The 57,671-nt window shown below is 57.5% G+C and carries 48 protein-coding genes and 1 tRNA gene (1 of these 49 running past the window's edge); 14 read left to right on the forward strand and 35 right to left on the reverse strand.

From position 1 onward, the window contains the following. Positions 1-104 precede the first annotated feature (104 nt). The 6 genes from ACN082_RS09005 to ACN082_RS09030 form a co-directional block, all read right to left on the reverse strand. Positions 105-464 (reverse strand): hypothetical protein, encoded by a 360-nt coding sequence (locus ACN082_RS09005; RefSeq protein WP_419100525.1) that lies wholly within the window; start codon positions 462-464, stop codon positions 105-107. 241 nt (positions 465-705) lie between these two features. Further along, the gene (locus tag ACN082_RS09010) at positions 706-2,256 is read right to left on the reverse strand and encodes a hypothetical protein (RefSeq protein WP_419100526.1); all 1,551 of its coding nucleotides are present in this window, start codon (positions 2,254-2,256) and stop codon (positions 706-708) included. Between the two features lie 129 nt (positions 2,257-2,385). Next, positions 2,386-2,586 carry a helix-turn-helix transcriptional regulator gene (locus ACN082_RS09015; protein ID WP_419100527.1) on the reverse strand — a complete coding sequence of 67 codons (201 nt, stop codon included), beginning with the start codon at positions 2,584-2,586 and terminating at the stop codon, positions 2,386-2,388. 3 nt (positions 2,587-2,589) lie between these two features. Further along, a complete protein-coding gene (locus tag ACN082_RS09020) occupies positions 2,590-3,051 on the reverse strand; it encodes a hypothetical protein (protein WP_419100528.1) in 462 nt (153 codons plus the stop codon). A 311-nt stretch (positions 3,052-3,362) separates the two neighbouring features. Next, entirely contained in the window at positions 3,363-3,788 is a 426-nt protein-coding gene (locus tag ACN082_RS09025; RefSeq protein ID WP_419100529.1) for an HIT family protein, read from the reverse strand. A gap of 10 nt (positions 3,789-3,798) precedes the next feature. After that, positions 3,799-4,458 (reverse strand): MBL fold metallo-hydrolase, encoded by a 660-nt coding sequence (locus tag ACN082_RS09030; RefSeq protein ID WP_419100530.1) that lies wholly within the window; start codon positions 4,456-4,458, stop codon positions 3,799-3,801. A 143-nt stretch (positions 4,459-4,601) separates the two neighbouring features. On the opposite strand from ACN082_RS09030, the gene ACN082_RS09035 reads away from it, so the two are divergent. Beyond that, entirely contained in the window at positions 4,602-5,033 is a 432-nt protein-coding gene (locus tag ACN082_RS09035; RefSeq protein WP_419100531.1) for a Fur family transcriptional regulator, read from the forward strand. A 234-nt stretch (positions 5,034-5,267) separates the two neighbouring features. Here ACN082_RS09035 and ACN082_RS09040 read toward each other — a convergent pair whose 3' ends face one another. The 5 genes from ACN082_RS09040 to ACN082_RS09060 all read right to left on the reverse strand — a co-directional run bounded on the left by ACN082_RS09040 (position 5,268) and on the right by ACN082_RS09060 (position 10,627). Then, positions 5,268-6,155, reverse strand: coding sequence for a metal ABC transporter permease (locus ACN082_RS09040; RefSeq protein ID WP_419100532.1), 888 nt, complete (start codon positions 6,153-6,155; stop codon positions 5,268-5,270). Then, positions 6,152-7,009 carry a metal ABC transporter ATP-binding protein gene (locus ACN082_RS09045; protein ID WP_419100533.1) on the reverse strand — a complete coding sequence of 286 codons (858 nt, stop codon included), beginning with the start codon at positions 7,007-7,009 and terminating at the stop codon, positions 6,152-6,154. Before ACN082_RS09045 ends, ACN082_RS09040 begins: the two co-directional genes overlap by 4 nt. Positions 7,010-7,014: 5 nt before the next feature. Further along, the gene (locus ACN082_RS09050; RefSeq protein WP_419100534.1) at positions 7,015-8,013 is read right to left on the reverse strand and encodes a metal ABC transporter solute-binding protein, Zn/Mn family; all 999 of its coding nucleotides are present in this window, start codon (positions 8,011-8,013) and stop codon (positions 7,015-7,017) included. Positions 8,014-8,192: 179 nt separating this feature from the next. Continuing rightward, a complete protein-coding gene (locus tag ACN082_RS09055; RefSeq protein WP_419100535.1) occupies positions 8,193-9,281 on the reverse strand; it encodes a hemolysin family protein in 1,089 nt (362 codons plus the stop codon). Further along, positions 9,278-10,627 carry a hemolysin family protein gene (locus tag ACN082_RS09060; protein WP_419100536.1) on the reverse strand — a complete coding sequence of 450 codons (1,350 nt, stop codon included), beginning with the start codon at positions 10,625-10,627 and terminating at the stop codon, positions 9,278-9,280. Before ACN082_RS09060 ends, ACN082_RS09055 begins: the two co-directional genes overlap by 4 nt. Before the next feature lie 561 nt (positions 10,628-11,188). Here ACN082_RS09060 and ACN082_RS09065 point away from each other — a divergent pair. The 3 genes from ACN082_RS09065 to ACN082_RS09075 all read left to right on the forward strand — a co-directional run bounded on the left by ACN082_RS09065 (position 11,189) and on the right by ACN082_RS09075 (position 15,930). Continuing rightward, complete coding sequence (locus tag ACN082_RS09065; protein ID WP_419100537.1) at positions 11,189-14,905, forward strand: multifunctional oxoglutarate decarboxylase/oxoglutarate dehydrogenase thiamine pyrophosphate-binding subunit/dihydrolipoyllysine-residue succinyltransferase subunit; 3,717 nt, start codon at positions 11,189-11,191, stop codon at positions 14,903-14,905. 200 nt (positions 14,906-15,105) lie between these two features. Next, positions 15,106-15,705 (forward strand): GDSL-type esterase/lipase family protein, encoded by a 600-nt coding sequence (locus ACN082_RS09070; protein ID WP_419100538.1) that lies wholly within the window; start codon positions 15,106-15,108, stop codon positions 15,703-15,705. 150 nt (positions 15,706-15,855) lie between these two features. Next, on the forward strand, positions 15,856-15,930 hold the full coding sequence (locus tag ACN082_RS09075; protein ID WP_377129465.1) for a 50S ribosomal protein bL37: 75 nt from the start codon (positions 15,856-15,858) through the stop codon (positions 15,928-15,930). A gap of 61 nt (positions 15,931-15,991) precedes the next feature. On the opposite strand, the gene rsrA is transcribed toward ACN082_RS09075, so the two are convergent. Together rsrA and ACN082_RS09085 are read right to left on the reverse strand one after the other, a co-directional pair. After that, positions 15,992-16,270, reverse strand: a complete 279-nt coding sequence (gene rsrA / locus ACN082_RS09080) for a mycothiol system anti-sigma-R factor (RefSeq protein WP_419100539.1) — start codon at positions 16,268-16,270, stop codon at positions 15,992-15,994. Between the two features lie 13 nt (positions 16,271-16,283). Continuing rightward, positions 16,284-16,898 (reverse strand): sigma-70 family RNA polymerase sigma factor, encoded by a 615-nt coding sequence (locus ACN082_RS09085; RefSeq protein ID WP_419100591.1) that lies wholly within the window; start codon positions 16,896-16,898, stop codon positions 16,284-16,286. Between the two features lie 253 nt (positions 16,899-17,151). On the opposite strand from ACN082_RS09085, the gene ACN082_RS09090 reads away from it, so the two are divergent. The 4 genes from ACN082_RS09090 to hisN all read left to right on the forward strand — a co-directional run bounded on the left by ACN082_RS09090 (position 17,152) and on the right by hisN (position 21,088). Further along, positions 17,152-17,685, forward strand: coding sequence for a DoxX family protein (locus ACN082_RS09090; RefSeq protein WP_419100540.1), 534 nt, complete (start codon positions 17,152-17,154; stop codon positions 17,683-17,685). A gap of 125 nt (positions 17,686-17,810) precedes the next feature. Beyond that, positions 17,811-19,178 carry a 3-phosphoshikimate 1-carboxyvinyltransferase gene (aroA, locus tag ACN082_RS09095; protein WP_419100541.1) on the forward strand — a complete coding sequence of 456 codons (1,368 nt, stop codon included), beginning with the start codon at positions 17,811-17,813 and terminating at the stop codon, positions 19,176-19,178. Continuing rightward, positions 19,178-20,266 (forward strand): ribosome small subunit-dependent GTPase A, encoded by a 1,089-nt coding sequence (gene rsgA / locus ACN082_RS09100; RefSeq protein ID WP_419100542.1) that lies wholly within the window; start codon positions 19,178-19,180, stop codon positions 20,264-20,266. Before aroA ends, rsgA begins: the two co-directional genes overlap by 1 nt. Before the next feature lie 27 nt (positions 20,267-20,293). Next, complete coding sequence (hisN, locus tag ACN082_RS09105; RefSeq protein ID WP_419100543.1) at positions 20,294-21,088, forward strand: histidinol-phosphatase; 795 nt, start codon at positions 20,294-20,296, stop codon at positions 21,086-21,088. Between the two features lie 153 nt (positions 21,089-21,241). Here hisN and secA read toward each other — a convergent pair whose 3' ends face one another. The 10 genes from secA to ACN082_RS09155 all read right to left on the reverse strand — a co-directional run bounded on the left by secA (position 21,242) and on the right by ACN082_RS09155 (position 34,032). Next, positions 21,242-23,890: a preprotein translocase subunit SecA gene (secA, locus tag ACN082_RS09110; RefSeq protein ID WP_419100544.1), complete on the reverse strand. Its 2,649-nt coding sequence runs from the start codon at positions 23,888-23,890 to the stop codon at positions 21,242-21,244. Between the two features lie 234 nt (positions 23,891-24,124). After that, positions 24,125-24,769 (reverse strand): ribosome hibernation-promoting factor, HPF/YfiA family, encoded by a 645-nt coding sequence (gene hpf / locus ACN082_RS09115; RefSeq protein WP_419100545.1) that lies wholly within the window; start codon positions 24,767-24,769, stop codon positions 24,125-24,127. A 176-nt stretch (positions 24,770-24,945) separates the two neighbouring features. Then, complete coding sequence (locus tag ACN082_RS09120) at positions 24,946-25,635, reverse strand: ComF family protein (protein ID WP_419100546.1); 690 nt, start codon at positions 25,633-25,635, stop codon at positions 24,946-24,948. Positions 25,636-25,821: 186 nt separating this feature from the next. Further along, complete coding sequence (locus ACN082_RS09125) at positions 25,822-27,513, reverse strand: LpqB family beta-propeller domain-containing protein (RefSeq protein WP_419100547.1); 1,692 nt, start codon at positions 27,511-27,513, stop codon at positions 25,822-25,824. Then, positions 27,506-29,197, reverse strand: a complete 1,692-nt coding sequence (mtrB, locus tag ACN082_RS09130; RefSeq protein WP_419100548.1) for an MtrAB system histidine kinase MtrB — start codon at positions 29,195-29,197, stop codon at positions 27,506-27,508. The genes ACN082_RS09125 and mtrB overlap by 8 nt, the downstream gene beginning before the upstream one ends. A 13-nt stretch (positions 29,198-29,210) precedes the next feature. Then, a complete protein-coding gene (gene mtrA / locus ACN082_RS09135) occupies positions 29,211-29,897 on the reverse strand; it encodes an MtrAB system response regulator MtrA (protein WP_419100549.1) in 687 nt (228 codons plus the stop codon). Between the two features lie 96 nt (positions 29,898-29,993). Further along, a complete protein-coding gene (locus ACN082_RS09140) occupies positions 29,994-31,091 on the reverse strand; it encodes a hypothetical protein (protein ID WP_419100550.1) in 1,098 nt (365 codons plus the stop codon). Positions 31,092-31,106: 15 nt separating this feature from the next. After that, positions 31,107-31,499: a chorismate mutase gene (locus ACN082_RS09145; protein WP_419100551.1), complete on the reverse strand. Its 393-nt coding sequence runs from the start codon at positions 31,497-31,499 to the stop codon at positions 31,107-31,109. A gap of 74 nt (positions 31,500-31,573) precedes the next feature. Further along, on the reverse strand, positions 31,574-32,767 hold the full coding sequence (gene mnmA, locus ACN082_RS09150) for a tRNA 2-thiouridine(34) synthase MnmA (protein WP_419100552.1): 1,194 nt from the start codon (positions 32,765-32,767) through the stop codon (positions 31,574-31,576). A 32-nt stretch (positions 32,768-32,799) separates the two neighbouring features. Beyond that, positions 32,800-34,032, reverse strand: a complete 1,233-nt coding sequence (locus ACN082_RS09155; protein ID WP_419100553.1) for a cysteine desulfurase family protein — start codon at positions 34,030-34,032, stop codon at positions 32,800-32,802. A gap of 119 nt (positions 34,033-34,151) precedes the next feature. On the opposite strand from ACN082_RS09155, the gene ACN082_RS09160 reads away from it, so the two are divergent. Further along, complete coding sequence (locus ACN082_RS09160; RefSeq protein ID WP_419100554.1) at positions 34,152-34,619, forward strand: tRNA (cytidine(34)-2'-O)-methyltransferase; 468 nt, start codon at positions 34,152-34,154, stop codon at positions 34,617-34,619. Here the strand turns inward: ACN082_RS09160 and ACN082_RS09165 are convergent. Continuing rightward, positions 34,616-36,139, reverse strand: a complete 1,524-nt coding sequence (locus tag ACN082_RS09165; protein WP_419100555.1) for a S1C family serine protease — start codon at positions 36,137-36,139, stop codon at positions 34,616-34,618. The genes ACN082_RS09160 and ACN082_RS09165 overlap by 4 nt on opposite strands. Positions 36,140-36,386: 247 nt before the next feature. On the opposite strand from ACN082_RS09165, the gene ACN082_RS09170 reads away from it, so the two are divergent. Next, positions 36,387-38,384 carry a TPM domain-containing protein gene (locus ACN082_RS09170; protein WP_419100556.1) on the forward strand — a complete coding sequence of 666 codons (1,998 nt, stop codon included), beginning with the start codon at positions 36,387-36,389 and terminating at the stop codon, positions 38,382-38,384. 155 nt (positions 38,385-38,539) lie between these two features. Beyond that, on the forward strand, positions 38,540-39,253 hold the full coding sequence (locus ACN082_RS09175; protein ID WP_419100557.1) for a PspA/IM30 family protein: 714 nt from the start codon (positions 38,540-38,542) through the stop codon (positions 39,251-39,253). Positions 39,254-39,369: 116 nt separating this feature from the next. Here the strand turns inward: ACN082_RS09175 and udk are convergent, their stop codons facing one another. Then, positions 39,370-39,987: a uridine kinase gene (udk, locus tag ACN082_RS09180; RefSeq protein ID WP_419100558.1), complete on the reverse strand. Its 618-nt coding sequence runs from the start codon at positions 39,985-39,987 to the stop codon at positions 39,370-39,372. Positions 39,988-40,368: 381 nt separating this feature from the next. Between udk and ACN082_RS09185 the strand changes: the two genes are divergently transcribed. After that, positions 40,369-40,791 carry a hypothetical protein gene (locus ACN082_RS09185; RefSeq protein ID WP_419100559.1) on the forward strand — a complete coding sequence of 141 codons (423 nt, stop codon included), beginning with the start codon at positions 40,369-40,371 and terminating at the stop codon, positions 40,789-40,791. Positions 40,792-40,866: 75 nt separating this feature from the next. Here the strand turns inward: ACN082_RS09185 and ACN082_RS09190 are convergent, their stop codons facing one another. The 6 genes from ACN082_RS09190 to ACN082_RS09215 form a co-directional block, all read right to left on the reverse strand. After that, positions 40,867-42,144, reverse strand: a complete 1,278-nt coding sequence (locus ACN082_RS09190; protein WP_419100560.1) for a Y-family DNA polymerase — start codon at positions 42,142-42,144, stop codon at positions 40,867-40,869. Continuing rightward, complete coding sequence (locus ACN082_RS09195; RefSeq protein ID WP_419100561.1) at positions 42,137-42,565, reverse strand: LexA family protein; 429 nt, start codon at positions 42,563-42,565, stop codon at positions 42,137-42,139. The genes ACN082_RS09190 and ACN082_RS09195 overlap by 8 nt, the downstream gene beginning before the upstream one ends. A 101-nt stretch (positions 42,566-42,666) precedes the next feature. Beyond that, a complete protein-coding gene (locus ACN082_RS09200; protein WP_419100562.1) occupies positions 42,667-43,269 on the reverse strand; it encodes a hypothetical protein in 603 nt (200 codons plus the stop codon). Between the two features lie 298 nt (positions 43,270-43,567). Further along, a tRNA-Met gene (locus ACN082_RS09205) sits at positions 43,568-43,644 on the reverse strand. 262 nt (positions 43,645-43,906) lie between these two features. Then, on the reverse strand, positions 43,907-46,948 hold the full coding sequence (locus tag ACN082_RS09210; RefSeq protein ID WP_419100563.1) for a UPF0182 family protein: 3,042 nt from the start codon (positions 46,946-46,948) through the stop codon (positions 43,907-43,909). A 138-nt stretch (positions 46,949-47,086) separates the two neighbouring features. Beyond that, complete coding sequence (locus ACN082_RS09215) at positions 47,087-48,172, reverse strand: PDZ domain-containing protein (RefSeq protein WP_419100564.1); 1,086 nt, start codon at positions 48,170-48,172, stop codon at positions 47,087-47,089. 191 nt (positions 48,173-48,363) lie between these two features. On the opposite strand from ACN082_RS09215, the gene ACN082_RS09220 reads away from it, so the two are divergent. Next, the gene (locus ACN082_RS09220) at positions 48,364-49,770 is read left to right on the forward strand and encodes a zinc-dependent metalloprotease (RefSeq protein WP_419100565.1); all 1,407 of its coding nucleotides are present in this window, start codon (positions 48,364-48,366) and stop codon (positions 49,768-49,770) included. Between the two features lie 101 nt (positions 49,771-49,871). Here the strand turns inward: ACN082_RS09220 and ACN082_RS09225 are convergent, their stop codons facing one another. The 3 genes from ACN082_RS09225 to nudC form a co-directional block, all read right to left on the reverse strand. After that, the gene (locus ACN082_RS09225; protein WP_419100566.1) at positions 49,872-50,453 is read right to left on the reverse strand and encodes a M48 family metallopeptidase; all 582 of its coding nucleotides are present in this window, start codon (positions 50,451-50,453) and stop codon (positions 49,872-49,874) included. Continuing rightward, the gene (locus tag ACN082_RS09230; RefSeq protein WP_419100567.1) at positions 50,454-52,280 is read right to left on the reverse strand and encodes an ATP-dependent helicase; all 1,827 of its coding nucleotides are present in this window, start codon (positions 52,278-52,280) and stop codon (positions 50,454-50,456) included. 62 nt (positions 52,281-52,342) lie between these two features. Then, positions 52,343-53,569 (reverse strand): NAD(+) diphosphatase, encoded by a 1,227-nt coding sequence (nudC, locus tag ACN082_RS09235; protein WP_419100568.1) that lies wholly within the window; start codon positions 53,567-53,569, stop codon positions 52,343-52,345. 38 nt (positions 53,570-53,607) lie between these two features. On the opposite strand from nudC, the gene ACN082_RS09240 reads away from it, so the two are divergent. After that, complete coding sequence (locus tag ACN082_RS09240; RefSeq protein WP_419100569.1) at positions 53,608-54,591, forward strand: phosphotransferase; 984 nt, start codon at positions 53,608-53,610, stop codon at positions 54,589-54,591. A gap of 2 nt (positions 54,592-54,593) precedes the next feature. Here the strand turns inward: ACN082_RS09240 and ACN082_RS09245 are convergent, their stop codons facing one another. After that, positions 54,594-57,671 carry the 3' portion of a UvrD-helicase domain-containing protein gene (locus ACN082_RS09245; RefSeq protein WP_419100570.1) on the reverse strand. It continues 588 nt past the right edge of the window, so 3,078 of the gene's 3,666 nt are visible here — the last part of the coding sequence; its start codon lies off the right edge, out of view — the gene reads right to left on this strand; it ends in the stop codon at positions 54,594-54,596.

A 57,671-nucleotide genomic window follows, 5' to 3' on the forward strand; every position in this document is an offset into this window, starting at 1 on the left:
GTATTTGGAATCTTCCACTTTTTCTTCTTTCGCGCTACATGCTGAAACTAAAAGACAGAGCGGCAGTAGGACTGCCAGTAGTTTTTTATAGAACACCGTTCCCCCTATTTACTGCGGTCCAGAATGAAGTCTTTGTGTGACGGATCATCCCTTAGGGTAGCACTACCCCGTTTGTAGACCCAATCAGGGTAATCAGCGTTAAAGGTAATCTCAGAAGAATTAATCATCCCAGCATTGTCGGTTGTAATGAGAATTCCGTTGGCATAGGAAGTCCTTCCGGGGGAGTTATAGCCCGTCCCATCAGCCGGATTCACCGGGTGCCCCTGCACAGCACCAAATTGACCGTCAGCAGAGGCCTCCGAAGATAGGGTAAAACTATTTTTAAAAGCGCGCGGGTCAAACCTACCGCTAGCGTATTCACCGGCGCGAGCAATGTTATCAGCATCAGCTAGTGTGCTATACATTTGTGGATGCCCCTGACCGTCCTTCCCCAGGTATTCAAAGGACATGGCATTCGGGTCACCAAAATAGAATTTGGGCCACCCAGCGGCTCCAATATTGTAATAAGCCTCAATGGGTGAATTTACATTTTGTAGCGTAAAACCAGCGGTTGTAGAGCCGTAGGAATGGTTCCACAAATAGATTTTACGGTTATCATCCCCGAACGAAAGATTATTGCCCAGCACGTTCAAGGCATCAACCGCGTTAGCATTGCGCTCGGAAGCAATCTCGGCATCGTGAGTTGAAAGTACATCCAGCCCTTGGGGGGGTTACATAGTTCAGGTTGATAACCACAGCGTGGGCAGTTTTGCTGTTGTTATCCCTGTAGATATTTTTTTGGTCGTTGTAGATTCTTTGGCCCATCCCCGCCAAATCTCCATCGTTCGGATCAAGACTGGTCTTGGGGTGGTTAAGCATCCCAGGATTAAAAATAGTCACGACATCAGCCCGATCCAAAACACCGTACGCAATTGTAGTGAGTACATCGTCTGTCTCGACTTTGTCCTTTCGATGTTCTCGACCGAACCCGTCGTAGCGCACCGTCGTACCCATATTGGACAAATCAAGATTAATGAGGCTTCGAGGAGCGCCATACTGCTGGTCGTTTATAGTTTTTTGAATGAGCAGCAAGGTATCCTTGGCGTAATCAGATAAGAGCTCTGGGTGCTCTAGTTTCAGGTTCAGTAAAGTCATATTTGCCTGGTGCCGGTCAGAGTACCGTACGCCCTCAAGATTTCCCACGAAACCAGGCATCTGTGCAATCAAAGCAGCACGCTGTTCCTCCGATAAGCCATAAACATGAGAGCCGTCAAGATTCCACCAGTCCCGTGATGCCTGCGCATTACCAACACCATCATTAGACACATGCACAGGCAGGCCCGCTAATTCAGGGTACCGCCGGGCAAAATCAGCAATCTCAGCCGGCGATAGCAAAGCAATACTAGATAGGTACTCCTGCAAAGCTTCAGGGCTTTCAGCAGTTTTCTCCGACAGGAGCTTCAAATCACGAGCAGAAACCGGCGGGTTACCCCGAATCACATCGGGCGAAAGCTCAAACAATGAGCCTCCCGATGCAGTTCCCAAAGCAAAATTAGGCACCCCATGATTGGTATGCGCCAGGGCGAACATATCCCCCACCGGAGTCAGCTTATACTCAGCACCTAAGCCTTCCCCAGCAGTCTGATATTCACGTGCAAGACCACGAACAATCTCACGTTGCGCCTCCAAAACCTGCTGCGCATCCGATAGTTCAGTGGCGAACCCTGCAATACTTTTTTGGGTATCTTCCCTCTCTGACTTATCGTCTATGTGATTCAGGCTTACAGTCAATGCCGCCAATTTTATGGAACATTCCCTAACGCTGTCTTGCGCCGCAGTCGCTAGACGATGCGCTTCCTGAGCACGCCCTTTAATATCAATCAGAGTTTGCTCCCAACGCTGAGCTAACTGCGCCATGCGATCAAATTCTTTGTGAACCTGCCAAATAAAGTATTCTCCAAGAGACAGGGACTCGTTGAGATAGCGAACTTTATAGCCTTGCCCGGCAAGCTCCCCAGTGGCCCTAAAAGAAGAAAGCGCAACATTAAGTGCCTCTGCTTTGTTATCCCACATCGAGCGAATCGCGACCCAGTCAAAAGGACTTCCTGGGGCAGGGTCCCCAGTGTCAAAAAGTGACCAGTCCTGAGGGTAGCTACCAATGGATAGAGCAGACGGAGCAGCTTGTGATTGAGCAAAACTACTGAGTGTTGATCCCATGCCTCTTTAAACTCTTTCTTGATAACTTGCTATCGCTGCCGCCGCTGCTCCACCGCAACTCATAATTTACCTTAGGTTAACAACGCGCAAGGTAACAACTATGACAACATTGGGTTCCGGCAAGGCTCATTACCCTGAATGATGTGGAGTAAAAATGTCCTCGATTCTACAGCTAAAGGCGGCGGCTAGCTGGAAGGCTAGGGGCAGGGAAGGGTCAAAACGGCCCTTTTCGATGCTGATAATGGTCTGCCGGGAAACTCCCAGCCGGTCCGCCAGCTCCTGCTGGGAGTAGCCGCGCTCTGCCCGCAGTTCTTTGAGACGATTCTGCACGGGCTAGACACCCCTGCGCCGGTAGAAGAGATAATAGAGGATGAAAATGATACAGGCAGACTCAGTAGCTACCGTCAATGCCAGGTCTCCTGGAACCTCCCAACCTAGAGTAGCCATTAGCCCACTGGATAGTCCCATTCCCGCAATCATTATATAAAAAGTATTTTCTGCTGCCTGGGCAAACCAGTGGTTTTCAACGCTATGTTCAGACTTAGGGTTCCCCCCTTTTAAGGTGGAACGGTCCACCAAAAGGGCCCAAATGATTGCCGCTACTACAGGCCATACAGGTAAGGAAACCACAGGAAGAGCCCAGCCCGGCAAGTCCTCCTGCCGGAAGCTCACAATGCCCCAGCCCACTAGCAAGGAAAGAGCCGCACCGCCAACAATACTGATGGTCAGCAGGGTTGCTTGCCCGCCACCATAGCGGGAGCTACCCCAGGTGCTTACTTTCTTTTTGGTTTCCATTTCAGACTCCTTATGTCAAAGGTGCTTTACATTTCTCTGTAAAACAGACTTTACACATCTCAGCATTTTTAAGTCAAGCACACTTTACACACAGGGAATAGAAAAGCCCCTCCCAGTACCCAGCTCTACAAGGCTAGGTATCGGGAGGGGCTTATCCACACGCTAGCTCACTAGCTCTACGGCTTTCGGGTCAACACCCTTAAACGCCAGCCCCGAGCCAGTTGACCCGAAAGTCGTAGAGCTAGAGCAATCTAGGTAGTACCTTGCTAAGGCCTTACTGCAACCCTCACAGCCACAATTACCTTGTACCCTTAGCTGGCGACAAACTCCCCGTAGCCCAGGTCGGTCAGGGCCGCGCGCAGTTTCTCAGCCGCCTCGTCCATAAGTGCGGGGTCAGGGTTACGGTTGGCCTGTTCAAAGGTAAACTCACTCTGATCAAGAGCTGGCCACACGTGCAGGTGGGTATGAGGTACGTCGAAACCGGCAATCATCATGCCGACCCTAGTCGGGTCAAAGGCCTTTACCAAGCCGCGAGAAACCTTGTGAGCCACAGCGAAGAGGTGGGCGCTCAGTTGCTCGGGTAAGTCAACCCAATGGTCAATCTCCAGGCGGGGAACCACCAGGGTATGCCCGTACTGGAAAGGCTCAATGGTAAAGAAAGCAAGGCAGTGCTCGTCCTCCCAGATGAGACGGCCGGGAATCTCGCGGTTAATAATCTTAGTAAAAATGGTGCTCATAGCCACTCCCCTAGTTGTTCTCTAGATCAACGGTGGTACCCGGTGCCAGGTACTCAAACTCTGTACCGTACTTCTTACCAAAGTTGGTTGCGTGCCCCACAATCATGTTCCTTCCCGTCTCTGCCAGCAGGGAGTCATGAATCTGATAAGCCTTCTGCGCCCGCACCGCAATAATAAAGTCGATGACTTCCTGGATTTTGTTCCAAGGGGCGTGAATGGGTACCAGCAGGGTTTTGACCTCGATACCGTGAGGGACCACAAAGGAATCGCCAGGGTGGAAGAGATTATCATCAATCAGGTAGCCCACGTTGTCGATAGTCGGCAGGAGCGGGTGAATAACCGCGTGATTACCGCCAAAGGTTTTGATGTTAAAACCGGAGAGGGTCAGCTGTCCATCTGCTTCTACGGCCAGAGCCTGAGCCTGGGGTAGCTCTTTGAGGACCGCCTGAACCACAGCGGCAGGGGCGTGCAGGGTAGTCTGCGGGTTCTCTTTTAAGAAAGCCAGTACCCTACCCTCATCGAAGTGGTCGGGGTGTATATGGGTGATCAGAACATGGTCAGCGCCATCTAGGGCCTGCTCAACTTCCGAGAAGTTGCCGGGATCCAGCACCAGCACGGCGCCGTCTTTTTCTAAACGAAGGCAGGAGTGGGTGTATTTAGTAAGTTTCATACCTCCAACCCTAGTATCTCGGTCTAGCCGATACCAGTACCAGGGAGCACACCGAGCAAGCGGCGACCTAAGCCCTGCCGGTTCGCTCTATCGTGTACAGTAAGGCAAAGAAAAACAGACCTGGACCCCACGAGGATGCTTTCATGGCGACCCAACCGGCATCGGCTACTACCAAACCTGTAGAAATTAGAAACACCAAACAGCGTCGCGCTGTAACCGCAACCCTTGAAACGCTTGAGGATTTCATCTCGGCGCAGGATCTGCACCAGCTCATGCTCTCACGCGGCGAGAAGGTTTCCCTGGCGACGATTTACCGTCTCTTGCAGTCCATGGTGAACGCCGGTGAGGTCGAAACCCTCAAAACCGAAGAGGGCGAAGCCATTTACCGCCAGTGCGGCCTTGAGCACCACCATCACCATATTCTCTGCCGGTCCTGCGGGGCGGCCCAGGAGTTTGAGATTCCTGAGCTTGAAGAGCTCGTTCACGCTATTGCCGGTCAGCACGGCTACACCCAGGTCAGCCACGTCATTGAGATTACGGGCCTCTGCGCTACCTGCGCAGCTGAGGGCCGGTAAGCGACCCAGCGGCCAGGCTACCAACTGGCTCGGGTCTGGCGTTCAGGGAGATTGGCAAGCGCATCCACAGCCCGGCTTAGCACCCGGTGTGCCAACTGGCTCGGGTCTGGCGTTCAGGGAGATTGGCAAGCGTATCCACAGCCCGGCTTAGCACCCGGTGTGCCAACTGGCTCGGGTCTGGCGTTCGGGGATGTTGGCACACCGGGTGCTAAGCGAACGTAATGGCTTATACAGCTATTTCTCCAGCCCAGGCTCACTGCGCTTGCGGCCCGATGCTGAGTAGCGCTGGCGTACTGCCCGAATACCGCGGCACATGACAAAGATAAGAAAAGACAGCGTGGTGACGTAGGGGCTGATAGGGAGTGAGCCGGCTAGTGCCAGCAGGATTCCGCCTACCATGGCGACCTCAGCAAAGAGTACCGATAGGATGAGCGCCCGCAGGGGTGAAGCTGTAACCTGAAGGGCTGAGGCAGCCGGGGTGATAAGCAGGGCTAGCACCAGGAGCGACCCCACCACTTGAACCGATAGCGCAGTGGCGATACCGAGCACCACCATAAAAGCGACAGAGAGCAAGCGTAGCGGCAGGCCTTTAGCCTGCGCAACCACCGGGTCCAATGAGGCAAACATCAGAGGCCGCCACATGAGCGCTAGAGCCGTAATGATAACTGCCCCACCAACTACCATAGAGGTAAGCTGGGCCGAATCAACCGCCACAATCTGACCGGTCAACAGAGAGAACTTGTTGGCCGAGCGTCCCGAGTAGAGGGATAAGAAGAGAATACCCAGACCCAGCCCAAAGGGCATGAGCGCCCCAATGATGGAGTCGTTCTCATGCACCTTGGCACCCATCAGGGCAATTATGAGGGCCGAGAAAATCGACCCTATCAGCGAGCCGGTGACCACGTTGTAGCCCAGGAGCAAAAAGAGCGCCGCACCAGCGAAAGACATCTCAGCAATAGCGTGAACGGCAAAGGCATGGCGGCGGAGCATGACGAAGAGTCCAACGAACCCACCAATAAGGCCCAAAACTGCACCGGCGATAATGGACTGGCTCAGGAGCTCTAGGAGCTCACCGTAGCGGTCAAAGACAAAAACTTTGCTCCAAAAGTCAGCTAGGCTCATCCTTGTTCTCCCCGGGTGGCAGGTAGGTGTAGAAGCGGATCATCTGTTTCTAGGGCGCAGTGGTCCTCGCGGTACTCCCCGCCCACCACCACATAGCGGCCCTTGGTGTGAATAACGGAGACGGGGGTTTGGTAGAGATCAGTGAGCACCTCTGAGCGCATGACCTGGGGTACTGTACCGACAGTAAAGCGTCCACCGGCTAGGTAGAGCACCCGATCCACATGATCGATGATGGGGTTGATTTCGTGGGTTACGAAGACCACGGTAGCCCCATTTTCACGGTTGTAACGGTGGATCAAATCCGAAACCGCATACTGGTAGTTAAGGTCAAGAGAGAGCAGGGCCTCATCTGCCAGGATAATAGCTGGGTCGTTGGCTAGGGCCTGGGCGATGCGTAGGCGCTGCTGTTCCCCGCCGGAGAGTAAACCCACCGGAACATTGGCGTAGTCTTGTGCGCCGACGGCTTCTAGCAGACTATCAACCTTGGCCCGGTAGTCCCGGTTTTTGAAGCGAAAGCCCCAGCGGTGTCCGTCCACCCCTAAACCTACAAAGTCCCGAGCGCGCAGAGGCAATTCGGTCCCCAAGGCTTTTTGTTGGGGGATGTAGCCTAGGGCCGGGTTCCCCAGACCCGCTGCAGCGCCCAAGACGGCAATCTTACCTTGGCTAAGCTGGGTCAGGCCCAGAATAACCTTGATAAAGGTTGATTTACCTGAGCCGTTGGGGCCGAGTACCGCAAAGTATTCGCCGCGTTCTACAGAGAGGCTAAGGTCCTTCCAGAGGGTGCGGTGCCCAAAGGACAGCCCACCCCCGGTGATCTCTATAGCGGGGGCGAGCTGGGGGGAAGAATCTGACATAGCTCCTATGCAACTGCCTTTTCGAGGTTGTCGATATTCTGGTTCATCCACTCAATGTAGCCGGTGTTTTCGGGAAGGGTCTCGGTGAACGAGACGCTGGGTACATCTTTGTTTTGGGCGTAACTAGAGATTTCAGCAGTTTGTGCGGTCTGGGTTTGTTCGTTGAAGGCCAGCAGGTCAATCTTCCCGGCGCCGAGAAGATCTTTGGCTTCCTGCAGGGTCAGCGGGGCGATGTCGCTTTCACTGTCTACCGCCGCTGTTAGGTCTGCCGGGGTGGCATCCGTGAAACCTGCGTCTTGGAGTAAGTAGCCGGAGACGGGCTCAGTGGCAAGATAGGTGCGTTTCTTGCTGTCTACGGCTTTGAGGCGGGTGATGAGCTCATCCAGGCGGGTCGAGAAGTCACGCGCGGCGCTGCGGTAGGTATCGGCCTGGTCGGGATCGAGTTCCGCCAGGTCAGCTGCCACCTGGTCGGCAACCTTTTTCATGGTGTCCAGGTCATACCAGACATGCTCGTTGTAGGCGTGGTGGTCGTGGCCCTCATGATCGTGCCCCTCATGATCGTGCCCCTCATGGTCATGATCCGTATCTGCCTCCCCGTGGTGCTCTTCTTGCATATGAGCCAGGTCATCTGCGCTAAAGAGCCCAGAAACTTCAACGGCATTGACGATCTTCTGGCCGGGGTTATCGTTTCCAGCCAGATCGGTTAGAAAGGCATCGTAGCCTCCCCCGTTAACAACTACTATATCCGCGTCCTTGACAGCCAGACGATCCTGGCTGGTTGCCTCGTAAGAGTGGGGATCTACAGCCGTTGAGGCGATCAGCGGGGTGGCTTCCACTCGTTCACCACCGATTTCTTTAACCAGGTCAGCATAAACATCGGTGGTAGCCACTACTTTGATTGCGCCTTGATCAGGTGCGGCACTGTTGGAGCTTTGCTGGCCGCAAGCCGAAAGGCCAAGCACCGAGAGCATCAACAGGGAGGTAGCGGGGAGGATTTTTTTCACGATATATCTTTCTAGCCAGGTTCAGGTTTTCGTTTTATTAGCCTACCCCCTTTTGCGAACCGTTCGCAAATAATATCAATGTGCTTCCTCCCACCGACCAAACAGAGAACCGCCGCCCCTCCCCTAGACGGGAGGGGCGGCGGTTGACTCAATAACCCTGTAGGATGTCGGGGCTTGCCTTAGGGCTCAGAGGTAAAGCGGGCTGCGGCCTCCTGGCGGCGTCGCACATGCTCCTGGGTGGTGTCCTTAATTTCACCCACCAGCTCCTCCAAAATATCTTCCAGGAAGAGCACGCCCACGCTCTGACCCTTACCATCGACCACGTGCGAAACGTGGGCGCGGTTGCGTTGCATGACTGCGAGCGCGTCATCAATCTCAGTTTCGGGTTTGACAACAGACATCTGGCGGAGCTTGCCCCAGGCAATGGGCTGATCCATTCGCTCAGCCTCGTAGACCAGAGCGTCTTTAATGTGCAGGTAGCCCATGTAGGTCCCGCCTTCACGGTCTTCCATGACGAAGCGGGAGTAGCCGGTATGGGCCACCGCCTTTTCTAATTCCGCCGGAGTGCAGGGAAAGACCATGGTGATGAGCTTGTCACCGGGCACCATAATGTCAGCTACCGTTTTTGTACTGAATTCCAGTGCCCCTGAGAGTACTCCTGAGCCGTCATCGACGGTGCCTTCAGCCGTGGACTGGGCCACGATGTTCTGTAGCTCATCCAGGGTAAAGGTGGAGGCGACTTCGGCTTTAGGCTCCACTTTCATCAGCCGCAGCGTGTGGTCGGCAATCCAGTTGAGCAGACTGACGATTGGTTTGAGCAGTCGGGAGATCGTAACCAGCGGCGGAGCGATCCACAGGGCTACGCCCCGAGCCGCCAGAGAGACTGCCATATTCTTGGGCACCATTTCACCTAGAATAACGTGTAGGTAGGTGACCAGGATCAGGGCGAAGGCAAAGCCCACGGCGCTGGCTACGGAGTAGGGAATGCCCCAGCTTTCCAGGGGTGCCGATACCAGGTGGTGCAGGGCAGGTTCCGATACGTTCAGAATCAGCAGAGAGCAGATAGTGATGCCCAGCTGGCAGGTAGCCAGCATGAGCGAAACGTTCTCCAGGGCGTACAAGACCGTGATAGCTCGCTTGTTACCGGTTTCGGCCAGAGGCTCCACCTGCGAACGGCGGGTAGACATAACCGCAAACTCACCGGCCACGAAGAAAGCATTACCGGCCAGCAAAACAAACAGAAGCGAGATAGCGACCCAGTCACTCATCGGCGGGCCTCCTTAGCGGTAGCGGGCTGAACCTCAGGGGTGGCGGGGGTATCGTGCACATAGCGGATTCGGTCCACGCGGCGCTGTTCCATCTTCTCCACCCGCAGGTATCCGCCCTCAAGGGGCACCACGTCCCCGGTCTCAGGAACCCTGCCCAGGCGGTCCATCATAAAGCCACCCATGGTTTCGTAGGCGGGGTCGTCCTCGATTTCAAGGACCTGGATGTAGTCGTTGACCTCATCGGGGCGCAGAAGGCCGGGGAAGATGTAATCGCCGTTGCCTACGCGCAGGGGGCGTTCGTCCGGGGAATGGACGTCATGCTCATCGGAGACTTCGCCCACAATTTCTTCGACCAGGTCTTCCAAGGTGGTGATACCGGCGGTTCCGCCGTATTCATCGAGCACCACGGCCAGTTGAAGAGCGCCTTCGCGAAGCTGAATCAGCAGGGAGTCGAGGTGGACGGTTTCGGGCACCTGAAGCACATCTTCCATGAGAATACCGGCCTCAAGGGTTTCTCGCTTATCTAGGGGTAGGCCGACGGCTTTCTTCACGTGGACAACACCCACGATGTTGTCCTGATCTTCACGGTAGAGGGGGAAACGGGAGTGCCCGGTGGTACGAGCTAGCTCGATAACGTCGCTGACCGGGGAGGTGTCTTCGAGCATGATGACCTTGCGGCGAGGGGTCATGACGTCGGCGGCGGTCAGCTCCGCAAAGGAAAGAGTGCGGTCAAGGAAGCGCGCGGTGTCTGAGTCCAGGGTACCCAGGTCAGCGGAGCGGCGGACCATAGAGGATAACTCCTCGGGCGAGCGCGCGGCAGACAGTTCTTCCTTGGCTTCCATGCCGAAGCGGTGCAGAATCCAGTTGGCGGATCCGTTGGCGGTTCGGACGATGGGGCCCATGACCTTGGTAAACAGCAGCTGGAGCGGTGCCAGGGAACGGGCGACCCGGTAGGGTTCAGCAATTGCCAGATTCTTAGGGACCAGCTCACCAATGATCATGGAGAGCAGGGTGGCTATACCCATAGAGAAAATGAGGGTCAGGGCTGAAGCGACGCCGGTGCTCAGCCCCCAGGAGGCAATGGTGTCACCAGCCAGAGCGTTAATACTGCTATCGAGTGTGTAGCCGGTAAGCAGGGTGGTGATAGTGATACCTAGCTGGCAGCTTGAGAGCTGGGTGGAGAGGGATTTGAGACAAGACATGACTTGCCTGCCCCGCTTGTCCCCTCGGTCAATCTCTTGCTGGACCTTGGACTGGTCGAGAGCTACCAGAGAGAACTCCACGGCCACGAAGAAGCCGGTCCCCAGAATAAGGAGGAAGCCAACTATGAGCAGGAGCCATTCCATTTAGCTATTCACCGCCCCGTTAGCAAAGGTTGGCACTAGGGCAAGAACGGGAGCGTCATGTCGATATGTTACGGGGCTCTTGCCCAGGTGTATGTTAGAAAGCTGCTGAGTGCAGCGACAACTAGAAGGGTCTTCCATAGTCGCCCATTCTAGCGAAAACTCAAGAGAGGCGCGCGGTTGCTTTCACCGGGTGCGAAATTGTAAGGGGCAGCTGTCTCATTCTTTAGAAAGAAGCATAGGGCACTGGCCCATCACATGAACCAGCATAGTCCCACACAAGACCATCTATTGACGCATGTTCCCCGTGGCTTAATGTCGCTTTATCAGCTAAGTACACAGCCCTAGCCAGTGGGGTATGAGCTTTACCCCCACCAGAGGTTGACCCTTTATTGGCTCTTTGCCCGGTGGGGCGTGTTGGACGTATGCCCTGAACACTCCTAAACTAGACAAAGATATGCAATACATCACGCGCCCAAGGGTGTGCGCGATGAATCATTCAGCCCGGCGCCCAAGAACCTTGCGGTGCCCAATGACCATACGAGATGGAAGAGGCGTTAGACAGTGCCAAACCAGCCAGAACATACTGTGCCTGAAGAATTTGCGGGCAACGAGTGGCTCGTTGAAGAACTCTTTGAGAAGTTTGAGGCAGACCGCAGTGCGGTCGATCAGAAGTGGTGGCCCCTCTTCGAACAGTGGGTAGGCAAAGGTGCCCCCACAGCTAATGCAACTCCCGCCAAGGCACCGGTCACCCAGCAGGCAACTTCGCCCCAGCGCTCTACTCAACAACCTGCAGCTCCCCAGCCCGCCGCGACTAGTCCTGCGCCCGCCCTTTCATCACCCCAGGTAACCACCCCAGCTCCTCAGAAAGAAGAACCTGTGAGCACTGCACCCGAAGAAGACCAGATTGTCACCCTCCGTGGCCCTGCCAAAGCAGTTGCCGCCAACATGGATCAGTCTCTGAGCGTTCCCACCGCCACCACCGTGCGCGCGGTACCCGCTAAGCTGCTTATCGATAACCGCACAGAGATTAACAGCTACCTGGCTCGCACTCGCGGCGGTAAGGTCTCCTTCACTCACATCATTGGCTACGCCATCATTCGCGCACTGGCAAACTTCCCCTCCATGAACGTGAGCTACGGTGAGGACGCCAAGGGTAAGCCCGCCGCTATTCAGCACGCCCACGTCAATTTTGGTCTGGCTATCGATCTACCTCGCCCTGACGGCTCCCGCAACCTGGTAGTGCCTAATATCAAGGGTGCAGAGTCGCTGTCGTTCTCCGAGTTCTGGCATGCCTACAACGACATCGTTCAGCGCGGCCGCGAAGGCAAGCTCGGTGTAGAGGATTTCCAGGGAACCACCGTCTCACTGACCAACCCCGGCGGCATCGGGACCGTTCACTCCGTGCCGCGCCTCTCCAAGGGGCAGGCTGCTATTATCGGTGCCGGTGCCCTTGACTACCCGGCCGAGTACCGTGGCACCTCCGATAAGGTCATCGCCCGCAACGGTGTCTCCAAGATCCTGACCCTGACCTCCACCTATGACCACCGCGTTATCCAGGGTGCCGGTTCTGGTGAGTTCCTCAAGCTGGTGGAGCACTACCTGTTAGGTGGCGACAACTTCTACGACCAGATTTTTGAGGACCTGCGCATCCCCTTTGAGCCCGTCCGCTGGGCCCGCGATAACCAGGTTAACCCCGAGGCTGAGGTCTCCAAGGTCGCGCGCATTCAGCAGCTCATTCACGCTTTCCGTGTACGCGGTCATCTGATTGCCCAGACCAACCCCATCGGCTACCAGATGCTCTCCCACCCGGACCTGCAGCTGGAAAACTACGGGCTAACCCTCTGGGATCTTGACCGCCACTGGCCCACCGGCGGGTTTGGCGATAAGGAATCCTTGCCCCTGCGCACCATTCTGGAACTCCTGCGCGAAGCCTACACCCGTACCCTGGGCGTGGAATACATGCACATTGAGAACCCCCAAGAGCGCCAGTGGTTCCAGGACCGCCTCGAGCACGGCTACACCAAGCCTTCCCGTGACGAACAGTTCCGCGTCCTGGGTACTCTAAACGCCGCTGAGGCTTTTGAAACCTTCTTGCAGACCAAGTACCTGGGCCAGAAGCGCTTCTCCCTAGAAGGCGGCGAGTCGCTGATTCCGCTCCTGGACTCGGTCATTTCCGAAGCTGCCGACGCCGGACTTTCGGGCGTTGGCATCGGCATGGCCCACCGTGGCCGCCTGAACGTACTGACCAACATTGCCGGCAAGTCCTACGCACAGATTTTCCGTGAATTTGAGGGCCAGCTTGACCCGCGCCTCACCGGCGGTTCTGGTGACGTCAAATACCACCTGGGTACCGAGGGTGTCTTCACTTCCCACAACGGCAACCAGACCCAGGTCTACCTGGCCGCTAACCCCTCTCACCTTGAAGCGGTCAACACCGTGCTTGAGGGAATCGTTCGCGCTAAGCAGGATACCCTCGCTGACCAGGGCATCATCAACTACCCGGTCCTGCCCATTCTGGTTCACGGCGATGCCGCCTTTGCTGGCCAGGGCATCGTTATGGAAACCCTGCAGATGTCCAAGCTGGAGGGTTACACCACCGGCGGTACCGTCCACATTGTGGTCAATAATCAGGTTGGCTTCACCACTACTCCGCGCGATGGTCGTACCGCTACCTACTCCACCGACGTTGCCCGCATGATTCAGGCACCTATCCTGCATGTCAACGCCGATGACCCCGAGGCCGTTGTACGCGCGGGCTCTATCGCTTTTGCCTACCGCCAGGCCTTTAACAAGGATGTCGTTATCGACCTGGTCTGCTACCGCCGCCGCGGCCACAACGAGGCCGATGATCCCTCAATGACTCAGCCCAAGATGTACCAGCAGATTGAGGAGCTCCCCTCAACCCGCAAGATTTACACCGAGGCGCTGGTAGGTCGTGGCGACATCACCCAGGATGAAGCCGAGCGCGCGCTCAAGGACTATCAGAGCCGCCTGGAGCAGATCTTCACCGAAACTCACGAGGCTCAGTCATCCTCTGCTCCCCTGGTCACTGCCGATGCAGCAGCAGTTTCGAACATTGAGCGCCCTGCCGCCCAGCAGAATGAGGACTCCGTTCGTGTTGCCGGTGAAACCGCTATCTCGCCCGAGACCCTGGCCCGTATTGGCCAGGCCTTTGCAGAGGTTCCCCAAGGCTTCACCGTTCACAAGAAGCTCAAGAAGCTCCTGGATCAGCGTGTGAAAATGTCCACCGAGGGCGAGATTAACTGGGGCTTTGGCGAACTTGCTGCCTTTGCCTCCCTGCTCCTTGAAGGCCGCAATGTCCGCCTCACCGGCCAGGATGTCCAGCGTGGCACCTTCGTCCAGCGTCACTCGGTTCTACACGACTCAAGGACCGACCAAGAGTGGAACCCGCTGGCCCACCTCTCCGAGACCCAGGGCAAGTACGCTATCTACAACTCCCTGCTCTCTGAGTACGGTGTCATGGGCTTTGAATACGGCTACTCCGTGGAAAGCCCCGATTCCCTGGTGCTCTGGGAGGCCCAGTTCGGTGACTTCGCCAACGGCGCCCAGACCATTGTGGACGAGTTCATCTCTTCCGCTGAGCAGAAGTGGGCTCAGCGTTCCTCGCTGGTTCTGCTCCTGCCCCACGGCTTTGAGGGCCAGGGCCCGGACCACTCATCAGCCCGTATGGAGCGCTACCTGCAGCTGTGCGCTGAGAACAATATGACTGTTGCGGTTCCCTCTACCCCGGCATCCTACTTCCACCTGCTACGCCGCCAGGCGCACTCACGCCCCCACAAGCCGATGATTGTGATTACTCCCAAGCAGCTCCTGCGTCTGAAGGCTGCAGCTTCGTCGGTAGAGGACTTCACCACCGGTAGCTTCAAGCCCGTGATTGAGGATCAGGCCAATCTGAGCCCGGCCGAGGTCACCCGCCTGGTCTTTGTCTCCGGCCGCCTCTACTACGACCTCGAGGCTGAGCGAGCTAAGCGCAATGACAGGACCACCGCGCTGGTGCGCGTAGAGCAGCTCTACCCGCTCCCTGCCCAGGAGATCAAGGAACAGATTGCGGCCTACCCCAATGCCGAGGTCATCTGGGCTCAGGACGAACCTGCCAACCAGGGCCAGTGGCCCTTCATGGCGGTCAACCTGCTCCCCCAGATTGGCTACAAGATGGCTCTGGTCTCCCGCCCAGCCGCTGCCTCGCCCGCTGCGGGTACCGGCAAGCGCCACCAGCGTGAGCTCGATAACCTCATTTCCGAGGTGTTTGACCGCTAACTCTCTTAGCCCCTGGCTCACCAAGCAGGTGCTCCACCGTTTTTGACAGTGGAGCACCTGTTTTTAGTCCCGGCTGACTGAAAAACAGGAGCTACCGGCCTTGCGAGCGTGCGTTGGCTGGCTCCCAGGGTTTAGACTAAGAAAGAATAAGACAACCGTTGCTGTGGGGCACTTCCCCCACGGCCTAGAGAAAGAAGCACGTGGATCAGCGAAAAATTCGGCTTGTAGCCGTTGGCGATGAACTGCTCGCAGGCGTTGGGGACCCCCGCACCCTGGGGTGGTTTGGTCGCGTTATGGCACGCACCCCCCAGAACTCAGCCTCCATCTCGGCCTATAACTTGGCCGCCCCCGGTGAAGGCAGTGAACAGCTCAACTCACGCTGGTTTGAAGAAGCCAGCCGCCGTTTTGCCCAGGGTCACGATAACCGCCTGGTGATCGCACCCTCCACTTTTGACATTGACCTGGGTATCACCAGCGCACGTTCACGCCTGAACCTAGCGAACATGGTTGATATGGCTTCTCAGAACAATGTCAAGGTTCTTGTAGTTGGCCCTCCCCCCACCCTGGACTCCGAGCGCAACCGCAAGATTGCTGACCTCTCCGCAGCTTACGCCGATGTGGTTACCCGCCGTAACCACGTCTACGTTGATACCTTCAACCCGCTCCTTCACCACGAGCAGTGGCGCAACGACCTTGCCGCTAACGACGGCCGCCCGGGCCAGTCCGGATACGGCTTGATTGCCTGGCTGGTTCTTCACCGCGGCTGGTACAACTGGCTCCAGATTTCTGAGCCGGTCTAAGCCAACAAACTGGCGTGATATTCAAAGCAGTATTGTGCAATCAGGGCTAAGGTATGCCAAAATGGTGAGAAGTGCCTGTTAACGGGTGCTATCGACCATTTTGTGCTCCGTTATCCTGGCGGGCACTCCACCTTGATCAAGGAGGCTCATATGAGCAAGCGCGGTCGCAAGCGTAAGGATCGCCGTAAGGGTGGCGCTAACCACGGTAAGCGCCCCAATTCATAAGGCAATCACCAAGGGCCCTCACTCTTCACAGAGTGAGGGCCCTTTCGTATGTCTGACGCACCTAGGCCTCGGTATGGGCCTGGCTGTGCAGGGTGTCGATGCAGTCCCGGATACGGCTCTTGAGATCCTGGGGCGCCCTTTCGGAGCAGGTTCTTCGCACCGCCTGCCGGATAATACATTCGAGGTCGTATTCCTGAGCACAATATTTGCACTCGGCCAGGTGGGCTTGGAGCTCTTCGAGATCCTGGCAGCTCAGTGGGTCATCCAGGTAGTCGTAAATTCTGGTGAGTCGTTCCTGGCAGGGGTTGGGGGCGCCGTCTGCGCCGTGTGCCGTGGGCATGATGGCTCCTTTCTTAAACCGAGGTCTTGATGCCGCGTTCAGCTGCATAGTCTGTAAGTTTGTCACGTAAAAGTTTGCGCCCACGGTGCAGGCGGGACATGACGGTGCCGATAGGGGTATCCATAATCTCGGAGATTTCTTTGTAGGAAAAACCCTCAACATCTGAGTAGTAGACCGCCATGCGGAAGTCCTCCGGGATTGCTTGGAGGGCTTCTTTGACGTCGCTGTCGGGAAGACGGGCCAGGGCCTCTGATTCGGCGGAGGGCAGGCCACGTGAGTCGTGGGCACCTGCCTGCGCCAGTTGCCAGTCCTCTACCGTATCGGTGTTGGCCTGGTAGGGTTCCCGCTGACGCTTGCGGTAGACATTGATGTAGGTGTTGGTCAGAATCCGGTAAAGCCAGGCTTTGAGGTTGGTGCCGGGCTTGTACTGGTGGAATGCAGCAAAAGCTTTCATGTAGGCTTCCTGCACCAGGTCCTCGGCGTCCTGAGGGTTGCGGGCCATGCGCAGAGCCGCCGCGTAGAGCTGGTCCACGTATTGGAGGGCTTCGCCTTCAAACCTGGCTTTTTGCTCAGCATTCAGCTCGGGGCCTTCCTTCTGGCTTTGCCCGGTGTCTCCTGCGGTTTCCATGGAGCCTGTGGTGGTCATGTCCCTCCCGTATCTGGGTTCTTATCGTCCTACTCTACCTGCCAGTAGCGGGTAACAGTACCCTGGGCGACACAGGGTATAACACTATCTCCTGCCGCTTTTATTCCTGTGAATTTTTTGATTCTTGTCGCCTGTCTCAGGGTGTACCGGCCCCCTGAACCTGTTCGGCTCTGTATGCTGGGAACTGAAAGAATCTATCGCGCTGCGGTGGGACCCCCCCTCAAAGGAGAAAATCATGTCTTTGGTTCGTAAAGTTGCTCGCCCCCTCTTGGCTTCTAGCTTTATTGTCTCGGGTATTGACCGCCTGCGTACCCCAGGTTCATCCAAGCACCTGACCAAGCTAGTCGATGTGGTAGCTAGCACCAGCCCCCAGCTCAAGGCCCTCAAGGGGCAGGAAGAACTGGTCGGTAAGGTTCTGGCGGGTTCTCAGGTTGCCGCTGGTACGCTTTTTGCTCTGGGAAAGTTCCCCCGTTTGGCCGCCACACAGCTTTTCATCACCGGGGCCATCAACTCCTACGTTGAGTACCGCGCCGCTGAGGCCAACACTAAGAACGAAAAAACAGCCCGCCGCAATGTTGCCCTTGCCAACGGCTCCTTGCTGGGTGCTATCGCAATTTCAGCGGTCGACACCAATGGCAACCCTTCACTGGTTTGGCGTGCATCTAAGCTCAGCGACAAGGTGGCCCACAAGTCTTCACGGCTTGCTTCTGAGGTGCAGGATGTAGCCCACGATGCCCAAAAGAAGGTCAGCGATTTGCTGTCTGCCTAAGACTTTAAGGGCGACCAAAAACTAGAAAACCCTGCACCAAACGGTGCGGGGTTTTCTTCTACCCCTTCTAGCAACCTAAAATAGGTAGCAGTATGCCCTTATAAGAAAAGGTAGGTAGGTTTTTCGTGGTTGATGTGCCCAGCACAGTGTCAGTAGCAGATGGTGACTGGCACGCCCCCACCGTATCGGTGCAACCAGGCGCTCGAGCCCGCCTTGAGATCCCGGGCTCCAAGTCGCTCACCAACCGCTACCTTGTGCTAGCGGCCCTTGCCGATAGCCCCTCGATTATCCATGCACCCCTGCATTCCCGCGATTCAGCTCTGATGATTGCCGCCCTCAGTGAGCTGGGTGCCCGGTTCCATGAGATTCCAACAGGCAGTCCCTTTGGGCCGGATCTGCGAGTTACTCCCCTGAATTTTTCTCACCCACAGCCTAAGAAAGTCTCCATCGATGTGGGCCTAGCGGGTACGGTCATGCGTTTTGTTCCCCCGGTGGCAGCTCTGCTCCCCGGTAGGTTTTCTTTTGACGGTGACCCCCACGCTCGAATTCGACCTATGGGCCCGGTCATCGATGCCCTGCGCAGTCTAGGTGCCACCCTTGAGGAGGGCGGAGATAGGGCTCTGCCTTTTACCCTGATTTCAGACGGCAGGCACCAGGTTGCTGAGCTTACCATTGACGCTTCTGAGTCTTCGCAGTTTGTTTCTGCCCTGCTTCTAGCCGCCTGTCGGCTCCCTCAGGGGCTGATTCTGCACCATGAGGGCGGGGCGCTGCCCTCCATGCCTCATATTGAGATGACTGTTGAGACTATGCGGGGGCTCGGTATCGCAGTCGAGTTCGATGGAGCCAACACCTGGACGGTAGCACCCGGCGGCTTCCCCGGTTTCGAAGTCACAGTAGAACCCGACCTCTCTAACGCTGGGCCCTTTTTGGCCGCAGCAGTGGTCACCGGCGCGCAGGTCACTATTGCAGGCTGGCCCGAACACACTACCCAGGGCGGTAATCACTGGCTCACTATTCTGCCCCAGCTCGGTGCTCAGGTTGAGCTACATGACGGGAACCTGACTGTCACCGGCCCAGCTGGCGGTGCCGTAGCGGGCCTACCCGGTCTTGACCTTGACCTGTCAGAAGCCGGCGAGCTGGCACCTACAGTTGCCGCGCTGATCGCGCTCTCACCGGCCACCAGCGTTCTCAGAGGTATTGCTCACCTGCGGGGGCACGAAACTGACCGGCTGGCGGCCCTTACCGCTGAAATCAACCGTTTGGGAGGCCAAGCGGAAGAAACAGAGGACGGCATCAAAGTTACAGCTCCGGTTCAGCACGGCGGGTTCTTCCTGACCTACGCCGACCACCGCATGGCAACAGCCGCCGCCATTATCGGCCTGCACCTTCCCCAGGTCATCGTGCAGGAGGTTGAAACCACTGCTAAAACCCTGCCCGGTTTCACCGGTCTGTGGATGAACATGCTGGATCAGTTCAAGGCTGGTGACCGCTAATGCGCCGCACCTGGGATGAAAGCGACGTGCGGGTTCGCCCCAATAAGAAGGGTTCCCGCCCACGCACCAAGGACCGCCCCTCCTATGCTGATGCTCACATCGGTCGTATCGTTACTGTTGACCGTGGCCGCTACACAGCGGTACTCGATGAGGGTCTCTCAACAGAGCGCCGGGTAACAGCCGTCCGTGCCCGGGAACTGCGCCGCTGCCCCATTGTGGTGGGCGATCGGGTTGCGCTGGTGGGTGACACCAGCGGTAAGCCTGATACGCTAGCCCGCCTGGTCCGTATTGAAGAGCGCACGAACCTGTTGCGCCGTAGCGCCGATGACACCGACCCCATCGAGCGGGCCGTTGTTGCCAACGCCGACAAGCTGGTTATTGTGGTGGCCGCAGAAAACCCCGAGCCCCGCACCGGCTTCATTGACCGTTCCTTGGCCGCTGCCTTTGATGCCGGCCTTGACCCGGTTCTCTGTATTACCAAGACCGACCTGAAATACCCCCAACGTCTGCTGGACTACTATAAAGACGTTGAGCTCACCCTTGTGCTTTCTAAGGCCCGGGACGGTCGAGCTCCCAGCGAAGAGGGCTCCGAGGGCCTTGATCTGTCCCTGATCGACCAGCTCAGTGACCTTCTCACCGGGTCAGTCTCGGTCCTCCTTGGCCATTCCGGTGTCGGCAAGTCCACTTTGGTCAATGCGCTCACCGGCGCCGAGAGAGCCACCGGCCACGTCAACTCTGTCACCGGGCGTGGCAGGCACACCTCATCGTCCGCCCTGGCACTGCAACCCAAAGACAAGCAGGCCGGAACCTGGATTATTGACACCCCCGGCATCCGTTCCTTTGGCCTAGCCCATGTTGAGCCAGAAACCCTGGTTGCTTCTTTTAGCGACCTAGCCCCCGGCTCAGCCAACTGCCCCAAAGGGTGCACCCACGCTTCTGCAAGCCCCAACTGTGGAATCCAGGCCTACGTTGAAGCAGGCCTAGCAGGTGCCGCAGGTGCAGAGCGTTTAGAATCCCTCCGCAAACTTCTTCGCGTCGATGAAGAAACCGGTGACTCCGAAAAAGAACTTGGCGTCGTAGCCTCCTAGCGACCACACACTCAAGGGTAAAGACACATGACCAACTACAACGATGACCTCCGTCTAGCTCACATCATGGCTGACTCCGTTGACCGGCTCACGCTGGCTCGTTTCAACGCGCAGGATTTCACCGTAGAGACCAAACCCGATCTCACCCCTGTCACCGAGGTAGACCGCGAAGCTGAACAGCATATCCGCTCCCAGCTCTCCCGCGTCCGCACCCGCGACTCCGTTCTGGGCGAGGAATTCGGGGAGACAGGTTCTTCCCCACGCCAGTGGGTGATTGACCCCATCGACGGCACCAAAAACTATGTGCGTGGTGTACCGGTATGGGCCACCCTCATTGCCCTGCTCGATCACGGTCAGCCCGTTGTTGGCGTGGTTTCTGCCCCCGCCCTACAAAGGCGCTGGTGGGCAGCTCTAGGCACCGGTGCCTATACCGGACGTTCCTTGGCTAAGGCCACCCGCATATCGGTTTCATCGGTGAGGTCTCTGAACGATGCTTCACTTTCCTACTCATCTCTTAGTGGCTGGAAGGAACTGGGCATCCGAGATCAGTTCATTGATATGACCGATAGGGTCTGGCGAACCCGTGCCTACGGCGACTTCTGGTCCTACATGATGGTGGCAGAGGGTGCTGTCGATGTAGCCGCCGAACCGGAGCTTGGCCTCTACGACATGGCGGCCCTGGTCCCAATCGTCACCGAAGCTGGCGGTAAGTTTACCTCCCTGGCCGGTGAGGACGGCCCCCACGGCGGCAACGCCCTGGCAACCAACGGGCATCTGCATCGATCCGCGCTGGAGTACCTGGGCACAGACAAGACGCTCTAGGTGCTGCCTGTCTGCGATATTTATAGACAAGGCCTAGGGGCTCACGCTTGCTGTGGGCATGCATGCGCCTTAACTGAATCTTATGCATTCCCTACTTAAAAAGCTGGCTCCCCGAATATTCGGGGAGCCGGCTTCTTCTAGGGGGCAGGGTTTCTACTTCTTTTTCTTGAGAAGAGAAATCTGCTCGTTGGTCCTGTCCTTGACAGCCTCGGTATGAACCTCGGTCTGGCCGCTCTCGGACGGTGCCGAGTACTGCAAGAACTTAGGCTGAGCAGGAATCTTCAGCTGAATGTTAGTCTGCTGAGTACGTTGCTTGGAAAGATCAATCTGATAGAGCATGGTAACGGTTTCCTCGCGGATAGCGTCCATCATGCCCTGGTACAGGGCGTAGCCTTCACGCTGGTACTCCACCAGGGGGTCCCGCTGAGCCATAGCTCGCAGGCCGATGCCCTCCTTGAGATAGTCCATCTCGTAGAGGTGCTCAGGCCAGCGCTTACCGATAACAGAGAGCACAACACGGCGTTCAATTTCGCGCATGGCATCTTGCCCCACTGACTCTTCGCGTTCCTTGTACTGGAGCTCAGCATCAGCCAAGATTTCCTTGACGATCTGATTACGGGTGACCTTGGTGCGGTCCCCCGCTTCTTCGTCTAGGTCCTCGGGTGTAATGGTCACGGGGAAGATAGAGCGCAGGGCCTCCCAGAGCTTATCAAAGTCCCAGTCTTCGGGGTGGCCCTCAGCTACCTGAGCGTCAATGGTTGAGGTAATAACCTCAGTACGGAACTTGCTCATCTGCTCTTGCAGATCATCGCCATCAAGAATTTGGGCGCGGTCGGTGTACATGGCCTCACGCTGGCGGTTGAGAACATCGTCGTACTTGAGCACGTTCTTGCGCTGCTCAGCGTTACGGGCCTCGACCTGGCCCTGAGCGTTGGCAATGACACGGGAAACAATTTTGGCTTCTAGCGCGGTGTCATCGGGGGCACCGGCCATCAGGCGGGCGGCAGCCTGACCGTTGAACAGGCGCATCAGGTCATCGGAAAGTGACAGGTAGAAGCGTGACTCACCGGGATCACCCTGACGGCCAGAACGGCCTCGGAGCTGGTTATCGATACGGCGGGACTCGTGGCGCTCGGTGCCCAGGACGTACAGGCCGCCCAGCTCGGTGACCTCATCGTGTTCAGCGGCTGACGCTTCCTCAGCGGCCTTGAGGACCTCGGGCCACTTGGCCTCGTAGTCTTCGGGGTTATCGTTGGGATCCAGGCCCAGACGCTTCATGGTTTCTACGGCCTCGAACTCAGGGTTACCACCGAGCATGATGTCAGTACCACGGCCTGCCATGTTGGTTGCCACGGTCACGGCGCCCTTACGACCAGCCTGAGCCACAATTACCGCTTCACGGGCATTGTTCTTAGCGTTCAGAACCTCATGACGGATACCAGCCTTGGACAGGAGCTTGGAAAGGTACTCAGACTTCTCAACGCTGGTTGTACCGACCAGAACGGGCTGGCCGGACTCGTGGCGGGCCTCAATGTCCTTAACAACGGCGTTGAACTTAGCGATTTCGTTCTTGTAGACCTTATCGGGCTGGTCGATACGCTGAACATCCTTGTTGGTGGGAATCGGCACAACACCCAGCTCGTAGGTGTTCATGAACTCAGCGGCCTCGGTTTCGGCGGTACCGGTCATGCCCGAGAGCTTATCGTACATGCGGAAGTAGTTCTGCAAGGTCACGGTTGCCATGGTCTGGTTCTCAGGCTTAACCTCAACCTCTTCCTTGGCTTCGATTGCCTGGTGAATACCGTCATTGTAGCGGCGGCCAGCAAGGATACGGCCGGTGTGCTCATCAACAATCAGCACCTCACCGTTCATCACAACGTAGTCTTTGTTGCCCTTAAAGAGTTCTTTGGCCTTAATAGCATTGTTGAGGAAGCCGATGAGCGGGGTGTTCTCGGGTTCGTAGAGGTTATCGATACCCAGGTGATCTTCCACCTTGTCGATACCGCTTTCCAGGACGCCCACAGTGCGCTTCTTCTCGTCAACCTCATAGTCCTTGCCGGGTACCAGGGTGCGGGCAATCCGGGCGAACTCGCCGTACCAGCGGTTGGCCTCCCCCATTGCGGGGCCGGAGATAATCAACGGGGTACGGGCCTCGTCAATCAGGATGGAGTCAACCTCATCGACAATGGCAAAGTTATGTCCACGCTGTACCTGCTCGTCCTTGGTCCAGGCCATATTATCGCGCAGGTAGTCAAAGCCGAACTCATTGTTTGTGCCGTAGGTGATGTCAGCTTCGTATTGCTTACGGCGGACCTCGGGGGTCTGGTTAGCCAAAATGACGCCGCATTCCATGCCCAAGAAACGGAAAACACGGCCCATGAGGTTAGCCTGGTACTCCGCCAGATAGTCATTCACCGTAACAATGTGCACACCCTTGCCAGAGAGGGCGTTCAGGTAGGCCGGTGCAGTAGCGACCAGGGTCTTACCTTCACCGGTCTTCATTTCGGCGATATTGCCCAGGTGCAGGGCGGCGCCGCCCATGAGCTGAACGTCGTAGTGCCGCTTGCCCAGCGTGCGCTTTGAGGCTTCACGGACTACTGCGAAGGCCTCGGGCAGCAAGAGATCCAGGGATTCGCCGTCTTCAACACGTTTGCGGAAGGAGTCGGTCTCAGCGCGAAGTTCAGCATCGGTCATAGAGACAAAGCTGTCTTCGAGTGTGTTCACTGCATCGGTGTAAGCACGCAGCTGTTTGAGGACTTTCTTGTCTCCGCTGCGGAGTAGCTTTTCCAAGAGAGATGCCACTGAAGTTTGCTCCTTGTAGATTTGAAATAGTCGTAAGGTGGGTAGGCCCACCATGCTCACTCTATTGTAGTTTAGTCCTTTAGCCCCTCAGACTCTTTCACCTGTGGGCGTGATACAAGCTTTTCTTAAGGTCATTGGGCGCTCCCAGGTAGCCCTGAGAGTAACCAGGGCCCCATACAATGGCTCCCTCCCCATCATTGGGGAGGGAGCCATCATGGGGCGATTCAGAAGAGCTTAGCTCTCGGTATCTTCAAGCAGGATGACACCGTAGGACCAACCCTTACGCCGGTAGACGGCTGCCGGTGCACCTGTTTCGCGGTCAACGAAGAGAAAGAAATCGTGGCCAACCAGCTCCATACGGTCAACAGCTTCTTCTGCTGTCAGATGATCTGCGGGGAAGCTCTTCTTTCTGATTTCGATGGGGGAAGAAACCTCATCGTGCAGGTCATACTCACCAGCGAATGCGGCTTCTTCAACCGGTAGTTCATCGGTGCGAATCTCAGTGAGCGCAACCTCTTCGGTAATGATAGGCATTGAGCCGGTTGCCTCGGCTACAGAAACGGGGTGCTTGCCACCGGCGCGACGGGTCTTGCGACGATCTCGTGCGCGACGCAGGCGCTCAAGGAGCTTGCCGTAGGTTTCGTCAAAGACAGCGAACTTGTCCTGGCCAGTTGATTCTGCACGCAGGATAGGACCACGACCAATAACGGTTATTTCCGCTCGGATTGAGGCCGGGCCGCTTTCGCTTTCCCTGGTGAATTTGACCTCAATATCGGTGACATTATCACCCAAAACTTCAAACTTGGTGATTCTGCTTTCAATGTATTCCTGCAAACGCTGGCCCACTTTGACGTTGCGACCGACGATCTTGAATTCCACAATTCCCTCCATTCTCAGGGGGTGAATACGGGGCCTTGTGACTGCCTCGTATTGGGGAATCTGCCTTGTGGATTCCTTACTGCAACTTTACGCCTATTTGTGTTTCAAGTCATTGCCTTGGGAGCTTGTCGGGCAAATTCAGTCGTATTTTACGGGGCTAAAGTGCTCTAAACCTATCATGTGTCAGCAAGGTCTACACGAGGGACCCGAGCCACGGCGATAGCCCCTTCCACCAGCACCCCGGCCTGGCGCAAGAGACGCTGGGCTTCTGCTAACGATGCGCCCGTAGTGACCACATCATCGACCAGTATGCAGCGGGCACCAGCTAGCTTATATGAACGCCCCAGGCTGTGGAAGAGCGGCTGCCCTAAGCGTAGCTTTCCGTTCATCGCCCGCTGGCGGTCGTACTTACTCAGGGTCTTTTGCGCACCGGTACGATGCCCCACCCCTGGCCTGCACCAGGTAGGGACCGGCTCAAGGGCAGGCAGGACCCGTACATCCACTTGCCCTCGCACAGCACGCACCAGAGCCGAGGCAAGAAGAGGTGCAGGGGCATAACCCCGACGGCGGGTTGCGGCTCTACTGGACGGCAGTGGAACCAGGTGCAGAGGGCGGCCGCTAGACCGGCTTCCAGTTCCCGCAAGTAGCGCAAGCAGAGAACGGTTGAGCGCACTCACAAGGTAAGGGGCTAGATCGGTTCTGCCACCGTCTTTGAAAGCCAGAATACAGCGTGCCAGCTCGTACTCATACCGGCCAGCCGTATAAATCGGTAAGCGCGCATAGGCAACAGCGGTGGGCTCAACCGCCAGTGTTGCCAGGCGCAACAATCGGTCACAGAGCGGGCAAAGCGCCCCAGAGCCTTGCATAGTCCTGCCAAAAGCCCAGCAACTAGCGCAGACCCTGGGGAAAAAGAGCTCAGCAGTCTGGCTCAGGTGCCCCAGAAGGCCTTTATCAGCAGGTCTCGTCTCATGTCTTTGGAAGAGGTAATGCACACCCTGAAGTATTCCTGGGTCTATGAAAACCAGCCAGGGGTGTGTACACCGGGAACACCTTTAGCCAGAGTAATTCACTTCACTCAGGCTAGTCTCGATCCTGGTCCAGCTCCTACCGGCAACAATATACAGACCGTTTTCATCAGTCATCGCTACAGCCTGATCAAGCCCGTTACCCGTCACAATACGCACTATTCCCTGAAGCGGATCGTACTGGGTACTATGCCCAGAAAGCGAAACAATTTCGGTTTGAGTGGTTTCGGTATTCCACAGGAAAACCTCTTCATCGGTATGCCATTCAGCGCCCCTTGGATTAATATCCGAGCCAATACGTACCGGGGCCATGAGCTCCTGCGGTGTACCATCAGATGCCCGGCGGATAGCAGAAACCCAAGCGGCGTAGTCATTCCCCCCAACGGAGGTCACCACAAGGGCACGGCTACCGTCACGAGCTATCGCAAGGCTGTGCACGGTTTCCTCCGTTAGCCATGTCTTGACCGTCAGAAGCTCACCATTTTCCTGGCCAGCCGGGTAAGCCCTCACCCTTCCACCTTGCTCACCCAGCCAGAGCCAATTCAGGTGATCAAAACTTGGTTGCAAGATGCCATTCCCCCGGTGAATAGAACCAGACCGGTTTGAATTGGCCAGCCATATCTCGTTGCGACCAGCATTTGTGTAGGCATAAAAGTTGCGGGTGTAGTTCATTGCTGGCTGTGTAATAGCGCCGTAGGCTACGCCCTCGACAATAGTCTGCTGGCTAGCTGTATCGACCAAAGCGCTCCGGCTTACCAGCCGATTGTTCTCAATCCCCACCACGGCTCCTGACACCACAGCATTAATGGTGGGTTCTTTATAGTTCTCGAGTTTCTGGGCAGCTACCACCTGATTATTGATGCTCATCTGAACCGAGGCAACCGTAGCCAGGTTCGACAGAGCCTGAGTGAGCTGAGTCCTTAACCGCTCAGTCTCCAAAGCACTTGCCGTGACCAGAGCATTACCACCAGCCAGCTGAATATCAGCTACCCCGTTTTCCACAGGAACCGAGTTGATGGCCAGGCGAGTTTCCTGCGGCACAGCAGTCACCACCGCGCCCTCAAGGTAGGGGGCCGGTCCCTCTAACAAAACCCGAATGAGCGATGTAGCGATCGTCGAGCGTTCAGCAAACCATCGGATATCGGGCACCGCATAGGTGAAAGTCGGGTCGTAAAAATAGAGAGTAAAAGGATTGAACACCTCACCAAATTCAGTGCGGCTCAGAACCGTTCCGTCAGGCACCGCAGAAATTCGCCATTCCTGCTGCACTTTCTCCAAAGAGAACTCGATTTCGGTATCGGTAAAGGTCGTGTATGAGGTAGCCAGTCCCCTGTTATCAATCTCAGTGCTGGTGGGCACCGCAACCACATAGCTATTCTCCCCGGTCGCCCTGGTTGCAAAGGATGAGTTATAGACCAGGGTCCTGCCATCGGGTCGCCACGACTGTGCCAGGTCTTTAGTCAGATACTGGCGGGCAACACTGTAATCGTCGTTCACACCGGTTCCAGCGTGTAAGAACCCCTCAATAATCTCTGAAGGACTGGCCCCCGGCTGAGGGCCTTGCGGACCGGCAGAGGCACCAGCAGTTGAACCCGTCGCCTGCGGGTCAGCGTAATGGTTGACCTCACCGTCAGTTGGAATCGTAGCGCAGGCGCTTACAGATGCAACTAAGGAACTCAAAGTCATGCTAAGGGCGGTGCGGCGTGAGATCTTAGCCATCGGTGGCCTCCGGTCGGTCGTATTCGTCGATGCTTCCTTCTAGCGGTCGGGCCTCCAGAGCCAAAGGCTCAGGAGCAAGAGGCTCACCGCTCAGCAAGACAGGCGAAGGACCCATCGGTAGGTCCTGGTCAACAGGAATGGTCATGCGGAAGCAGGCGCCCTCTCCCTTGATACCCCAGGCTTCTAGCAGGCCCTGGTGAAGACGTACATCTTCTGCTGCAATGGACAGCCCCAGCCCGGTACCTCCCAGGGTGCGCTTGCGCGAAGTATCCGCACGCCAAAAACGGTTAAAGACTTGCTCGGTTTCCTCGGGGCTCAAACCGATACCGTGGTCACGGACAGCAAGGCCCAGAGTGGTTTCGGTGGCATCCACATACACATCAATAGGTCTACCCTCTGAGTGCTCTACCGCGTTAAAGAGCAGATTCCGCAGAACACGCTCAATCCGTCGGTGGTCCATATCAACCATGATCTCGGTGTGGTCAGTATGAACTGTGAGTTCGGTATTGGTGCGCATCAGATGCGGTTCAACCGCTTTGAGCACCTCATCAAGCACAGCCATAAAATCCACCGACACGATTTCTAGGGTCTGGGATCCAGCGTCAAAACGCGAAATTTCAAGGAGATCTGCCAGCAGGGAATCGAAGCGGTCCACCTGGTTATAGAGCAACTCGGTAGAACGTTTGTAGAGTGGCTCCATATTCTCACGGTTATCGTGCAACATATCCGCTGCCATGCGAACCGTTGTCAATGGGGTCCGCAGCTCATGGGAAACATCCGACACAAAACGTTGCTGCATGGTCGAAAGCTTTTCCAACCGGGAAATCTGATCCTGCAGGGAGTCAGCCATTCGGTTGAAGGAAAGCCCCAAACGGGCAGTCTCGTTCTGCCCCCGGACCAGAACACGCTGGTCGAGATCCCCCGCAGCCAGTTTCTCCGCTGTAATAGCGGTAGAACTAATGGGTCGAATAACCAAACGGGCAATCATCCACACGATAGTCAAAACTACTACCAGCAAGATACTGAACCCGACCCAGACCACCAAATTGATGTACTGCACGGTAGCCTGAGAAGCCGACAGGTCATAGACCAAGTAGATAGCGTAATCAGGGTTCTGCGGTATAGAGACCTTTGTGCCTACCACCAGCACCGGCGCTGTATGTCCATCATCCCAGGTGGCCTGTGAGGACTGCCAGTAGATACCTGACCCCTCACTCACACTCGTAGCCAGGTCAGCCGGAATGTCTTCCCCCGTCACCTCCTTGCTCTGCGACTGCTCGGTAATAAAACCATCTGTAGGAGCCTTAGGGTCTTTGAGAAGAACCCAATGGCGGTTACTATCAGCGCTGCTGGTCTCCAAGACCGTGATAAAGCGCCTCACATCTCGCTGGATCTCGGTACGGCCGGTTGCATCAGAACCGTTCATGAGGGTCTGCACACTACTGAAACCCGCAGCTGACTCTTCAAGAGCCTGGGCCAGGTTTCCCCGGAAAAGTGAGTTCGCTATTTGGTGAGAAATAAACGAACCCACAAAGATGAAGGCCACCAGCAGGAGCGAGGCTGAAGCCACCACTGCACGGAACTGTAGCGACTGCTGCCACAACCTGCGAACAGTATGGAGAAGCCTCAAACGGTGTGAACGAGCGGGAGGCTCTACTGACTGCGGTTCAGAGGTAACAGACAAGGAAAGTCACTGCCTAGCGGTGCCCGTCGGAGGCAGCCTTATAGCCCACCCCACGCACAGTAAGAACAATTTCGGGATTCTCCGGGTCACGCTCAATCTTGGCTCGAAGACGCTGAATATGAACGTTCACCAGACGGGAGTCCACAGTCTTTTCGTAGCCCCATACATTGCCCAATAGGGCCTCACGGGTCATAACCTGGCCTGGCTGGCGGGCCAGGTTAGCCAGAAGCTCAAATTCCAGCGGTGTCAGCGGAATACCCTGCCCATCACGGGTCACTGTATGCCCTGCTAGGTCGATGACCAGGTTGCCAATACGCAAGGGTTCATTATGACGCTCCTCGCGGGGGCGCAGGCGGGCACGCACACGCGCCAGCAGTTCAGCTGGCTTAAAAGGCTTAGTCATGTAGTCATCGGCACCAGCCTCAAGACCCTTGACGACGTCCTCGGTGTCGCCCTTGGCGGTCAGCATAATGATAGGAACCTCAGACTCACTACGAATCTGGGTGCACACCTCGATACCGTCCATACCGGGGAGCATGAAATCGAGCAAAATCAGGTCGGGGTGATTGTTGACGAAAGCCTCAAAAGCCCGGTCACCGGAATCGCAGAAGACCGTTTCGTAGCCTTCTTGAGCAAGCACAATACCGACCATCTCTGAGAGGGCGTCATCGTCATCGACTACAAGGATGGTTTCTTTCACGGGTGTTCTCCTGGATAGAGGGGGTGTGATGCAGGCCTTTCCCTAGTGTAACCGGTTTGTCCCCCGGTGAGTGTGAGCTCAGGTTCAGGGGGAGGCTTAGGCTTCCTGGGCAATTTCGGAGAGAGCGCGGGCGGTATCGGTCAGATGCCCCAAAACGGTAGTGGCACGAGCAGGGTCGGTGGTCGCTAAATCACCGCGTTCAGTCAAAATCATCTGATTCAGAAGCGCCTTGTGAAGACCCAAATCACGCCAGGTTTTCCACAGGCTACGGGCCAGATCCCCACTGGCAGTGCGAGTGATTGGATCAGCGGTTTCAAGGTAAAGACCGCCACCGGCTTCAAGCCGCGCGGCAAGCGGCTCCCAGTCAGCTGTCTTACTCCCTGTCATATCGACGACAGGGGTGGCAATAACCCTTTGGACTTCGGGGTCAAGTGCCAACAGATCAGTACGTACAAGGGGCTGAGCTTCCAAGGCCGCTGTAGCCCCGTGAAGCTCGTTCAGAGTAGCAACCAGCTCATGCCGGGGCACCGACCGCAAGGTACGGTAGCCACTCGAGGTAGGGATAGTTCCAGCTGCCACAGGGGTGAGAAGCGGCTCATCAAACTGAATCACTAGCGGCGCGCCAGGAACAGCCTGCCGCAGTTGGCGGGTGAGGTGATCCAGCCCCGCCATCAGCGACTGCGCTAGATCGGTGCGCGCACCTGGATCCGAGATCAGTCGCTCGCCATTGGTGAGGTAGGTGCTAGCAGCCAGGCTCAGTGGCCCCAACAAGCCTATCTTGAGCGGTGAGACCGACAGCCCAGATTCCCTTCCGACCACATCGGCAAGCACATTAATATCCGACTCCAGCAGGCTCCGGGCTGAGCTCCCCTCAGCGGCAAAACCGCTGGTTATCCGCCAGCCACTGGCTGTAGCATCGGCGCTCAACCCCTCAAGTACCGCGATGGTTCTGGCCAGCAGGCTGGCCCGGTAGCCCCTACCGGGTAGGTCAGGCAGATAGCTAATGTGAGGCTCCCCCAGCTCCCCTCGGATCCTGGTGACTGCGTCAAAGATGTTCTCCCCTGCCCAGCTACCCAGACCGCTCGCTCTGACCGTGAGATGTTTCTCGAAAGTGAGGGGTTTTTCGCTGTCCTTACGGATTGCGAGCATTTCTGCATCGGTTGGCAGGTAGAGGGCTGGTGCGGCACGATGCACGGACGGTTGACCTTTCTAGGGGTGATTGGGCTGCTGAATTTCAGTCTCAGCCGCTATCTTTTCATGGTGGCGGATAACTTCGGAGATGATGAAGTTTAGGAACTTTTCTGCAAATTCCGGGTCCAGATCAGCAGCCTCGGCCAGGCCGCGCAAGCGCCTAATCTGGGCTTCTTCCCTCCCAGGGTCCCCTGCCGGCAGGCTATGGGCGGCTTTAAGGTGCCCTACTCGCTGGGTGGCGCGGAAACGCTCTGCCAGGATATGGACCAGGGCAGCGTCCATATTGTCGATAGTCTGGCGCATAGTCAAAAGCTTGTCCAAGACGGCAGGATCAACCCCCTCCATGGATGTTGCTCGGGGATTAAAATCTGCGTGGGCTTGCACGTCATCAGAAGTTTCTCTTGGGCTCATGTCTTTAGTCTAGGGCGCGGGTGGGCCTTGGGTGCAGGAGTGAATCCCATCATTTCACGGTATGGAACGTGAATTTAGGGAGCAGTGATGTCCGCGCGGTCCAGGGAGTAGGCCCGAGCGATAGTGGACTGGCCCAATACCCGGGTGCCCTGGTAGAGCACCATGGTCTGCCCGGGGGCAACGCCGCGAAGCTTATCGTGCAGGCGCACCACGGTCTCTAGGCGCAGGGCACCAGGCTCAGCGGCTTCATCATCGGCAACCCATTCTAGGTGGGCGGTGGAGGGCACCGGATCTGCGTGTGCCCGCACCTGGGCGGTCACTTCAAAAGACCCACTCTGTGCGCCCTCCACAGGGTCAAGGGCCAAAAAGTGTGCGGCTTGTTGGACGGGTAGGCCTGCCCAGGTTTCGCGGATACCGCGAATCTCGTCAATTTCAAGCAGGTCCTTGCCCCCCACGATAACCTCATTAGTTTTGGGGCGGATTTCAAGCACGAAGCGGGGCTTACCGTCTGCAGCAGGGTGACCAATAGCCAGGCCCTTGCGCTGGCCCACGGTAAAGGCCTGAGCACCTCGGTGGGTGCCCAGTACTCGCCCCTCGGTGTCCTTAATAGCGCCCTCGGTCATTTCAATGTGCTCTTCGAGCCACTCGCGAGTATCGCCCTCGGGGATAAAACAAATATCGTAGGAGTCCGGCTTCTTGGCCACGGAGAACCCGCGTTCGGCGGCCTCAGCACGCACCAGATCCTTGGAGGGAGTATCGGCTAAGGGGAACCAGGCATGCTTGAGCTGTTCGTGGGTCAGCACACCCAGAACATAGGACTGGTCCTTGGCCCAGGTCGCAGCACGGTGCAGTTCGCGGTTGCCGCCCTCGGTAGTAATGACCTTGGCGTAGTGGCCGGTCACAACGGCATCAAAGCCCAGGGCCACAGCCTTCTCGAGCAGGGCAGCAAACTTAATCTTCTCGTTGCACCGCATGCAGGGGTTGGGGGTCCGCCCCTGTTCATATTCGCTGATGAAGTCATCGACTACATCTTCTTTGAAGCGCTCGGAGAAGTCCCAGACATAGAAGGGGATGCCGAGCTGGTCGCAGACCCGGCGGGCATCCATAGAGTCTTCAATAGTGCAGCAGCCGCGTGAGCCGGTGCGGAGGGTTCCGGGCATACGAGAAAGCGCCAGGTGTACGCCTACCACATCGTGGCCCGCTTCAACAGCGCGCGCGGCGGCTACGGCTGAGTCTACGCCGCCACTCATAGCAGCAAGTATTTTCATGGGGTCATTCCTTATAGGTTGTCAAAAAGTCTTTAGTTCCAGCGCTGGGAGTCAGGGGCCTGGGCGGCCATGCCTGCTTTTTTAGCCTGTTCCCAAGCCGCGGGTAGAGCCCCAAGCAGGGCTTGCACGTCGGCTTCTGAGCTGGTGTGCCCTAAGGTAAACCGCTGGGCCCCCCGTGCAATTCCCTCATCCACTCCCATAGCCAAAAGAACGTGGGAGGGTCGAGGCACACCGGCGTTACAGGCGGAACCTGTCGATGATTCAATACCGGCCATATCGAGCAAGAAGAGCAGAGAGTCGCCCTCACACCCGGGGAAAGTAAAGTGTGCATTTCCCGGGAGCCGGCGGAAAGCACCGTCAGCGATTTGCTCAGAATTTTCGGGTTCGGGGCCGTTTAGGGTGGCTTCGGGGATAGCATGACGCACACCCTCAATAAGCAGGTTCCGCAGATTCGCCAGTCGGCGGCTTTCTTCTGCGCGGTGGTCAGTCACAGACTGAGCGGCCACACCAAAACCTGCGATAGCGGGGGCATCGATGGTACCGGAGCGCACAGAGCGCTCCTGCCCGCCACCGTGAAGCAGAGGAGCCAGGGGCGCAGTGCGGGTAGCAATCAGGGCACCCACACCCATGGGGCCACCAATCTTGTGCCCGGAAATAGCCAGGGTCGTGGCACCGCAAGCCCGGAAGTCAATATCTAGGGCACCAAAAGCCTGGACCGCATCGGTATGGAAAGGAATACCGTGGCTTTTGGCCAGCTGGGCGATCTCAGCAATAGGCTGGACTGCTCCCATCTCGTTGTTAGCCCACATGACCGTGATCAGCGCAACCGTATCGGGGCTCTCCCCCACAGCCTGGGCAACAGCCTCGGGGGTAATGATGCCCTCTGAGTTGGGAGAAATCCACACGGGTTCAGCACCTTCGTGGGTCTCTAGCCACTCCACAGCATCACCTACCGCGTGATGTTCAATCGCCGAGACAATAATCCTGCAGGCGGCTCGGTTAGCCTTGGTCCTCGACCAGTAGAGGCCCTTGACCGCTAGGTTATCGGCTTCGGTCCCGCCCGAGGTAAAAATAACCTCCGCAGAGTCACAGTTGAGGGCACGGGCAACACGATCACGAGCCTGTTCCACTGCCGCACGGGCGCGGCGGCCAGCTGAGTGGAGAGATGACGGATTACCGCCTGTGAACATCTGTTCGGTCACCGCTTGTACGGTTTCGGGAAGAACAGTGGTAGTGGCGGCGTGGTCCATGTAGACCCGGGGCATAGGCCTGCCTCTCAAAGCGTGGGCGAAAAGTATCAGCCCTCCATCATACTCCCCGCCGGGCTCTGACCTCTATGGGGTGGTTCACGGTGGAAGGTATTGGGGGCACGTACACTGGTGGGGTGTTTAAAATTCTTTTTTATGCCCCCGAAATTCCCGGCAATACCGGTAACGCTATCCGACTAGCTGCCATCACAGGCGCCGAACTGCACCTGGTCAAGCCCCTAGGCTTTAACTTTGAGGATGCCCATCTGCGCCGCGCGGGCCTGGACTACCACGATCTAGCGGTCATGACCGTCCACGAAACCCTTGAAGACGCCTGGGAAGTGCTGGCCCCCGCCCGAGTTTTTGCATTCACCACAACGGCATCAACAAACTACGCCGAGATAGACTACAAGCCCGGTGACGTGCTCATGTTCGGCCCTGAATCTGTGGGTCTCCCCCAGTATGTTCAGGACGATGAGCACATCACCGAGCGTGTCAAAATCCCTATGGTCCCGGGCCGCCGTTCACTGAACCTGGCTAACAGCGCATCTATCGCGGTGTTTGAGGCCTGGCGCCAGCACGGCTACGCCGGAGGAACCCTCTAGGAGGTAGCCTGCCCCAGGGTCACCTCAACCTGCTGGGAAGACCCTTTACGCTCAACGGTGAGGGTAACAGTCTGACCGGCAGCGGCCTCACGGACTGCGGCTGTCAGCTCGGTTGCTTCGCTAATGGTTCGCCCATCAACTGCAGTAACTACATCGCCCTTTTCCAGCCCGGCTTTCTCAGCGGCACCTCCGCTGGTAACCTCCTTGATCAGGGCACCATCGCCAAAGGACTCTGAAGCGTCCTTATTGGCCGGTGATGTAGTGACAGAAGCCCCCAGCATGCCATGGCTAGCTGAGCCACTCTCAATAATTTCGTTGGCTACACGCTTGGCATAGTTAATAGGGATTGCGAAACCCACACCAATATTGCCGCTGCTAGAAGTAGTGCTGGTATCGGTTGAAGCGATAGCCACATTCACGCCAATAACCTCACCGGCAGAGTTAACCAGCGCACCACCAGAGTTGCCGGGATTAACTGCGGCATCGGTCTGGATGACATTAAGCGAGATACTGGAGGTATTTGAGCTGGAATAGCGTTGCTGGCCTGGCATTTCAAATTGGAAAGGGGATCCGCCAAAGGGGTCGCTACTGCCCGAGTCACTGTTGGAGTCCTTGGCGGCTGAGGATGCCACCTCGATGGTTCGCACCATGTTGGACACAATACCGGTGGTCACCGTGTTTGAAAGCCCTAGGGGCGCACCGATAGCAACGGTCGTATCACCCACGTTCAGTGCCCCCGAGTCCCCGAGGCTTGCAGGTGTCAGGTTCAGCCCGCTAGTATCACTTATCTTGATGACCGCTAGGTCACTGGTCGGGTCAGTTCCTACCACCGTGGCCGCACGAACGTTACCATCTGAGAGCTGGACTTCTAGGTTTGCCTTAGAAGTTGCCCCGTCCAGTGTGACCACGTGGGTGTTGGTGAGAATATGCCCCTGGTCATCCAGGATGATCCCGGAGCCTGATCCCGCTTCGCTCCTAGTGTTTGCGGAAATAGTCACCACCGAGGGGATAGCCTTTGCGGCAGCAGCGGTTACGGCGTTCACCGAGTCAGTGTTATTGACGATAGTGGTTCCGGCGCTGGTCCTGGTGATGCTGGCCGAACCCAGTGCTCCCAGAGTAGCCGCTACCCCGCCGCCCACGCCACCGCCAATCAGGGCCGCAATAGCGGCCGCAGAAATGAGAGCCGTAGTGGAGTGTTTCTTAGCAGGGGCCACCTGCGCATAGTAGTTCTGCGGGTAGGCCTGTGCGGAAGGGGGCTGTCCCTGCACTGCATGTGCATAGTTATAACTTCCGGCAGTTGATGCACCCTGATGATTATGTGCAGGTTGTGCGCCCCTAGCCGGTGCCGGCTGCTGATAGGAAGCTCCCGAGCTCGGATCTACCTGGCCTTGAATCGGGTTCTGCGCATTATGGGGCTGTGCTTGCTGCGCACCCACCGCTTGAATGTGCTCGCTGTTAAGTGGCACAGTACGGTCATCAGCAGACTGCAAGTTTTCCTGTTCCCAAGGGTTATTCGACATGGCAGTTAACAACTTTCTTTAGTGCGAATTACTTACTCGCATATTTTTCAGCTGCTTCTACTATGCTTCACAGTTCTGGGATAGAGATGTAACTAAGCTGTATGTTGACTGCAGGGTTCCATAGAGAAAACCCAAGAGCGGGGCCGTGTATCACCTGCGAGCCTCAGCCAGAACTCTGCCCAAGATGGCAGCCCCAAGGATAGAATATAGTCCATACCGTTTGCCTGTTCCCCGGAAAAGAGTTCCCATGCCCCGCAAGCACCTTGCCACAGCCCTGCTGGTTTCTTCCCTTGGGTTAGGTATTATGCCCGCCGCTTTCGCAGCCGCCCCCTACGATTTGGATGCGGGGGTAAGAGTCAGCGACACCACCTCATCCCTGGGTGACACCTCCGCCCTCAAAGAATCTATCCAGCAACTTGCCACCGATGACCAGGTCAACCTTTTCGTCGTAACAATTGATGCTTTTGAAAGCCCAACCTCATCGGGCCAGTGGGTTGAAAAATTTGCATCTCTCAACAACATGGGAACCAACGATGTTGTCCTGGTCATCGCTACTGAGGACCGCCAAGCCTACTTCCTAGCAGGCTCAACTTCGCTACTCTCCGCCAAAGAGCAAGAAAAAATTTATCAGGACTACATCTACCCTGAGCTAGCAAAATCTGATTACAAGGCCGCCGCCCAGGCCGCAGTCACCGGGATAAAGTCCCAGCTTGGATCCGGGGCCGCAGGCACCTCCACCGGAGCTGTAGCGGTGGGAGCAACCACACTGATTAGCGTTGGTGTTCTGGGCGGTGCAGGAGCACTGCTGTGGAGCAGAAAACGTTCGTCTAAAACCCCTCATGCAGGTCAGCCAAGTGGCACCGCGGCACCGCAGGCCCCCCTGCCCTCCCTAGCAGAGCTACGAACCCAGGCCGGTCAGCAACTTGTGAGCACCGATGACGCTATTGCCCACTCCTTACAAGAAGTTGAATTCGCGCGCCTCCAGTACGGGGAGGAGGAAGTAGCGCCCTTCCTCAACGCTATTAAGGCCGCCAAAGAGCATATGCAGCAGTCTTTCCAGCTCCAGAAACAGCTTGAAGACGATATCCCCGATACCGAGGCCGACCAGCGAGCCTGGTTGACAGAGATTATCAGCAGAACCCAGCAAGCCCAGGCCTCTCTCAACGAGCAGGTCGAGAACTTTACCAAGCTGCGAAAGCTCGAAGAAAATGCGCCCCAGGTGCTTGCCACTCTCAAGGAGCAGATCAGGGCAGTTGACCCGCTCTTCGCCCCCGCTCAAGCAGCTCTGGGCAGGCTCAAAGGCCTCTACGCCCCCAGCGCTTACGGGGCTATAGCCGACAACATCGAAGAAGCACAGTCACGCCTTGAGTTTGCCCGTAGCTCAGCTCAGAAGGCCCAGGAGCTTTTGGCAACCGATAGGAGCCAAGCGATCTTGGAGCTCCGTGCTGGCGAAGAGGCCCTGGGCCAGGCCAAGGGGCTCCTTGAATCTGTGCACCACGCCGAAACTGACCTAGCTAAGATGGCAGCCTCCCTCGACGATGCCCTCATTCTGGCTGAGCGCGACGTTGCTCAGGCTCAAGAGTTAGCTCGTACAGGCGCGGGAAGCAGTAGCCAACTATCGGGTGCCGCCGCAGGTGTGCAGGCTGTGCTCGGTCAGATTCGTGCTGAGCGCGCGGGTGGCCTGATCGACCCCTACCTGCTCAATCAGCGCCTGCACGAGGTACGCTCAGAACTTGATGCGGCCCTAGCAGGTGTCCGTCAGGTTCACGAGCAGGAGCAAAACGCCCGTGAGAAGCTAGCTCATACGCTTCTCTCCGCCCAGGCTCGAGTATCTTCAGCCGGTGAATACGTGTGGGCTCGCCGGGGCGGGGTCAAGGCAGAAGCCCGGACCCGTCTACGGGAAGCTGAACGTCACCTGGCTGAAGCCCAAGAACTTCAGTCCTCAGACCCTGTCACAGCCCTCTCCCATGCCAATGATGCGATCCGCCTGGCAACAGATGCCCAGCGTATTGCTGAAAACGACGTTAATGTCTTTAGCCAAAACAATAGGGGCTACAGGGGCAACACGTCCAACTCAGCAATGCTGGGCGGTATTCTTCTGGGAACTCTGCTAGGCGGTGGAAGTAGCCAGGCTAGCTCCGGCAGTAGCTGGGGTGGCGGGTCATTCGGCGGCGGCTTCGGCGGAGGCGGCTTTAGCAGTGGCGGTGGCTTCGGTAGCGGTGGCGGTGCTGGCGGTAATTTCTAGCTCTCCTGCCACCGCCGGGTTCAGCCCGTTTTCGCTCAGGACGTAGCAAAACCCACACCCACCAGGGCCCAAATAGGCACCGTTATTGACACAATAGAAACTAGAGCGTAGCAAGCCTGCTCTCGCTTACCCCTCCACCGAAAGGTAGATACTCCATGGCCAAGCAAACCATTTTTAGCCGTATCGCCCAGCTCACCAAAGCAAACATCAACGCCCTCATTGATGCGGCTGAAGATCCCCAGAAGATGCTGGACCAGATGGTTCGTGACTACAGCAACAATATCGCTGAAGCCGAGCAGGCTGTCGCTCAGACCATCGGCAACCTGCGCCTGCTGGAAGAGGACCACGCCGAAGACCTCCGTGAAGCAGCCGAATGGGGCTCAAAGGCTCTGGCCGCTTCCAACAAGGCCGATGAGTTCCGCGCCGCAGGCGACACCGTTAACGCCGATAAGTTCGATAATCTGGCCAAGATGGCTCTGGGCCGCCAGCTCCAGGCAGAGAACACGGCCTCTTCTATCAAGCCACAGATTGACTCTCAGACCCAGGTCGTGGAGCAGCTCAAGACCGGTCTGACCCAGATGAAGGAAAAGCTTAGCGAGATCACCCGTAAGCGTGATGAGCTCGCTGCCCGTCAGAAGTCCGCAGCGGCTCAAACCCAGGTCAATGACGCGCTCAAGTCTTTCAGTGTCATGGATCCTACCAGCGAGATTTCCCGCTTTGAAGAGAAAGTTCGCCGCGAAGAAGCTCGTGTACGCGGTGAGCAGGAACTGGCGGCTTCCTCACTTGATGCCCAGTTCAATGACCTTGAAGATTTGGGTAAGCAGACCGAACTAGAGGCTCGTCTGGCTGCCCTCAAGGCAGGCAAGTAGGCCTAAACAATAACAAGCTGTGAAGAGGGGCCCGGTGGGTTCGCGTGTGTGCGAGCCGCCGGGCCCCTCGGTGTTCGGGGCGGGTCAGGTACTGGGTTGCTCCTCCCCCGCTGGTTCTAGGGTGCAGATTCGATCTGGCCGGTAATCCGGTGGTAGAGCATATCGAGCGCTACCATGTTCACGCCCTCTGGAATGATCATGTCCACATGCTTCTTGGACGGCTCCACGTAGAGCTCATGCATAGGCTTGACCGTGGTGAGATACTGGCTCTCGACCGATTCGATGGTGCGGCCACGCTCGATGACATCTCGGCGAAGCCTGCGCAGAATGCGAACATCGGCATCGGTGTCCACAAAAATCTTGATATCGCACAGTTCCCTGATTTCGGGCTCCACAAAAATCAGGATCCCTTCGAGAATAAGGATAGGCTGGGGAGCCACTTCCATGGTCTCATCGGAGCGGTTGTGGGTAGCAAAGTCATAGACCGGCGTCTCAATCCTCTGACCGGTCAGCAGTGTTTTGAGGTGCTGCACCAGCAGGTCGTTATCGAAAGCCTCCGGTGCATCGTAGTTCAGCAGGCATCGTTCATCGTAGGTGAGGTGGTCATTCCTCTTGTAGTAGTTATCGTGGTAGATTACCCCTACTTGGCCGTCAAAACGCTCTAGTAAGGAGTTGGTGAGGGTTGTTTTACCCGAACCGGTGCCACCAGCAATACCGATAATCAGTGGTTTCATGAATCTGCCCAGCCCTAGAAGTGAGAGGTTGCCATCGCCTTCTATTGTGGCATGGTTCCGCCTCTATCTACACACCGTACAGTCAAGCGCTTGATCATATTTTTACGCGACCTTTCATCAGGCCAAGAAGAGACATTTGCCGCTGGTTTAGCTGAATCTGACCAGGAACTCTGAATATATATCTCCTTGTCAGTAGCCACCCCCACCCTAAAACATATGGCACCCACCCCGGCTACCTACCCCACAAAATAACCCAGGACCTAGACCAAACTCTCGCTTTTGGGGACAAAAAATAAGAAAAACCCACCTTTTAGGGGACATAATGTGTGTATAGTGTCTAGAGGACTAACAGCACGTACACCTCAGACAAGGAAGCCCGCTATGCATTTTGAAAGTTGGGTTAGCGACAGGTACTCAAACGTCTCGCTCAGCTCCGCTGTCAAGCGTCATTCATCTCACGGTGGGCTCAAGAAATTCCACAAGGCCCTCCACATGGCGGACAGTATGGTTCGCGGTGAGACTGTTGTGGACTTTGTTGTCGGCAAATACAGTGGCTTGGGCGATACGCTGATGGTGATCACCAACGAACGTGTACTTCTGCTCCGCAACACTTTCCAGACCGGGCAGAGCCTTTCTTTTGATCTTCAAACGCTGGATCAGGCCAAGCTCAGCTATTTCCCGTTGCTAGGTCATACTCTCACCCTTAATGGTCACCGGCTCAGCCGTATCCCAGCACCCTTTGTCGCTGTTCTGCGCAACCTGCTGACCGCAAAGCTCTCAGAACACTGGGCAGTAGCTGCCTAACCAGGCTTCCCCACAGCAATTTTCAAACCGGCCCCGCCCTTTACCTGCGGGGCCGGTTGTGTGCCTACCGCATGTTTAGGTGATTTTGGCAGGGACTAACTCACCCCAGTGAGTTGTCCCGCGCGGTGAGAGCATGTCGCGCTTCATTTCCCAGTCTGCGGGTGCGGAAAATCCAGCTAGGCCCAGACCCACGGCAGCCTGGCCGCACCGCTCTCGTATGCGATTCATTAAGCCGGCGATATCCTGGGCCTCATGCTGATAGGCCAGCCCTTCAAGCGGCAGGTTAAGGCCCGCTGGCACGAGGTCACTGAGTACAATTCCCGCCCGGACATAGGAGGCATACCCTGTATCTACCTGTTCCAACAGGCGGAGGGCGGCGCGGGTAAGAACCAGCGGGTCAGCGGTTTTTCCCGGGAGCTTGACCTGCACTGAGGGGTAGTGAGCCTGACCCACCCTAAAGGGGCTTGTACCGCAGTAGGCCGTGAGTAGGCCTGCTAACTGGCTGTGGCCAACCAGGCGTTCAGCACCCCGCTGAGCGTAAATACTGAGTACCTGGTGCATCTGGTCACGGGTTGTTATGGGGGTGGAAAAGGAACGCGAATAAATCAGTTGCTCTTTGAAGGCTCGTTCCGGCTCAAGCTCGATAGCCTTGACCCCATTCAGTTCCAGGACCGTACGCATGAGCACCACACTAAACCGTTTGCGGATGAGTTCTGGGGGCGACTGTGCAAGATCTGCGATGGAAGCAACCCCCATCTTCTCGAGCCGCACCGTTGTGCGCCTACCCACCCCCCATACTTCGGAGACCGGCAGAGCAGCCAGAAGGGCCTGCCTGCGCGCAGCAGGCAGCAGACCCCAGACGCACACACCGTTGAGGGCAGGCACCTTTTTAGCGGTCTTATTGGCCAGCTTAGCTAGCGTTTTGGAGGGGGCTACCCCAACACACACGGGGACGCCCACCCGGCGGGCTAAATCCGCTTTGATAGCGTGTGCCAGATGGTGCGCCTGGTCTTGGGTCACGGGCGCGGTCAGGAAGGCCTCATCAATGGAGTACTGCTCAAAGTCGGCTGCGTGCTCTTGGAGGACGGACATAACCCGTTGGGAGATATCGCCATAAAGCTCATAGTTTGAGGAGCGTACAGCGACTCCTTGGCTTTCTGCGCGCTCTTGCACCTGATACCAGGGAGTTCCCATAAGATAGCCCAGCGCCTTGGCCTCAGCCGAAAGAGAGATGACACAGCCGTCGTTGTTGGAGAGCACCAGTACCGGCCGGCCCACCAAGGAAGGGTCGAGCAGGCGTTCGCAGGAGACGTAGCAGGTGTTGATATCGATATGAAAGATCAGGTTAGACATGGTGCAGGCAGCGGGTCACAACCCCAAAAATCAGGAAGTCAGATTCTTGCGGGATAGGGATGGGTGGGTAGGCGGGGTTCTCGGGCAGCAGCCAGCCGCGACCTGCCCGGTCGGTGTGGAAACGTTTGATGGTGAACTCGCCATCGATAGCGGCTACGACGATGGAGCCTTCTACCGGTTCGAGGGAGCGATCCACGATAATTTCGTCACCGTCTGCGATCCCCGCATCGACCATAGAGGAGCCGGTGACGCGCAAAATATAGGTGGCCGCGCGGTCCCTAATTAGGATGTCGTTGAGGTCGATGCTGGTGGCCCGGTAGTCCTGGGCGGGTGAGGGAAAGCCGGCTGGCACAGCAACATCGGGGCTGGGAACCAGCAGGGGGCTACTCGCGCAAAGCCGAGCAAGGAGGGTAACTTTCATACCCCTAGAATAGTACATATATTCTATGTTTTATAGAATATATGTACTAATTTAGGGAAGGTGCCCTAGTAAGCTACAGCCCCTCCACTACAGAAAAGTTACTAGATCCAGGCCAATGTATCCCACTTCGTGTATGCCCAGGTAATATCTATCGGCTCGGTAGGAATATCCTGAGGGTTCTGATCCCAGAACACCCCAGCCCTATCCCTAACAATCTTAAAACGGAACTTATTCTCATGGTCGGGCATCTTCAAGGAACATAGGTTCCGCATCTGCTCCTGAGAAAAAATGAAGACGTGAGGATCATCTTCCCCGCCCTCTGCACTCAGAATAAAAAACTCATTGTCTTCCAAGGCAGACGCACCCACAGTGTTCCACGACTCGAACTCCACTTTCACGCTACGCGCATGGTTACGAGATGAGGCAAGGAGAATATTTTTGGTTTCACCGTATCCATTGACGATTTGAAGTCGGTTCTTACCCTGGCTAGCAGAACCCACCAAATGAAATTGAGGGAACCTGGTACCTACCTGCTCGGCCACAAAGTTCAGGGCAATCTGTCTAGTGGATATTTTGGCAGGTTTCTGAGTAGCTATCTCGGGATTGGCACCTGCGCGATGCTCTAGCGCCTGCTCAAGATTTTCAATACGCTTTTCAGCCGCAATAACGCGCTTGAGTAAATCAAAGTAAAGCTCCTGGTCCATAAGTTCCTCCTTGATAACCTGCACTTTTTACGGTTACCACAGCAAAAGATGTGACTTATAGCATTCTTACACAGTTCCAGTAGCATTCGGCAATCAAGTTCTACCGCGGAAGTAACACAAGTTCCATGAAGCCAGAAACCCGACAAGCGCCCGTCTACATGTTTGCCCTGTGCCCAATCAGGTAAGTCCCACAGCAAGACCATTAGGCGATAGCACTCTTACCTGCAGAGCATCATTGGAGCCCGCGATACAGGAGAAAAAGAAAAGCGCCTCACTTTTCGTGAGACGCTTTTCGTCTTGGTTGCGGGGACAGGATTTGAACCTGTGACCTCCGGGTTATGAGCCCGGCGAGCTACCGAACTGCTCCACCCCGCGGCGACTCATATAACTATACGCACCCCTACTCCTCAGCGCAAGTTGAAAAGACTATTTGTGAGTGAGAGTACATTTGTAGTTCCGCAAAAACTTAACTCACCTGCCCCTGGCTCTCTGATCTGCCCAGTCATACTGCTGGGCAACCAGCCCCCAGAAACCTAGCCAGCACAAAAGGCGCGGTGCCCTCCCCCGCAGGGGAGAGCACCGCGCCCTCAGGTGAAGCCAGGCTAGCTAGCCCAAGAAACCGGACAGCTAGAGCAGGCTAGTTACCAGCTGATGCTGAGGGGCTAGCCGAAGGACTAGCGCCAGAAACCTGACCTTCGATACCCTCAGCCTCAATCGCGCGCTGGAGGGCATCATTCAAACGCTTCTGAGCTTCACCGTAGGCAGTCCAGTCACCGGCCTTCATAGCGGCATCCGAATCCTGCATAGCCTTACGGGCATCCTGTAGCGCGCTCTGCAGGGTGCCACTGTCACCACTTGCGGTGCCGCCGGTGGCCTGAGTGGCCTCGGACTCATCGACACCGGCGTCGGCGGCTGTCTGAGCACCTGAGGAGCCACTAAAGAGCTCGTTCAGGGCCTCCTCCAGGGTGGGGGCAAAGCCAACCTGCTCACCAAAGCCCACCAGCACGCGGCGTAGCGACGGATAGGCCGCATCACCGGAGGACTGAACATAGACCGGCTGGACATAGAGAATACCGCCGCCCACGGGCAGGGTCAGCAGGTTACCGTTGATAACGTCCGAAGCGCCCTGGCGGAGCAGGTTCAGCTCGGTCGAAACCGCAGTATCAGAGTTAAAGACGTTCTGCGCCTGGCCGGGGCCAGGAACCACCGATGAACGCGGCAGTTCCAGCAGGGTCAGTTTGCCGTAGCCTGCGGCCTTCTCGCCGTCCTTACCGGTCCCCGCGTCACCGTTAGCAGAGAGGAAGCCGTACATGACGTTACGGGTGTTGCTATCCGACTGCTGAGGGATAAAGGAGGTGGTCAGCGAGAACTTAGCGGAATCCTCGCCGGGCATCTGCAGGGACAGGTAATAGGGCGGGAGCGGCTTACCGCTATTGTTGGTGGGGTCGTTCGGGATTGACCACATATCATCCCGCGCGTACAGGCTTGAGGCATCGGTCACATGGTAGGCGTTGAGCACCTCACGCTGAACCTTGAAGAGGTCCTGCGGGTAGCGCACGTGCCCAATCAGTGATGCGCTCATCTCGCTGTAGGGGCGCACCGTCCCGGGGTAGACCTTCTGCCAGGTCTTCAGAACCGGGTCCTGGTCATCCCACGCATAGAGGGTCACCGAACCGTCGTAGGCATTCACAGTAGCCTTGACGGAGTTACGAATGTAGTTGACCTGCTTGTTGGGCAGAGCCTGCGCGACACCGGTAGCTGTCTCTGAGTCAGCGGTAGCGCTCTCAAGGCTAGCTGCCTGCGAGTAGGGGTACTGATTGCTGGTGGTATAGGCATCCACGACCCACTGGACCTGACCATCGATAATCGCCGGGTAGGGGTTCCCATCCACCGTCAGGTAGGGGGCGACCTTCTTAACCCGGGCTGACGGGTCACGGTCGTAGAGGATCTGGGACTCAGAACGTACCGCATCTGAAAGCAGAATGTCAGAAGACTGGAACTTAATAGCGTAGGACAGACGGTTAAAAGCGTTACCGATATTGGGGCCGCCCTTGCCAGTAAAGGTGTACTTGGCATCATTCCCGCTGGCGTCGTCGGTGGTCTGTGGGCGGTCCAGTTCCAGGGGCTCGTCCTCAGCGCTACCTCCCACAATAGAGTACTCCGGGGAGCTCTGACCAAAGTAAATGCGCGGCTCATAGTCCTCGCTAATAGCACCGGTCGCGCGGATACCGGACTGAATAAACTTGGGCTTACCGTCAGCCTCAACCTGGTTGCCGTAGGCGGCAATCACACCGTAGCCGTGCGTGTAGACAACGTGCTGGTTCACCCAGGATGAGTTGGCGTTCTGCGCTGGGTTCAGCTCACGGGCCGCAATCACGGTATCGGTTTCTACCCCGTTAATGGAGTAGCGGTCCACCGAAAGATTCTTGCCGAACTGGTAGTAGGGGCGGAACTGCTGAAGCTGGGCGAAGGCACCCGAGACCACGTTGGGGTCAAGCAGGCGAATGTTAGAAATCGTTTCGCTCTCCCCCCGCAGGGCACCTGCGGCAGTGGAGGTCGTAGCATCGTAGTTCTTGACCTCGATAGCGTCAAGGCCATAGGCGGCGCGAGTGGCATCAATATTGCGCTGAATGTAAGGGGCCTCAGTCGCCTGCTCGTTGGGCACAACCTGGAAACGCTGAATAACCCAAGGGTAAATACTGCCTGCCACCAGAGAGGTCACAACCAGCACCACGGTGCCAATAAGGGGCAGGCGGAAATTGCCCTTAAGAATTGCCACGGCAAAGAGCGCAGCCACCAGAAGTGAGGCAACAGCCAAAATGGCGTTAACCGGGATGATTGCGTTCACGTCGGTGTACATGGCACCGGCCCACGAACCGCTCTGATCCTGGGTAGCGTTATAGCGGGCCAGCCACAGGCTCGCCGCCCGCACCAGAATGAAGACGGCACCCAGCAGAGCCAGATGACGGCGGAAGAAGACTGTGGTGGTGATGCCCTTTTCACCCACGATGATTCCACCGTAGAAGTAATGCACCACCAGGCCAGCCATGGCCGAGAACAGGATAAAGGTGCTCAACAGACCGGTCCCAAAATTAAGGAAAGGCAGAGTAAAAAGGAAGAACCCCAGATCAAGACCAAACTCGGGGTCGGTCTGGCCGAAGCTCTCACCGTTCATAAACAGGAGCACAGACTCCCACTGGCTGGTAGCACCCGCGCCCACAAAGGCACCCAGCACCAGGGGAACCACCAGGAGCATGAGCTTACGCATCTTATCGATGCTCTTACGGTAGCGCTCCATGTTCTGGTTGAACACTTCCTGGATATCTGCATAAGGATCAGGAACAGGGTCACCGTTAGCGTCAATGCGCGGAGCCGATGCCCGCCGGGGGGCGGGGGTCTGCGGTACACCGTGTTTGTAGGCGTAGCGCATACTAGCCCAGATAGCCAGACCGGCAAGTAAGGTTGAGCCTAGGAAGACAGCACCCTTAGTCAGGTTCTGGGTAATGAACACCTGCAGGTAGCCCAACTGGTCATACCAGAGGACGTCGGTGTAAATCTGGGTGGCCCCAACAAAAGCAATGACGAGAACCGCCACGATTGCAACGGTCATGCCCAGGGGCTTGTTCTTACCTTGGGGCCTGCGTGATGGAGAACGGGGAGGGGTGTTTCCGGTACTCACGGATGTCCTTTAGTTGTCTTGTGTGTCTGCCGCGCGAACGGCTCGGTCCCACAGCGCCACAATCAATACGGGGACGCTGTGTAATAAGAAACTATTTTGCCAAAGAACAGGGTGACTTACGAGAGCTGGCTTACCTTTTCAGCTCTCAGCACCGACTTTAGGGGCAGTGCAGGTCGGGAAGTTAGCGGGGTCTTGGCCCTGACCAATACGCGTCACCGCCTCGACCGCTTCATCCAGGGTCTCCACCTTAACCACCGACAGGCGGCTGGGGACCTTGCCCACCACCTCATCGCAGTTACTGGCGGGGGCCAGGAAGACGGTGGCACCGGCATCGGCGGCACCCTTCATCTTCTGCTCAATGCCGCCGATAGGGCCTACCGTGCCGTCAGATTCAATGGTGCCGGTGCCAGCAAAGTGCTCGCCACCGGTCATATCGCCCTCGGTCAACTCGTCAATAATACCTAGCGCGAACATCATGCCCGCCGAGGGCCCGCCCACTTCTTCTAGTCCGTACTTGACGGTCAGCGGGAAATTAAAAGTGCGGGAAAGATAGAGGCCAAGAACATAGCGACCGCTCTTATCGTTATATACGGGGGTGACCGTTACCTGCTGGGTCTGAGCATCACGCTTCAGGGTCACGGTGACAGGTTGGCCGCCGGAGGCATTAACCCGGTCAGTCAAGTCGGAATATTTGGTGAGGGGTTCATCGTTGATGTCCGTGATGATATCGCCCTCCTGAACCAGGCCTTCACTCGGGCCACCCTCCACCGCGCCAGAAACATTCAGTGTCTCGGTGTAGTCGATACCCAGCTGAGTCAGAGCCGCTGCCTGAGCAACCTCCTGGGAGTTGGTCATATCGGCGCTATTGCGAGCGCTAACCTCTTCACTGGTGACGGTGGGGTCATAGACCAGGTCGCTGGGGAGCACCGTGGTTGATTCCTCCAGCCAGGTCGACAAGGCACCCAGGGAACCGAGGGTTGAGTTGGGTCCACCGGCTACTTGCACGGTGGTCATGTCCAGGTAGCCGGTTACAGGGTAGGTCTCTGCGCCCTCAATCTCAATCAGCGGCTTCTTATTGAATTCGCCGATGGTGTTGAAGGTAGGCCCCGGGGACTCCGTGACAAAGTTCACGGGGATAACTAAAGATAGTAGGGAGAGGCCCGTAAGGCCTGTTGCGCTCACCGTGTATAGATTTATGTGGGGCTTGCGCGCAAGGCGGCCCATCTGTTCCCTCGATAAAAAACCCATAGGAACAAGATTACAAGTAAAAAATTCGCTCCGTCCCTCAACCCAGCAAACTCCCACTTGGCTGTGGGCTAAAAGCCACTTTTTGCGGCAGGTAGACCAGTAGGCTAGAGGGAAAGCGGGGCGGCGCTCCTGTTGCCCCACCGCGTGTTCTGGAAATGAGGCAAGCAGTGTCGAATCACCCCTTTGATTCTTCAGGTCATGACCCCCTAGAAGAGTTCCTGAAAAAACTCCGTGAGCAGGGTTTTGACCCCAATGCCATGAACGGTGCCCAGGCTTTTGATGCCGATGCCCTGCGCAAGATGGGTCTTCCCCTTGACCCCGCCATGTTCTCGGGTATTTTTGCCCAGGTGAATTCTATGATGAACGCTCAGAGCAGTGATGAGCCGGTCAACTGGGATCTTGCCCAGCAGAACGCCCGCCAGGTACTGGCCCTGGGCAAGGACCCTTCGATAACTTCTAGCCAGACCGGTGCGGTACGAGATGCCGCAGCTCTGGCTGACTTGTGGCTTGACCCTGTCACCATTTTTGAGCGTCCGGCCTTTAGCGTCGAAGCCTGGTCTAAGGCTGAATGGGTGGAGAACTCGTTTGCTACTTGGAAAGAAATTGCTGGCCCGGTAGCTACTGAGGTCACTTCGGCTATGAACGCTTCGATCCAGCAGCAGCTGCCCGAAGAACTTTCCGGCATGCTCGGTGGCGGCAATATTTTTGCGGGCCTGGGCGGCATGATGTTCGGTATGCAAATGGGGCAGGCTATCGGCAAGCTTGCTGAAGAGATTGTCTCGTCCACCGACATCGGGATCCCCCTGGCTCAAGGGCGTTCTGCGCTGCTCCCCGGCGGTGTTGCCGCTTTTAGTGAGGGCCTTGAAATCCCGGCCCAGGAGGTTATCCTCTACCTGGCAGTGCGTGAGGCCACTCTGATTCGCCTGCACAAGGCTAACCCCTGGTTACGCGAGGACATCATCGGCCTGATTCAGCGCTTCTCACGCGGTATTCGCGTTGATATTGAGCGTATGCAGGCATCAGCCCAAGAGATTGATTTTGATCCAGCTAACCCCGAGGCCATGATGGAGGTCTTTGCCGGGGACATGTTCGCTCCCCAGCACACCGAGGACCAGCAGCTGGCCCTGGACCGTTTGGAAACCCTGCTTGCTCTCATTGAGGGCTGGGTATCTCTCATTACCGAGCAGGCCACCAAGAATCTGCCGATGGCGCCCCAGCTTTCTGAGTCTATGGCCCGCCGTCGTGCAACCGGTGGCCCAGCCGAACACGCTTTCGCCCAGCTCGTCGGCCTGGAGTTGCGCCCCCGCAAGATGCGCGAAGCCCTGGCTTTCTGGCGGCATTACGAAGAGCAGCATGGCTTTGAAGCCCGTGATCAGCTCTGGCAGGGCCCTGAGACTCTGCCCACCAGTGAAGACCTCGATGATCCCGAAGGCTTTGCCTCCCGCCGTGCTCTGCTGACAGCTAGCCAAGATGAGTTCGATGCGGCTCTCGAAAAGCTCCTGGCCGGTGGCTACGACCAGCCCGATGAAGAACCCGGTGAAGGCTCAGAAGGTGGTGGCTCCCCCAAGGCTTAGGCCCTCAACCTTGGGGTTTATTTGATCCGAGGTAGGTAAGGCAGGCTCATAGCGAATTTGCTGGCCGGGGCTGGCCTACCTTATGAATAATCCTCCTTGATTTATTCCCCTGATGGGGGTGGGGTGCCAGGCACGCGCTGGCCGAAGGTCACTCCTTCCAGAAAGGCACGCGCCTTCTCCTGTTCCGGGTAGAGGGCTTCTAGTTCCCTAAATTGCGGGCTGTGGTTGGGTTCTAGAAAGTGGCAAAGCTCGTGAAAAATCACGGAATCAAGCACGTAGCCAGGAGCACCTTGCAAGGTGTGGAAGATGCGGATAGTGCGCTCAGCCGGTGTTGCTGACCCCCAGCGGTGCTGCTGGTTGGTGACCCAGCGGATAGATGAGGCAGACGGTGCCTGCGGGAGGTAGGCCCGGCGAAGTTTCTCAGCTCTTTGAGCCAAAAGCTCATCGGAAATAGCTCTGCTGTGGCTCTGTTTCTTTCGAGCCGCGCGGCGCTGTATTTTGGGGAGCAGGTTCTCTATGTAAATCTCAAGGTCCTCTGGTGTGCTGGATGCAGGAACCATCAGGCGAATCCGCCCGCCCTCAAGTGGCTGAGCCTGGACGGTGCGCCTGCGGCGGGTGGAGCGCACCACCTCAATCTCCGGGCGGTGCGCGGTGGCCGGCAGTACCTCTCGGATGCTAGCCATTTAAACTCCCTGAGGGGCGATGTCGTCCAAGAATCGTGAGCGCTTACGCCCAGCCCTACCGCCGGGGGTACGCGAGCGCGACCAGGTGAGGGTTAGGTGGGAGCGGGCGCGGGTGATGCCCACATAGAGTAGGCGGCGTTCTTCGTCCACTTCGTCACTGCTCTGGGCAAAGGAGATAGGCATGAGCCCCTCATTGAGGCCACAGAGGAAAACAGCCTCCCATTCCAAGCCCTTGGCTGAGTGCAGAGAGGCCAGGGTGACACCGTTGAGGGAGGGCGCGTCGCGGTGCTGGGAGCGTTGAATGAGGACAGCTACTAGCTCGTAGAGGGTGAGCTCCGGGGGCAGTTCGCTTGCACCGTTGGCTTGGGCCTGTTCACGCGCCAAGGTGCGCTCAGCAACCAGCCGGTCGGCCAGGGAAACCAGTGTTTCCAAGGACTCCCAGCGGGCGCGTTCCTGGCCTGAGCGCTGGGGCGCTTTGGGTGACCAGCCTAAGTTTTTGAGGTTATCGCGTACCAGCTGGGGTATAGAGTCGGTCTCTTCTGCGCCCTTGGCGGCACCCTGAAGCATGCTGATAGCGGCGCGCACCTCAGCCCGGTCAAAGAACTGTTCAGCACCGCGCAACTGGTAGTTGATGCCAAGGTCGTTAAGGGCCTGTTCCAGGGCGGCTGACTGGGAGTTGGTGCGGTAGAGCACAGCAATGTCAGCGGCGGGAATACCGTCCTTTTCTATCAGGTCTTTAATGTCTTCGGCTATACCGATCGCTTCTTGCTCATCGTCAGCATACTCGAACCACTGGGGCGCCGGCCCTTCCGCACGCTGGGAAATAAGTTGAAGGGGGGGCGCCCAGGAGTAGCGGGTGGAGTCAGGGCGCTGTTTGCGGGCGGCCAGCAGGCGGTTGGCTAGGCCGACCACCTGCGGGCTGGAACGGTAGTCGCGCACCAGTTTGACCACGGTGGCCTGCTCAAAACGGCTGCGGAATTCCAGCAGGTGGCGGCTGGTTGCACCAGCAAAGGAGTAGATGGTCTGGGAGGCATCGCCCACCACGCACAGGTCGTCGCGGGCACCCAGCCAGGCATCCAGAAGCCGCTGTTGGAGGGGCGAGACGTCCTGGTATTCATCAACCACAAAGTGCCGGTACTGCTGGTGAATCTGGGCGGCGATTTCGGGGTTCTCTTCGATAATTGCCACGGTCAGCAGAAGGATATCTTCAAAGTCGATGACGTTGCGTTCGTCTTTGAGTTCCTCGTAGGTGCGCAGCAGGCGGACCATGTCGATAGGGCTGATATCGGCGGGTAGTTCCCGGTGGGCCAGATGGGGCATGAGGGTCTCTGCGGTCAGCATGGAGACTTTGGCCCACTCAATTTCACTGGCAAGGTCGCGGACGATAGCGCGGTCAGTTGCCAGGCCCAGCCTGCGGGCCGACTCAATAATGTACTGGGCCTTGTTTTTGATGATTTCGGGCAGGCTCCCCCCAATGGCCTGGGGCCAGAAGTAACGGAGCTGGCTTAGGGCGGCAGAGTGGAAGGTACGGGCCACCACTCCGGTAGCACCGAGCTGGCGCAGGCGCACCTTCATCTCTTCGGCGGCCCGGTTAGTAAAGGTTAGGGCCAGTACCGCGCGTGGGTTGTAGCGACCAATAGCGATGCCGTAGGCAATGCGGTGGGTAATAGCCCGGGTCTTACCAGTGCCAGCACCGGCCATAACGCACATGGGGCCAGACAACTCGGTCGCCACCCGGCGCTGTTCGGGGTCAAGGCCCTCCAGAATACTGTCAGCGGCGGGGGCGGTCAGGCTAATGGGGTGTGCCCGTAGTTTGTCCTGGTTCATGGTGCTACTCCCCTTGCCCTCGCTGTGTATCATTGGGCCCCGAGCAGGGCCGGTTATCTAGTCTACCGCTCTCCTTTAACCGGGAGCGGAGCGCCCAGCCAGTATTCTATGAGGTGGCGGGAGATTGAACCGGTACCCGGGAGCTGAACCTCGCCCGAGCTATAGGCCCGGACCAGCTCCTGGCGGGTAAACCAGCGGATTCTTTCGATTTCCAGGCCGTCGGGTTTGACTGCCTGCGGGTTAGAAATCTCAGCCATAAAACCGCACATGAGCGAGCGCGGAAAAGGCCAGGGCTGTGACCCCAGGTAGCGCATGGCGCTTACCTGACCGCCGCACTCTTCGTAGACTTCCCGCAGGACCGCGCTTTCGAGGGCTTCCCCGCCCTCCACAAACCCAGCGAAGGTTGAGTAGCGCCCCGGCCCCCAGGCGCGGGCCTGGCCCAGCAGAATTTTCTCTGCTCCCTCCCAGCGAGCGGTCACTGCGCTAATCACCGCCGGATCGGTTCGGGGGAAAATCTCGCGGCCCGATTCACTGACCCGCACCCAGCCGGCCCGGGTAGCGAATGTTGCCTGCCCGGTAGCCGGGTCAAAACCTGCCGAAGCGTGCCAGGCGGTCAAGGCGGCAGCCGAAGCTAGCACCCGACCCCAGGCATAGGCCAGGCTCGACCCGCCGTAACCGTAAGCCGCATAGTCACGGATGCCCACCCAGCGACCACCGGCACGGGCCGCAAGCACCTGGGCGATGCCCGCTTCTTGGTTCTCAAAGCCCTGGGCCACTATCGGGCCAAGGCACAAGAAATCTTCAAACCGATCAGTCAGCGCAAGAACGGGGGCCTGCCCTAGCTGGGGTTGACCCGGCCCCTGTGATGCGCTCGTGTTCTGCGCGCGGGAGCATAGACTGCCGGCGTAGAGCAGACTAACCTGCCGGTGCCTATCCACCGCCGTGTAATCCAGCAGGGCAGCAGTATTCAGCTCAAAAATCTCTGCTAGATTCAGGGGCACCGGGCGTTCACCCTCCCCCACCAAAACGCGACCAGAATCCACGGCAACCAGGTAGGGCCGTTGCGCCCAGGGGTAAAGCTCCCGCCAGCAGGTAGGTAAAGCCGGGTCAAGCTCACCGGCCAGTGCCCGCCCCAAACCTGCGAAAAAGCCCTCGACCTCCCGCGCCCCTGCACAGGCAGGCACCCCATCAGCCACCAGCGGTAGCGGCCCCAAAGGCCTCAGCACACCGGGAGCAAGGCCCCTACCCGCCCCATCGGCTAAGAGATTGGTCAAATTCTCAGCGTTCATCTCCAATTCATCCCGTCTTCTCTTGTACCCTTGGAAGTGTGACTTCAACTCCCCTTCAACTTGCCGCCATCGTATCAGCAGGCGTACCCGGGCTCTACCCCGTAGCCGCACTGCCCTCAGCCGACGATGCCCTCGACTTCGACTCAGCTATCATCATCGACTCAGCCGACAAACGCTGGCGCGTGCGTGCACCCAAACACCCCGAAGCCAGCGTGCGCCTTGAAGCCGAACACGTTATCCTCCAGTCTTTCTCGCCCGGTATCCGCGCCCGTCTGCCCTTTTTGGTACCCACCATCGTAGGAACCGTACCGCTCGATGGCCGCCAAGCCTTCATCTACACCCATATCCCGGGTAAGCACTGCGACATCGACGAGCTAGCCGATATCTCCTACTCCACCCGCGAGGGCAAAACCAACATCGCCGATGAGATCGCCCACTACATCGCCACCATTCACGTCTTCCCCACCACCATCGTTGAAGAAGCCGACCTGCCGGTCTACACCGGCGAACAGATCCGGGAACGCCGCCTAGCCGAGCTTGACCGCGCCGTAGCTACCGGCAAAGTCCCCTCAGGTCTGCTCACCCGCTGGGAACAGCAACTCAATAACTCCGCCATGTGGCAATTCCGCCCCCGCGTGATTCACGGCGATCTCAACGAAGACAACCTAGTACTCGACCAGAAAAAGGTCGTCGAAATTACCGGCTGGTCCGAGGTCTGTGTAGGCGACCCTGCCCAAGACTTTGCCTGGCTCTACGCCTGCGAAGACCCCCTCTTTAGGGAGCGGATCTTTGAAACCTACCGCAAAGAAATGCCCCAGGAGCCCGACCGCAACCTAGAAGCCCGCGCCAGCCTCTACGCAGAGTTCGGCCTGGCTCAGTGGCTTATTCGGGGCACCGAGCTTGAAGACCGCGTCATGATCTCTGAGGCGGTCTCCATGCTCAATCACCTTGAAGCCGAACTGCTTGCTGTCAAGGCGCTTGCCCCGGCCCTGGACGAGGAAAAACCCCAGCCCCTGGACTAGCTCTAGCCTTCCCGCCCCAGCTTCTCGGCCCGGGCTAGGGCCTTCTCCAGCTCTTGCAGACTACTAAAACGGGTAATTTCTTTAGTTTGGCCCGTTGAGGCATAGAAGAAGTAGGCCCGGACCTGCTCCGGTACAATCCCCTGCAGGCGAGCAAAACCCAGCCGGTAAAGCGAAAGCTGAACCGACCGCTTTTTAAGTTCCTTCTCCGTACGCGGGGGCCGACCGGTCTTCCAGTCCACCAGTTCCCAGACAGTCTGCCCCTGCTCATCAACGGTGGTAAAGACCGCGTCAATACGGCCACGCACCGTCACAGCACCCAGTGGAGTTTCTAGGGGATACTCCAGCGCCCAAGGGGTTCGGTCCGCCCACTCACTGCCCAAGAAGTTCTCTTGAAGCTGGGGCAGGTTCAGCTCTTGGTCAGCGACATCATCGTCAAAATCTTCATCCACATCCAGCATGCCGGTCTGCCCAAAATGCTCCTCTACCCAGCTATGGAAGAGGGTACCCTGGCGGGCGGCAATACCCGGCCTCTGCGGCATGGGCCTGCGAATCTGGGCCAGCACCTGCTCGGGTGAAGCCACCAGGTTCACCAGCAGGGAGGCAGAAAGATGCCCCGGTAGTTCAAAGTCACTCTCGGCAGGTGGTGCAGCAAGCAGAGCCAGCAGAAGCTCGGTTTCCTCCTGCCAGTCCTCGAGGGTTTTAAGGGTCTGCGCTCTCTGCTCCGCACTTAGCTCAGCAAGGGCCTGCTCGGGACTGGGCCCCTCCTGCGGGTCAAGACCGCCACGCACCACGTTCCGGGCCGCCCGCTCCACCACCTGCCGGGGGGTTAGCCCCGTAGCAGACCCGACTGCTACCGGCTCCACCTGCAGGGGAGCATCGGTGGCGGATTCAAGTTCTTCTAGGCTCTGCCAGGTGCGCACCTGCGGCCCGTCAAAGGGGTCAAAAGGCCAGGCGGCGGTGGTGATGCTAGCCGACTGCGGGTTGGCAACACCCACCTGGTCCTCATCCACCCTGGCGATTACCTCCGCCAGCGGGGTGGGGGCCTGGATAAGTTCTTCCACAAACTCCGAGAATGCACGGGGCTTAGTTGCGGTACCCTTCCAGGCCGAACTGGTCAGGGTAAGCAGGGAACGCGCACGGGTAAAACCCACATAGGCTAAACGGCGCTCTTCACCGATGCGGTGCTCCACAGCCTGCTCCGAGAGCAGGGCGGTAAACTCGCCCAGGTCGCGCAGGTTTTCAAAGTCCTCGCGCCAACCGGGCAGATAGTTTGCGTCCCCGCGCAGGGGCCAGGGCAGGGTACTACTCTTCTTAGTCCACCGCTCATCCTTAGCATCGGGGAACTCTCCGACCGCCAAACCGGGCACATAGACATGATCCCATTCCAGGCCCTTAGAAGCGTGGACGGTCAGAAGCTGGACGGCATCGTGCCGGGGAGCCTCAGCGGCCATATCCAGCCCGGACTCTTCCTGAGCAGCGGCATCCAACCAAGCCAAAAAACCGCTGATGCCTGAGGCTGACGAAGCGCTAGAACTCAGCGAGAAGCGCACGGTGTTTTCGCCCTCCTCCGCCTCCAGACCCTTAGCTGCGGCCAGAAGCAGGGCGTTCACGCGGGGGGCGCTGGCCTCATAGGAGGCCGCGACCTCCTGGAAAGCGTCCAGGTGGCGGCGGGCAAGGGCCGAACGGGTGCCGGGGCGGGCGGCCAACTCAATATCAAGCAGTAGGGTGCGCTCAATTTCAGTCAGCAGGGTGCCCAGGTCATCGGCAGTGAACTGGCGCAGGTGCTCTAACTCCTGGGCAAGCAGGTGCAGGCGGTGCAGGCCCTCATCGGTGATACTCCGCCCGGTGCGCGGTGATACCCACCCCGGCTCGGGCAGATTCTCCAGGGCCTCAACCAGGGAGGAGCCATCGGTGACATCGGGGGCCGCCGCCTGCAGGAGCCTGCGGTAGGCCTCTTCCGGTGCTAGTTCTTCCTCCTTCCCCTGGGTAGCAGGGCTTGGGGCCCTATCCAGGCCGTCCAGGATTTCCTGTTCAGCCCGCACCTGGGCATACTCAGCGGCCATACCGTAGCGGATTTCCAGCTCACGCTGGCGTTTGAGAACCCCCGACCACTCAGCAAAAGCCAGCAGGTCAGAAACACCCAGTCGCCAGCGGGCACCGGCCAGTAGGCGCATGAGCGCATCCGACCGTCCCGGGTCACTGAGCACGCGCAGGACGGCTACCGTATCGACGATCTCGGGGGTATCGAGCAGACCACCCAGGCCCACCACCTGGTAGGGAAGGCCCAGCTCGTCCAGGGCCTCACGGATAGGCTCCATCATGGCCCGCTTCTTGCAGAGCACCGCCATGGTGGGCATCTGGCTCAGCGGTTCATGGGCACAGCGAGCACGTTCTGAGGCGATCTGCTGAGCCAGGGCACGAGCCTCGTGCTGGTCGGTCAGATAGTTGCCCACCAGCACACGGCCAGCGTCGGCCTGCTCACGGGGCTTTAGAGCGGGCACCTCGATGCGGTGGGCCGAACGTACCCACTCCGGCTGAGAACTCAGCGGGGCGGCGCTGTAGTTGGCCACATCCAAAATCGCCCGGTCGTTACGCCAGGCCACGGTCAGGTAGCTGGCGCTGCAGTCCTGGGCAGGGAAATAATCGTAGAAGCTAAAGAGCTGACCGTCCGATGCCCCACGGAAACCATAAATAGACTGTTTGGGGTCGCCCACCGCCATGACCGGGTGGGCCTCACGCCCCTTAGAAGCACTAAAAAGGTCAGAGAACAACTGCATCTGAGCGTGGGAGGTGTCCTGGAACTCATCAAGCAGAACCACCCGGTAGCGCTCGCGCTCAGTCTCAGCGGCCAGGGGAACCTCGCGGGCAATCCTGGCGGCGTAGGCAATGAGATCACCGTAGTCCATGACCTGCATACCTGCCTTGATGGCAGAGTAGCGTTTGACCAGGTCTGCGTAGAATATTCGCTGGTCAAGGTTCTGGACGATTTCTCTCTGCTCACCGGTAGCCCCTTTGACTGTGGGCTTGCCCAGGGGCGCAATGGAGGCCCGGGTCTTCAGGCACCACTCAATGACTTGGTC

Source organism: Rothia sp. CCM 9417 (genome assembly GCF_048513575.1).
GTDB lineage: Bacteria > Actinomycetota > Actinomycetes > Actinomycetales > Micrococcaceae > Rothia.

Excerpts from the sequence above, each read along its gene's own strand:
- ACN082_RS09200 (WP_419100562.1), bottom strand. The coding sequence starts at position 43,269 with ATGGACCAGGAGCTTTACTTTGATTTACTCAAGCGCGTTATTGCGGCT.
- nudC (WP_419100568.1), bottom strand. The coding sequence starts at position 53,569 with ATGAACGCTGAGAATTTGACCAATCTCTTAGCCGATGGGGCGGGTAGG.
- ACN082_RS09090 (WP_419100540.1), top strand. The coding sequence starts at position 17,152 with ATGTCTTTGGTTCGTAAAGTTGCTCGCCCCCTCTTGGCTTCTAGCTTT.
- ACN082_RS09120 (WP_419100546.1), bottom strand. The coding sequence starts at position 25,635 with ATGCAAGGCTCTGGGGCGCTTTGCCCGCTCTGTGACCGATTGTTGCGC.
- ACN082_RS09040 (WP_419100532.1), bottom strand. The coding sequence starts at position 6,155 with ATGAGCCTAGCTGACTTTTGGAGCAAAGTTTTTGTCTTTGACCGCTAC.
- ACN082_RS09010 (WP_419100526.1), bottom strand. The coding sequence starts at position 2,256 with ATGGGATCAACACTCAGTAGTTTTGCTCAATCACAAGCTGCTCCGTCT.
- ACN082_RS09035 (WP_419100531.1), top strand. The coding sequence starts at position 4,602 with ATGGCGACCCAACCGGCATCGGCTACTACCAAACCTGTAGAAATTAGA.
- ACN082_RS09085 (WP_419100591.1), bottom strand. The coding sequence starts at position 16,898 with ATGGAAACCGCAGGAGACACCGGGCAAAGCCAGAAGGAAGGCCCCGAG.
- rsrA (WP_419100539.1), bottom strand. The coding sequence starts at position 16,270 with ATGCCCACGGCACACGGCGCAGACGGCGCCCCCAACCCCTGCCAGGAA.
- mnmA (WP_419100552.1), bottom strand. The coding sequence starts at position 32,767 with ATGAAAATACTTGCTGCTATGAGTGGCGGCGTAGACTCAGCCGTAGCC.
- ACN082_RS09175 (WP_419100557.1), top strand. The coding sequence starts at position 38,540 with ATGGCCAAGCAAACCATTTTTAGCCGTATCGCCCAGCTCACCAAAGCA.
- ACN082_RS09055 (WP_419100535.1), bottom strand. The coding sequence starts at position 9,281 with ATGAGTGACTGGGTCGCTATCTCGCTTCTGTTTGTTTTGCTGGCCGGT.
- ACN082_RS09165 (WP_419100555.1), bottom strand. The coding sequence starts at position 36,139 with ATGTCGAATAACCCTTGGGAACAGGAAAACTTGCAGTCTGCTGATGAC.
- ACN082_RS09190 (WP_419100560.1), bottom strand. The coding sequence starts at position 42,144 with ATGTCTAACCTGATCTTTCATATCGATATCAACACCTGCTACGTCTCC.
- ACN082_RS09045 (WP_419100533.1), bottom strand. The coding sequence starts at position 7,009 with ATGTCAGATTCTTCCCCCCAGCTCGCCCCCGCTATAGAGATCACCGGG.
- ACN082_RS09230 (WP_419100567.1), bottom strand. The coding sequence starts at position 52,280 with ATGAACCAGGACAAACTACGGGCACACCCCATTAGCCTGACCGCCCCC.
- ACN082_RS09005 (WP_419100525.1), bottom strand. The coding sequence starts at position 464 with ATGTATAGCACACTAGCTGATGCTGATAACATTGCTCGCGCCGGTGAA.
- ACN082_RS09020 (WP_419100528.1), bottom strand. The coding sequence starts at position 3,051 with ATGGAAACCAAAAAGAAAGTAAGCACCTGGGGTAGCTCCCGCTATGGT.
- ACN082_RS09170 (WP_419100556.1), top strand. The coding sequence starts at position 36,387 with ATGCCCCGCAAGCACCTTGCCACAGCCCTGCTGGTTTCTTCCCTTGGG.
- ACN082_RS09155 (WP_419100553.1), bottom strand. The coding sequence starts at position 34,032 with ATGCCCCGGGTCTACATGGACCACGCCGCCACTACCACTGTTCTTCCC.
- rsgA (WP_419100542.1), top strand. The coding sequence starts at position 19,178 with ATGCGCCGCACCTGGGATGAAAGCGACGTGCGGGTTCGCCCCAATAAG.
- ACN082_RS09060 (WP_419100536.1), bottom strand. The coding sequence starts at position 10,627 with ATGGAATGGCTCCTGCTCATAGTTGGCTTCCTCCTTATTCTGGGGACC.
- udk (WP_419100558.1), bottom strand. The coding sequence starts at position 39,987 with ATGAAACCACTGATTATCGGTATTGCTGGTGGCACCGGTTCGGGTAAA.
- ACN082_RS09225 (WP_419100566.1), bottom strand. The coding sequence starts at position 50,453 with ATGGCTAGCATCCGAGAGGTACTGCCGGCCACCGCGCACCGCCCGGAG.
- ACN082_RS09215 (WP_419100564.1), bottom strand. The coding sequence starts at position 48,172 with ATGGGCCGCCTTGCGCGCAAGCCCCACATAAATCTATACACGGTGAGC.
- ACN082_RS09195 (WP_419100561.1), bottom strand. The coding sequence starts at position 42,565 with ATGAAAGTTACCCTCCTTGCTCGGCTTTGCGCGAGTAGCCCCCTGCTG.
- ACN082_RS09030 (WP_419100530.1), bottom strand. The coding sequence starts at position 4,458 with ATGAAACTTACTAAATACACCCACTCCTGCCTTCGTTTAGAAAAAGAC.
- ACN082_RS09025 (WP_419100529.1), bottom strand. The coding sequence starts at position 3,788 with ATGAGCACCATTTTTACTAAGATTATTAACCGCGAGATTCCCGGCCGT.
- ACN082_RS09185 (WP_419100559.1), top strand. The coding sequence starts at position 40,369 with ATGCATTTTGAAAGTTGGGTTAGCGACAGGTACTCAAACGTCTCGCTC.
- hisN (WP_419100543.1), top strand. The coding sequence starts at position 20,294 with ATGACCAACTACAACGATGACCTCCGTCTAGCTCACATCATGGCTGAC.
- ACN082_RS09125 (WP_419100547.1), bottom strand. The coding sequence starts at position 27,513 with ATGGCTAAGATCTCACGCCGCACCGCCCTTAGCATGACTTTGAGTTCC.
- ACN082_RS09145 (WP_419100551.1), bottom strand. The coding sequence starts at position 31,499 with ATGAGCCCAAGAGAAACTTCTGATGACGTGCAAGCCCACGCAGATTTT.